Annotated in this window: 36 protein-coding genes (2 of these 36 only partly in view); 16 read left to right on the top strand and 20 right to left on the bottom strand. The window is 68.5% G+C overall.

Translation table 11 applies throughout. The features are described from left to right. Positions 1 to 670, top strand: partial view of an aminoglycoside phosphotransferase family protein gene (locus ASE35_RS07405; protein ID WP_082611154.1) — the 3' portion only. The gene continues 203 nt to the left of window position 1, outside the view; the window shows 670 of its 873 coding nt (coding positions 204-873); its start codon lies off the left edge, out of view; its stop codon occupies positions 668 to 670. A 171-nt stretch (positions 671 to 841) separates the two neighbouring features. Here ASE35_RS07405 and katG read toward each other — a convergent pair whose 3' ends face one another. Beyond that, positions 842 to 3,019 carry a catalase/peroxidase HPI gene (gene katG, locus ASE35_RS07400; RefSeq protein ID WP_057163358.1) on the bottom strand — a complete coding sequence of 726 codons (2,178 nt, stop codon included), beginning with the start codon at positions 3,017 to 3,019 and terminating at the stop codon, positions 842 to 844. A 581-nt stretch (positions 3,020 to 3,600) separates the two neighbouring features. Here katG and ASE35_RS07395 point away from each other — a divergent pair. Continuing rightward, positions 3,601 to 5,250: a hypothetical protein gene (locus tag ASE35_RS07395; protein WP_200956995.1), complete on the top strand. Its 1,650-nt coding sequence runs from the start codon at positions 3,601 to 3,603 to the stop codon at positions 5,248 to 5,250. A 46-nt stretch (positions 5,251 to 5,296) separates the two neighbouring features. Here the strand turns inward: ASE35_RS07395 and ASE35_RS07390 are convergent, their stop codons facing one another. Continuing rightward, the gene (locus tag ASE35_RS07390) at positions 5,297 to 8,641 is read right to left on the bottom strand and encodes an AAA family ATPase (protein ID WP_057163357.1); all 3,345 of its coding nucleotides are present in this window, start codon (positions 8,639 to 8,641) and stop codon (positions 5,297 to 5,299) included. Positions 8,642 to 8,711: 70 nt separating this feature from the next. Next, a complete protein-coding gene (gene mutS, locus ASE35_RS07385) occupies positions 8,712 to 11,312 on the bottom strand; it encodes a DNA mismatch repair protein MutS (RefSeq protein WP_057163356.1) in 2,601 nt (866 codons plus the stop codon). A 649-nt stretch (positions 11,313 to 11,961) separates the two neighbouring features. Between mutS and ASE35_RS07380 the strand changes: the two genes are divergently transcribed. From ASE35_RS07380 to ASE35_RS07370, 3 genes are all read left to right on the top strand, one after another. Further along, positions 11,962 to 13,086, top strand: coding sequence for a M4 family metallopeptidase (locus tag ASE35_RS07380; protein WP_162250624.1), 1,125 nt, complete (start codon positions 11,962 to 11,964; stop codon positions 13,084 to 13,086). A 176-nt stretch (positions 13,087 to 13,262) separates the two neighbouring features. Beyond that, on the top strand, positions 13,263 to 13,976 hold the full coding sequence (locus ASE35_RS07375) for a hypothetical protein (protein ID WP_057163355.1): 714 nt from the start codon (positions 13,263 to 13,265) through the stop codon (positions 13,974 to 13,976). A 281-nt stretch (positions 13,977 to 14,257) separates the two neighbouring features. After that, the gene (locus tag ASE35_RS07370) at positions 14,258 to 15,649 is read left to right on the top strand and encodes a TIGR03013 family XrtA/PEP-CTERM system glycosyltransferase (protein WP_056175771.1); all 1,392 of its coding nucleotides are present in this window, start codon (positions 14,258 to 14,260) and stop codon (positions 15,647 to 15,649) included. 25 nt (positions 15,650 to 15,674) lie between these two features. On the opposite strand, the gene ASE35_RS07365 is transcribed toward ASE35_RS07370, so the two are convergent. Together ASE35_RS07365 and ASE35_RS21480 are read right to left on the bottom strand one after the other, a co-directional pair. Continuing rightward, entirely contained in the window at positions 15,675 to 16,508 is an 834-nt protein-coding gene (locus ASE35_RS07365; protein WP_157489307.1) for a hypothetical protein, read from the bottom strand. Positions 16,509 to 16,568: 60 nt separating this feature from the next. Further along, complete coding sequence (locus ASE35_RS21480) at positions 16,569 to 17,021, bottom strand: J domain-containing protein (protein ID WP_057163353.1); 453 nt, start codon at positions 17,019 to 17,021, stop codon at positions 16,569 to 16,571. Between the two features lie 224 nt (positions 17,022 to 17,245). Between ASE35_RS21480 and ASE35_RS07355 the strand changes: the two genes are divergently transcribed. From ASE35_RS07355 to ASE35_RS07330, 6 genes are read left to right on the top strand one after another with little or no spacing between them, the layout of a single operon-like run. Next, positions 17,246 to 25,555: a non-ribosomal peptide synthetase/type I polyketide synthase gene (locus ASE35_RS07355; RefSeq protein WP_162259028.1), complete on the top strand. Its 8,310-nt coding sequence runs from the start codon at positions 17,246 to 17,248 to the stop codon at positions 25,553 to 25,555. Between the two features lie 49 nt (positions 25,556 to 25,604). Continuing rightward, positions 25,605 to 26,405: a hypothetical protein gene (locus ASE35_RS07350; protein WP_057163351.1), complete on the top strand. Its 801-nt coding sequence runs from the start codon at positions 25,605 to 25,607 to the stop codon at positions 26,403 to 26,405. Further along, positions 26,402 to 27,244, top strand: coding sequence for a hypothetical protein (locus ASE35_RS07345; RefSeq protein ID WP_057163350.1), 843 nt, complete (start codon positions 26,402 to 26,404; stop codon positions 27,242 to 27,244). The genes ASE35_RS07350 and ASE35_RS07345 overlap by 4 nt, the downstream gene beginning before the upstream one ends. Continuing rightward, positions 27,241 to 29,025 (top strand): hypothetical protein, encoded by a 1,785-nt coding sequence (locus tag ASE35_RS07340; RefSeq protein ID WP_057163349.1) that lies wholly within the window; start codon positions 27,241 to 27,243, stop codon positions 29,023 to 29,025. Before ASE35_RS07345 ends, ASE35_RS07340 begins: the two co-directional genes overlap by 4 nt. A 38-nt stretch (positions 29,026 to 29,063) precedes the next feature. Next, a complete protein-coding gene (locus tag ASE35_RS07335) occupies positions 29,064 to 30,590 on the top strand; it encodes an oligosaccharide flippase family protein (protein WP_057163348.1) in 1,527 nt (508 codons plus the stop codon). Between the two features lies 1 nt (position 30,591). Beyond that, on the top strand, positions 30,592 to 31,353 hold the full coding sequence (locus ASE35_RS07330; RefSeq protein ID WP_056175744.1) for a YdcF family protein: 762 nt from the start codon (positions 30,592 to 30,594) through the stop codon (positions 31,351 to 31,353). A 107-nt stretch (positions 31,354 to 31,460) separates the two neighbouring features. On the opposite strand, the gene ASE35_RS07325 is transcribed toward ASE35_RS07330, so the two are convergent. From ASE35_RS07325 to ASE35_RS07260, 14 genes are all read right to left on the bottom strand, one after another. After that, the gene (locus ASE35_RS07325) at positions 31,461 to 33,677 is read right to left on the bottom strand and encodes a choice-of-anchor Q domain-containing protein (RefSeq protein WP_057163347.1); all 2,217 of its coding nucleotides are present in this window, start codon (positions 33,675 to 33,677) and stop codon (positions 31,461 to 31,463) included. A 564-nt stretch (positions 33,678 to 34,241) separates the two neighbouring features. Beyond that, positions 34,242 to 34,913: a serine acetyltransferase gene (locus tag ASE35_RS07320; protein WP_082611151.1), complete on the bottom strand. Its 672-nt coding sequence runs from the start codon at positions 34,911 to 34,913 to the stop codon at positions 34,242 to 34,244. Beyond that, positions 34,910 to 36,292 (bottom strand): phenylacetate--CoA ligase family protein, encoded by a 1,383-nt coding sequence (locus ASE35_RS07315; protein WP_057163346.1) that lies wholly within the window; start codon positions 36,290 to 36,292, stop codon positions 34,910 to 34,912. Before ASE35_RS07315 ends, ASE35_RS07320 begins: the two co-directional genes overlap by 4 nt. A 16-nt stretch (positions 36,293 to 36,308) precedes the next feature. Continuing rightward, positions 36,309 to 37,814 (bottom strand): hypothetical protein, encoded by a 1,506-nt coding sequence (locus tag ASE35_RS07310; protein ID WP_057163345.1) that lies wholly within the window; start codon positions 37,812 to 37,814, stop codon positions 36,309 to 36,311. Positions 37,815 to 37,905: 91 nt separating this feature from the next. Beyond that, the gene (locus tag ASE35_RS07305; protein ID WP_056175733.1) at positions 37,906 to 39,234 is read right to left on the bottom strand and encodes an O-antigen ligase family protein; all 1,329 of its coding nucleotides are present in this window, start codon (positions 39,232 to 39,234) and stop codon (positions 37,906 to 37,908) included. A 60-nt stretch (positions 39,235 to 39,294) separates the two neighbouring features. Then, positions 39,295 to 40,458 carry a glycosyltransferase gene (locus tag ASE35_RS07300; RefSeq protein WP_057163344.1) on the bottom strand — a complete coding sequence of 388 codons (1,164 nt, stop codon included), beginning with the start codon at positions 40,456 to 40,458 and terminating at the stop codon, positions 39,295 to 39,297. After that, positions 40,448 to 41,770: a glycosyltransferase family 4 protein gene (locus ASE35_RS07295; RefSeq protein ID WP_057163343.1), complete on the bottom strand. Its 1,323-nt coding sequence runs from the start codon at positions 41,768 to 41,770 to the stop codon at positions 40,448 to 40,450. The genes ASE35_RS07300 and ASE35_RS07295 overlap by 11 nt, the downstream gene beginning before the upstream one ends. 97 nt (positions 41,771 to 41,867) lie before the next feature. Further along, the gene (locus tag ASE35_RS07290) at positions 41,868 to 43,004 is read right to left on the bottom strand and encodes a glycosyltransferase family 2 protein (protein WP_057163342.1); all 1,137 of its coding nucleotides are present in this window, start codon (positions 43,002 to 43,004) and stop codon (positions 41,868 to 41,870) included. A gap of 16 nt (positions 43,005 to 43,020) precedes the next feature. Beyond that, complete coding sequence (locus tag ASE35_RS07285) at positions 43,021 to 44,271, bottom strand: outer membrane beta-barrel protein (protein ID WP_057163341.1); 1,251 nt, start codon at positions 44,269 to 44,271, stop codon at positions 43,021 to 43,023. Positions 44,272 to 44,353: 82 nt separating this feature from the next. Next, positions 44,354 to 45,109 (bottom strand): CpsD/CapB family tyrosine-protein kinase, encoded by a 756-nt coding sequence (locus ASE35_RS07280; protein WP_082611150.1) that lies wholly within the window; start codon positions 45,107 to 45,109, stop codon positions 44,354 to 44,356. Next, complete coding sequence (locus ASE35_RS07275; protein WP_057159572.1) at positions 45,106 to 46,695, bottom strand: hypothetical protein; 1,590 nt, start codon at positions 46,693 to 46,695, stop codon at positions 45,106 to 45,108. Before ASE35_RS07275 ends, ASE35_RS07280 begins: the two co-directional genes overlap by 4 nt. Then, positions 46,692 to 47,309: an XrtA/PEP-CTERM system exopolysaccharide export protein gene (locus ASE35_RS07270; RefSeq protein ID WP_057163339.1), complete on the bottom strand. Its 618-nt coding sequence runs from the start codon at positions 47,307 to 47,309 to the stop codon at positions 46,692 to 46,694. Before ASE35_RS07270 ends, ASE35_RS07275 begins: the two co-directional genes overlap by 4 nt. Before the next feature lie 84 nt (positions 47,310 to 47,393). After that, positions 47,394 to 48,401, bottom strand: a complete 1,008-nt coding sequence (locus ASE35_RS07265) for an NAD-dependent epimerase (protein WP_057163338.1) — start codon at positions 48,399 to 48,401, stop codon at positions 47,394 to 47,396. A gap of 5 nt (positions 48,402 to 48,406) precedes the next feature. Then, a complete protein-coding gene (locus tag ASE35_RS07260) occupies positions 48,407 to 49,684 on the bottom strand; it encodes a nucleotide sugar dehydrogenase (protein ID WP_057163337.1) in 1,278 nt (425 codons plus the stop codon). Between the two features lie 210 nt (positions 49,685 to 49,894). Between ASE35_RS07260 and galE the strand changes: the two genes are divergently transcribed. From galE to ASE35_RS07245, 3 genes are all read left to right on the top strand, one after another. Then, the gene (galE, locus tag ASE35_RS07255) at positions 49,895 to 50,977 is read left to right on the top strand and encodes a UDP-glucose 4-epimerase GalE (RefSeq protein WP_057163336.1); all 1,083 of its coding nucleotides are present in this window, start codon (positions 49,895 to 49,897) and stop codon (positions 50,975 to 50,977) included. Between the two features lie 537 nt (positions 50,978 to 51,514). Then, complete coding sequence (locus ASE35_RS07250; protein WP_057159567.1) at positions 51,515 to 54,076, top strand: TonB-dependent receptor; 2,562 nt, start codon at positions 51,515 to 51,517, stop codon at positions 54,074 to 54,076. A 473-nt stretch (positions 54,077 to 54,549) separates the two neighbouring features. Further along, the gene (locus tag ASE35_RS07245; RefSeq protein WP_057163335.1) at positions 54,550 to 55,047 is read left to right on the top strand and encodes a CinA family protein; all 498 of its coding nucleotides are present in this window, start codon (positions 54,550 to 54,552) and stop codon (positions 55,045 to 55,047) included. A gap of 51 nt (positions 55,048 to 55,098) precedes the next feature. Here the strand turns inward: ASE35_RS07245 and ASE35_RS07240 are convergent, their stop codons facing one another. After that, entirely contained in the window at positions 55,099 to 56,040 is a 942-nt protein-coding gene (locus tag ASE35_RS07240; RefSeq protein ID WP_057163334.1) for a helix-turn-helix domain-containing GNAT family N-acetyltransferase, read from the bottom strand. Positions 56,041 to 56,157: 117 nt separating this feature from the next. Between ASE35_RS07240 and lexA the strand changes: the two genes are divergently transcribed. Both lexA and recA read left to right on the top strand, forming a co-directional pair. Then, a complete protein-coding gene (lexA, locus tag ASE35_RS07235; protein WP_056175690.1) occupies positions 56,158 to 56,805 on the top strand; it encodes a transcriptional repressor LexA in 648 nt (215 codons plus the stop codon). 228 nt (positions 56,806 to 57,033) lie between these two features. Further along, positions 57,034 to 57,671, top strand: the 5' portion of a protein-coding gene (recA, locus tag ASE35_RS07230; protein ID WP_056175687.1) for a recombinase RecA. It continues 400 nt past the right edge of the window; the window shows 638 of its 1,038 coding nt (coding positions 1-638); the start codon lies at positions 57,034 to 57,036; its stop codon lies off the right edge, out of view.

The raw sequence follows: 57,671 nt of genomic DNA, 5'->3' as shown, positions 1-57,671 counted from the left end.
CGTGCTGATGCGCTGGTGGGATGGCGATGGCGCCGCGCGCGTGCTCGCCAGCGAGGGTCACGTGCTGTTGATCGAGCGCGCGACCGGTCGCGACTCCCTGCTGGCGATGGCCTCGGACGGTCGCGACGATCAGGCCTGCCGCATCCTGTGCGAGGTGGCGCGGCGCCTGCACACGCACCCCGCCGTGCCGCCGGACGGCTTGCAACCGCTGTCGATGTATTTCGAGTCCCTGGCCCAGGCCGCGCGCGATCACGGCGGGCTGTACGCGCGCGCGTGGCGGATCGCCGAAGGCCTGCTGCAAGCGGCGGTCGATCCGGTCCCGCTGCACGGCGATCTGCACCACGAGAACGTGCTGGATTTCGGCCCGCAACGCGGCTGGTTGGCGATCGATCCCAAGCGCGTGATCGGCGATCGCGGCTACGACCACGCGACCCTGTTCGGCGACCCCCTGCAACTGGGGCGCGAGCTGCCGCGCCGCCTGGAACGCCGCCTGCAGGTGGTCGCCGAGGCCAGCGGCCTGGCGCCCGCGCGGCTGTTGGCCTGGATCGCGGCGCAGCAGGCCGTGTCGGCGGCCTGGCACCTGGAGGACGACGAGCCCGAGCAGGCGCAACTGCCCCTGTCGGTGCTCGCGGCGGCATTGGCGCTGGGTGCCGACGGATACGCGGGCTAAACGCGAAAAAAAGACCCGGCGATCGCTCGCCGGGCCAGTGAGGTGCACAGGGATTGCAGGGTGGCGCCGATGCCGGAGCCGCGCGCGCAGGACTGACGGCTACGCGAGCGGGCCGGAGCGGCCATCGGCGCCGAACGGTCGGGCCTGCGCCCGACGGTCCGGCCTTCGGTATTACGCGAGATCGAAACGGTCCAGGTTCATCACCTTGGTCCAGGCCGCCACGAAGTCGTGGACCAACTTCTCCTGCGCGTCCGAGCTGGCGTAGACCTCGGCCAGGGCGCGCAGTTGCGAATGCGAACCGAAGATCAGATCGGCGCGGGTCGCCGTCCACTTGAGTTCGCCGGTCTTGCGGTCGCGTCCTTCGAACACGTCCTTGGCGTCCGAGGTCGCCTTCCACTGCGTGCCCATGTCCAGCAGGTTGACGAAGAAGTCGTTGCTCAGGGTGTCGGCGCGCTGGGTGAACACGCCGTGCCGGGTCTGGCCGACGTTGGTGTTGAGCACGCGCAGACCGCCGATCAACGCCGTCATCTCCGGCGCGGTCAGCGTCAGCAACTGGGCCTTGTCGACCAGCAGGGCCTCGCTGGATACATTGGGCTTGCCCTGGAGATAGTTGCGGAAGCCGTCGGCGATCGGTTCCAGCACGGCGAAGGAATGCGCGTCGGTCTGCTCCTGGGTGGCATCGGTGCGGCCCGCGCTGAAAGGCACCTGGACCGGATAGCCGGCGTTCTTCGCGGCCTGCTCGACGCCGGCGCTACCGGCCAGCACGATCAGATCGGCCAGCGACACCTTCTTGCCGCCGGACTGGGCGGCATTGAAGTCGCGCTGGATGCCTTCCAGCGTCTGCAGCACCTGCGCCAGCTGCGCGGGCTGATTGGCTTCCCAATCCTTTTGCGGCGCCAGGCGGATGCGCGCGCCGTTGGCGCCACCGCGCTTATCGGAGCCGCGGAAGCTGGACGCCGCGGCCCAGGCGGTGGACACCCACTGCGAGATCGGCACGCCGCTGGCCAGGATCTTGGCCTTGAGCGTCGCCACGTCCTGATCGTCGATCAAAGCATGGTCGACCGGCGGCACCGGGTCCTGCCAGATCAGTTCTTCGGCCGGCACTTCCGGGCCGAGGTAGCGCGCGCGCGGGCCCATGTCGCGGTGGGTGAGTTTGAACCAGGCGCGCGCGAACGCATCGGCGAACTGGTCCGGGTTTTCGAAGAAGCGCCGCGAGATCTTTTCGTAGGCGGGGTCCATGCGCAGCGACAAGTCGGTGGTCAGCATGGTCGGGGCGCGGCGCTTGTTGGCATCGAACGCGTCCGGAATCGTGCCCGCGCCCGCGCCGTCCTTCGCGATCCATTGGTGCGCGCCGGCCGGGCTCTTGCTGAGCTCCCATTCGAAACCGAACAGGTTGGCGAAGAACTCGTTGCTCCACTGGGTCGGCTTGCTGGTCCAGGTGACGTCCAGGCCGCTGGTGATCGCGTCGCCGGCAATGCCGCTGTTGAAGCTGCTGGCCCAGCCCAGGCCCTGCTGCTCGATGTCGCCGCCCTCAGGCTCGCGACCGACATGCGATTCGGGGCCGGCGCCGTGGGTCTTGCCGAAGGTGTGGCCGCCGGCGATCAGCGCGACGGTTTCTTCGTCGTCCATCGCCATGCGCGCGAAGGTATCGCGGATGTCGCGCGCGGCCGCGACCGGATCGGGATTGCCGTTCGGGCCCTGCGGATTGACGTAGATCAGGCCCATCTGCACGGCGCCCAGCGGATTCTCCAGATTGCGGTCGCCGCTATAGCGTTGGTCGCCCAGCCAGGTGGTTTCGGCGCCCCAATACACTTCCTCGGGTTCCCACACGTCGGCGCGGCCGCCGGCGAAACCGAAGGTCTTGAAGCCCATCGATTCCAGCGCGACGTTGCCGGTGAGGATCATCAGGTCGGCCCAGGAAATCTTGTTGCCGTACTTTTGCTTGATCGGCCACAGCAGGCGGCGCGCCTTGTCGAGATTGCCGTTGTCCGGCCAGCTGTTGAGCGGGGCGAAGCGCTGTTGGCCGGCGCCGCCGCCGCCGCGGCCGTCGATGGTGCGGTAGGTGCCCGCGCTATGCCAGGCCATGCGGATGAACAAGGGGCCGTAATGGCCGAAGTCGGCCGGCCACCATTCCTGCGAGTCGGTCATCAGCGCGGTGAGATCGCGCTTGAGCGCCGCCAGGTCGAGGGTCTTGAAGGCTTTGGCGTAATCGAAGTCCGGATCCATGGGGTCGGAGGCCGGCGTTTGCTGGTGCAGGACCTTGAGGCTGACCTGATGCGGCCACCAATCCCGGTTCGAGGTACCGCCGCCAGCGGTGTGATTGAACGGGCACTTCGCTTCGTTTGACATGGGTGCTTTGCCTCTTCGCTGTTGACGGTGCGGACGCAACGATTGGGTAGGGTGGAAGCGCGATGCCGATGCGCGAACGGAATCGTCGATGGCTCCGTTCGAACTTCGCTTAGGAATGTGTCGGCGTTTCGATCGTTTGCTCGCCTTTATGGGGGAGGGGAGTCGCAGGCGCCCTTGGACAGTACGGCGGCCCGCTACTCCGTGTGAAATCGATCCTTTCGACGTATTCGATAGCTTTTAGCTATGGATGGGGCCGGCCATGGGATCGCGGCCCGCTCCGGACGGCTGGCAGGTGCCAGCGAACTGTGTCCGAAGCGCAGCTTTCGGTTTGTTTGTACGCGCGGGCGCGCCGCTTGGCGCGCGAGGTCTCTAGCATCGTCCTGGCAGCGCCCGTGCGCGCGGCGCCACCCCATTCGATCAACGGAGGATTGAAGATGAAGAGCGGCAAGATTCGCTGGAGCTGGTCGGCCGCGTCGGCCTGGAGTCGGCCGATGCGCACCGCCGGGAGCGACGCGGCGGAGGCGCCCGGAGCGCGAACCGGGAACTGGATAGAACGGGCGCGTCGATACGGTTATGCCCTGATGATGGCCATAGCCTGCGTTCTGCTGTCGGCCGGCCCCGCGTCCGCGCAGGTCTGGAGCTTGAGTCCGCTGCAACGGCAGAGCTACCTGCAGTACTACGCGCCGTTGATCCTGCAGCGCTCGGAGGAGAACGGCGGCAAACCCGGGCGGGATTGGATCAGCAACTACGACTTCGATCGCGACGGCAACTTCGCCAACAATCGTTACACCTGGGTGAACCTGCTGCCGCAGTACGTCGCGGGCTCGGCTGCGGCAAGCGGCGACTACAAGCATTGGCGCATTCGCCCGACCCTGTATACGTCGTTGGTGGAATACACGGACGGTGGCGGAAAAGGCCTGATCCTGCTGTACCACGTCTACCACCCGGTGGATAAGAAAGGTAACGAAATCCACGATTGGGAGCGCGTGGAGATCGGCGTGCGCGGGGTGGGCGGCACGCCGGGTGCCTTAGGCGAGTCCGTCGGCCATGTCACCGTGACCAGCCACCACGACCATGTCATGCGCGCCGCCGGCAGCCCCGACTTGAATTTCATGAGCGTCGCCAGCGGCAAGCACGTGTTGCTTTGGCAGGCCGACGAGGACGGCGGTCTGGATCCGGGCGGCGCCACCGCCCACGAATTGCATTTCGTCCAGCACAGCTACGCGCAGATCCAATCCTGGGCGCAGACGGCGGGCAATGCGAAGGTGGACGTCACCAATGACGGCGACAAGAAGGTGCACTACGTCTGGGTGCCGGAAGCCTCCGCCGCCGCGGTAAGCGCTTGGGGCGCGCAGCCGATCCACTACGGAAACGCCACCTCGCTGGCCTCCCGGCAGGACGGCGAGACGCCCTGGTATGCGGTGAAGCGCATCACCTTCGAACTGCAGGATATCGCCGACGTCTTCCGCGGCCAGTGGGATGCAGCGACGTGGCCGATCAGTTGGACGGCCGATTCCACCGAGGACGTGCTGCTGGAGACCGCGCTGCTGGACGAGGCCGGACAGGTCGAAGTGCCGGCCGGGCTGCAGCGCTTCTACCTGGGCTCGCGCGACAGCAGCGCCTCCAGCCAGACCGATGGACGCAATGGCGTGCTGGGCAAGGATTGGTTCATGGGCGCGTATTCGGCGGAGACCAACGCCGACATCGTGTCCGGCTCCGACAAGTTCAAAGGTTACGAGGGGGCGGGGCGCGGCGGCGACGGCCGCAACCGCGCCGATGCCAGCGGCGACCTCGGCTCCTTGAACAATTACTGGCGCCAGCACGATTTCTTCGTCCACGGCGGCGCGGTCGATACGCGCGAGCTCTACGAAGCCGGGACCTGGCTGACCGGGGCCTGGTACACCCCAGCCAACGGCGGCTTCGACGGGCGCTGGGCGCAGCTGTTCGACGATCGCGTGGCTTATGAGTTCGCGCTGCCGCTGAGCGTGGCGATCACCACGGCCGAATCCGCGTGCAGGGAGTACGTCATGTTCACCGCCACGGCGGCCGGCGGGTCGCCGCCCTATCAGTACAACTGGTCCGGTACCTTCGTGCCGGTGGCGGGCACCACCCGGAGCGTGCGCATGTATTGGCAGGACACCGCCACGGTAACGGTGACGTCCTCCGATGGGCAGCAGGTTGCCAAGACCCACACCTATCGAAGGGTATGCCCCGGCGGCGGCAACCCCTGAGCCCGATGGAGCCGACGGCGTGGCGCCGTCGGCTCGCGGGTCGCGCTCAGCTGCCCTGGATCACATCGAACTCGCCGTCCAGCACCCGGTCCAGGCGGCCGCTGCGCCAGCCGCGCACGCTGTCGCGCACCAGCGGCGAGGGCGCCTGACGATAGCGGCGGCAAATGCGGCGTTCGCCCTCGGGCGCGCCCTGCGACTGGCGCGCGCGGCCGGGCAGGTCCGGCGCGACCTGCACCAGTACCGACAGCCGCTGGGTGTTGTCGTCGCTCTTGTCTTCGTAAACATGCAGGCCGGACTCGGGCTCCAGCAGGTCGAACGCGCCGAAGCCGCTCACCGCCAGCCAGGCGCTGCAGCGTTCGGGATCTTCGCGCAGCACCTGCACGCGCATATTGCGGCGCTGCGCCCAGGCCTGGTACATGCCGACCACGCGCTGCCACCACAGGCGCAGTTCCTCGCCGTGGCGCTGCTGCGCGGATTCGCTGACGTCGATCTCGATCAGCGCGTCCTGCGGGCGCTGCGCGCGCAGCGCGTCCACCGCCAGCCCGAGCAGGAACAGCAGCTGCGCCAGCGACTGGGCGAAGCTGGCGTTGCCGCCGTCGCGGCCGAGGCGCTGATGCATGCGCAGCGCGGTGTCCAGCGCGCTTTCGATGCGGTCGCGGCGCTCGATCCGGTCCAGCACGCCATGGCGCTCGGGCGAGTTCCAAAAGTCGGCCGCGGCCATGCGCGCGTAGTCGGCCTCGCGCTCGCCGCGCCATGACGGGCCCAGCACGTTCTCTTCCAGTTCGGCTAGGCGCGCGTCCAGGCGCGCGACCGCGTCCGCGTCGGTGGGCGGCGCGTACACCAGGTCGCGCAGGTCGCCGGCGTCGTGCGCCTGCGCCGATGCGTCCGCGCCCGGCGTCGTCGTCAGCGCGGGTGCGGGATCGATGAATTCGACGTCGAGCCGGTCGCCCGCGCTGCGCACGAACAGGAACTGGTCGCCCTGCGGGGCGCGGTGTTCGACGATGCTGCGCGCCAATGGGGCCAGCAGGTAGTGCTCGATCGCGCGCCGCAGCGGCCGCGCGCCCAGGTCCGGGGTGAAGCCCTTGTCGAGCAGGAACTCGATCGCCGACGGCTCCCATTCCACCGCCCAGTCGCGATTGCGCAGGCCGCGCCGGGTCAGTACCCGGTCCAGCTCCTTGTGCAGGATCTCGCGCATCAGGTTGCGATCGAGCGGGTTGAACAGCACCACCCGGTCGATGCGGTTGATGAACTCGCGGCGGAAGGTCTCGAACAGCGCCTTTTCGACGGCGAGCCTGGAATAGCCGCCGCGCGCCGAGGTGAAGCCCGGCCCAGCGTTGCGCGAGATGGTCGAGCCGATGTTGCTGGTCAGGATGATGATGCTGTGGCGGAAGTCGACGGTGTTGCCGCTGCGGTCGCTGAGGCGGGCATCGTCGAACACCTGCAGGAACAAGTCCCAGACCTTGGGGTGGGACTTCTCGAACTCGTCCAGCAGCAGCACCGAGAACGGCTGCTCGCGGATGCGCGCGGTGAGCGAGCGCACGCCGCCGTTGGCGTCCTCGTCGGCGGTCAGGCGCCAGGCCGCGTCCTCGGATTGGAACTCGCTCATGTCCAGGCGCAGCAGGCGCTCGTCGCTGCCGAACAGCAGTTCGCTGAGCGCCTTGGCCAGTTCGGTCTTGCCGGTGCCGGTGGGCCCGGCGAACAGGAACACGCCGATCGGGCGGCCGTTGTCGGTCAGGCCGGCCTTGAGCATGGCGATACGGTCGAGCAGGGCGTCCACCGCCTCGTCCTGGCCGATCACACGGGTGCGGAAGAACGCGCGCAGGCGCTCAAGGTCCAGGCTCTGGCGGTCGTCGATCACATCCAGCGGCAGGCCGCTGCGGCGCGCGATCGTCGCCAGCACCTGTTCGGCATCCAGCGGCAGCGTCGGCGGATCGGCCGAGGTCGCGGCCTGCAGGGCGTCGTCGAGCAGGCGCAACAGGCGGCCGGGTTCCTGCTGCTCGGGAAAGTACTGCGCGGCCATGCGCGCGGCCTCGGTCAGGGTGCGCGCGTCGGCGACCTCGCGGCCTTGGCGTTCGCGCTCGGCCTGCGCCCAGCGTTGAGCCACCGGCTCCATCGCGGCCGGGTCCAGCGGCGCCAGGCCGAGGATCTGGAAGTGGTGCTTGATGACCGGCCGCGCGACCAGCAGTTGCGCGAGCTGGCGCGGCGTGACTTCGCCGATCAGGCGCAGCTCGCCGCGTTCGATCGCCGGCAGCACCAGATCGAGCAGGCCGCGCGGGTCGCGCGAATGCGCGCCCTTGGCGAGCAGGTCGACGAATTCGGACACCCGCCACAGGGCGCGCTTGCGATTGAGCACGCCGAGCATCTCGCGCACGCGCTCTTCCAGTTCGCCGATGTAGCTCTGGCCGGCCAGCACCTCGGCCGCCGAGGCCTCGAACACCAGCCAGCCCTCGTCGCGCAGGCGCTCGCTCAGCAGGTCGATCAACACGCTCTTGCCGACGCCGTGCTCGCCCGACACCAGCACCGAGGCGGCTTCGTCGCCGGCGTAGAGTTCGTGCAGGCGTTGCAGCTGCGCGGCCAGTTCGTCGTGGACGATGCGGGTACGCGGCTTGAGCGCCGGATTCACGCGTCCGAAAGCGCCCAGCACGCGCGACTCGCGACGCGCGCCCACGGCGCGTTCGACCTGTTCCTGCAGGGGCGCCAGCAGCGGCGACTGGAAGCGCTTGAGGGTGTCGCGCAGGTGCCCGACCGCGTCCTCGTCGAGATCGTCCAGCGCCGGCAGCGCGGCCGGCGGCGCGGCGCCTTCGGCCGCTTGCAGGTAATCGCGCAACTGCTGGCGCAGCGGCATGAACTCCCACCACCAGGGCTGGGCGTGGCGCATCAGCGCCAACAAACGCTCGCCGGCGTCGGGCCGCGCGCGCAGCAACTCGACCAGGAAGTACAGCGGATAGGCGCCCAGCTGGCCGGCCTGTTCCAGCAGCGGTTCGAGCGCGACATCGTCGCGACGCCCGGCGGCGCGTATCGCCATCGACTGCAGCACATAGCCGTTGCCCGGCACCTGGCGCAGCAGTTCGGCCGCGTCGAAGGCGGCGCTGGCGAGCAGGTCGGTGCCCTGTTGGAACTCGGCCTGCGCCATCAGGTCCTGCGGGCGCTGGATGCGGTCGTCGTGGACCATGACCTCGCGCAGCAGGCGCGCGAGCCGGTCTTGCGGCGTTTCCTGGGTGCCATCGGGTGTCTCTTCGGACGCCGGTGGCGCGGCGGCTTGGTCGGTCGCGCCATCGGCGTCCGCCGTGGCGGCGACGGGCGGCACCGACGCCGGCGCGGCGCGGGGGCGATAGAGTCGCGCCAGGATCAGGCCGGCGACCAGGCCGGCCACGAATAGCAGGGTTTCCACGCTCGCTCCGGTGTCCGTTCCGGCCGCAAGTCTAGCCGGTCGCGTGCGCGCTTCCGCGGCGCGCGCGCGATCAGGTCAGCGCCTTGATCCGGTACAGCGCCTCCAGCGCCTGCTTCGGCGTCAGTTCGTCCGGGTCGACCGCGGCCAAGGCATCCAGCGCGGCCGAGGACGGCGCGAACAGGCCGAACTGCTGCGGCTGATCCAGCGCGGCCTGGGCGAAGGACGGCGTGGGCGTGTCGCGGCCCTGCTGTTCGAGTTCGATCAGGCGTCCGCGCGCCTGCTTGACCACCGACTTGGGCAGGCCGGCCAACGCCGCCACCTGCAGGCCGAAGCTGCGGTCGGCCGGGCCGTCCTTGACCGCGTGCATGAACACCAGTTGTTCGCCGTGCTCGACGGCGTCCAGGTGCACGTTGGCGATGCCGCTGCCGGGTTCGGCCAGGGCGGTGAGTTCGAAGTAGTGGGTGGCGAACAGGGTGTAGGCGCGGTTGCGCTCGGCCAGATGGCGCGCGCAGGCTTCGGCCAGGGCCAGGCCGTCGTAGGTCGAGGTGCCGCGGCCGATCTCGTCCATCAGCACCAGCGATTGGTCGCTGGCGTGATGCAGGATGTAGCTGGTCTCGCTCATCTCGACCATGAAGGTCGACTGCCCGCGCGCGAGGTCGTCGCCGGCGCCGATGCGGGTCAGGATGCGGTCGATCGGGCCGAGCACCGCGCGCGCGGCGGGCACGAAGCTGCCAATGTGGGCCAGCAGCACGATCAGCGCGTTCTGGCGCATGTAGGTCGATTTGCCGCCCATGTTGGGGCCGGTGATGACCAGCATGCGGCGGCCGTTGGCCTCGTCCAGGATCAGGTCGTTGGGCTCGAAGGGCTCGCTGCGCACGGCCTCGACCACCGGGTGGCGGCCGCGTTCGATGCGCAGGCCGGGTTCGTCGCGCAGTTCCGGCGGCGACCAGTCCAGCGCCTGCGCGCGTTCGGCGAAGCCGCACAGCACGTCGAGTTCGGCCAACGCGCCCGCGCAGCGCTTGAGCGGGGCCAGGCGCTCGTTGAGCGCATCCAGCAGGTGTTCGTAGAGCAGGCGCTCGCGGCTGAGCGAGCGTTCGCGCGCCGACAGCACCTTGTCCTCGAATTGCTTGAGTTCCTCGGTGATGTAGCGCTCGGCGTTGCTCAGGGTCTGGCGGCGGGTGTAGTGGGTCGGCGCCTTCTCGGCCTGGGCCTTGCTGACTTCCAGGTAGTAGCCGTGGACGCGGTTGTAGCCGACCTTGAGGGTGGGGATGCCGCTGGCGATGCGCTCGCGCGCTTCCAGGTCGACCAGGAACTGGTCGGCGTTGGTCGACAGCGTGCGCAGTTCGTCGAGTTCGGCGTCGTAGCCGGTGGCGAACACGCCGCCGTCGCGCGCCAGCACCGGCGGCTGCGGCACGATCGCTGCGGCCAGCAGATGCGCGTGCTCGGCGTGCTCGCCCAGTTCGGCGGCCAGTCCGGCCAGCAGCGGCGCGTCCAGCGGCGCCAGCAGGGCGCGCACGTCGGGCAGCAGGGCCAGGCCGTCGCGCAGGGTCGACAGATCGCGCGGACGCGCGCTGCGCAGGGCGATGCGCGAGAGGATGCGTTCGAGATCGCCGAGGGCGCGGAAACGCTCGCGCACGCCGTCGCCGGCGCGCGAGTCGATCAGGGTCGCCACCGCCTGGTGGCGCAGGCGCAGGGTGGGGCGGTCGCGCAGCGGGCGGTGCAGCCAGCGCCGCAGCAGGCGCCCGCCCATCGGCGTGACCGTGCTGTCGAGCACGCCCAGCAGGGTGGTGCGGCTGTCGCCGTCGATGCGGCTGTCGAGTTCGAGGTGGCGGCGGGTCGCGGCATTCATCGCGATCGCGCCGTCGCCGGATTCGACCGCGATCGAGGTCAGGTGCGGCAGGCGCTGCTTCTGGGTTTCCTCGACATAGCCCAACAACGCGGCCGCCGCGGCGATCGCCAGCGGGCGGTCTTCCAGGCCGAAGCCGCTGAGATCGTGCAGACCGAAGAAACGCAGCAGCTGGCGGCGGCCGCTGTCGACGTCGAACAGCCAGGGCGCGCGCCGGCGCAGGCCGCTGCGCTCGGACACGAACGGCGCCCAGCCGTCTTCGTCGGCGATCAGGGTCTCGGCCGGTTCCAGGCGCGCGAGCTCGGCTTCCAGCGCGTCCTCGCTGGCCACTTCGTTGACCAGGAAGCGGCCGCCGGCCAGATCGGCCCAGGCGATGCCGTAGCCGTGCTTGCCGCGCGCGATGGTCAGCAGCAGGGTGTCGCGGCGTTCGTGCAGCAGGGCCTCGTCGGTGACCGTGCCCGGGGTGACGATGCGCACCACCTTGCGCTCGACGATGCCCTTGGCCAGGGCCGGGTCGCCGATCTGCTCGCAGATCGCCACCGATTCGCCCAGCGCGACCAGGCGCGCCAGATAGCCCTCGGCCGAGTGGTGCGGCACGCCCGCCATCGGGATCGGCTGGCCGGCCGAATTGCCGCGCTGGGTCAGGGTGATGTCGAGCAGGCGCGCGGCCTTGCGGGCGTCGTCGTAGAACAGCTCGTAGAAGTCGCCCATGCGGAAGAACAGCAGCACGTCCGGGTGCTCGGCCTTGGCGGCGAAGAACTGCTTCATCAACGGGGTGTGGCCGTCCACGGCCTTGCTATCGACGGCTTTGTCGCTGGAACGCATTGAAAATCCTGGAGTTTTATTCTGGCCGGCGCGGCGGCGCACGGCGTCGCGGCGGGCGGCCCAAAGCGACATGATCGCCGAATGGGGGCGTGGTGGGGGCTTCGGGCATGAATCGGGTGCGAATCCGGGCCTGCGCGGGCGGGAGCGGCCGCGCAGCGCCGGCCTTGCGCCGCATGGGCCTGGGGCGGATCGGCGGCGCGGCGTTGCTGCGATGCGAGCGACCCCGGGCTCGGCCCGTTTAGGCGCGCGCCGCGGCCTGCCGAAGGCAGGGTGAGTGCGCGCGCTGCGCGCCCATTGACCGATCGAAAGCGCCGCGCACGCCACAACCGTCCACGCGCAGTCCAGCCTGCAGGTTCGTCGCGTTTCGCGTCACAAAAAACACTGATCGTCGTGGAGGCCGCAGCGACGCCTCGTCGATCGATTGTGCGGATACGCGCATCGCGAACTGTGACGCCGCTTCGACGCGGCTCGCTCATCTGTGACGCGCGACCGCTCGAATGTGCGCAGTGCGCGCGGCCCGGCGCGGGATCGACACCTAGGGTGGCGTCGCTTTCGAACCGCCGTATCCACCTGCCGGCAGATGGCTCCGCCGGGCTTGCACGGCGGCACGCGGAAGGCACTTCTTCCCACCATTTCGAGGATAACGGTCATGCGCCCTAGCTTTGTCGCGATCGCTGTTTCGCTCTCCCTCGCCGCGCTGATGCCGGCGACATCGAACGCCAGTCAGCCGAACGGCTCGGTGGTGTCCGGCACCGGTCACGGTGTCCATTACGGCACGCTGCCCATTCCCGTGCAGTACACCGCCGGCGTCGGCTACGAGCTCATCGACAACACCCGCAACGGCATCAGCAGCTCCGACGGCGGCGGCTTCAACCGGTACTACGCGACCTATCGCGGGCCGCAGCAGTTCGTCAGCCCCACCACCAGCTTCGGCGACGGCAGCGCGGCCAGCCTGTCCAGCATGGGCGTCGACGCCTACTACGCGATGCAGCGCAGCTGGGACTACTTCAAGCTCGTCCACGCACGCAACGGCCTGGACGCGCGCAACCGCAGAGCCACCGTGTACAGCCATGTCGTCGACCTGGCACCGGGGCGCAAGACGACCGGCTACTCGTACTGGTCGGGCACCACCGTGCTGCTCGGCATCGGCGACGCCGCCGCCGGCATCGAACCCTTGGCGACCCTGGACATCGTTGGCAGCATGTACGCGGCCAATATCGTCTACAACACCGATCCCGATCCCGGCAGGGGCGACAGCCAAGGCGTGCGCAGCTCGATCGCCGACGTCTTCGGCACCCTGATCGAATTCCATGCCGCTCACCCCAACGATCCGGGCGATTACGTGATCGGCGAGCTGGCTTATCCGGGCGGCCTGCGCCACATGTACCGCCAGAACCTGGACGGGAAATCCTTCGTCTGCTACCCAGCGCGTGGTTTCGATCCGAACGACGAATCCCCGGCCTACTCGGGCGAGTACACCTCGGGCATCGGCAATCGGGCGTTCTACCTGCTGGCCGAGGGTGCCACGGCGCCGGCCGGCTCCGGCCTCAGTGCGGATCAGTTGGTCTGCAACGGCGACACCGCGATCGTGGGCATCGGCCGCGCGAAGGCCGGCGCGATCTGGTATCGGCTGGCCACCACCGAGAAAACCTCGCAGCTGACCTATCCGCAGGCGCGTGCGGCCACGATCCGCGCCGCCGAGGCGCTGTATGGCGTCAAATCGGCCGAAGCGCGCGCGGTCGCGCGCGCATGGTCGGCGGCCGGAGTGAAGTAAGCGCGGCGACACTGCGCTTGCGGGCAGTGCCGCAAACCACGGGCGCGCAGCCCTGCAGCGGCCGCGCGACCCAACTTCGCAGGCCTGGGGTGCAAGCCTCGCACTGCCGACGCTCGCCGCATTCCGCGGCATTCCGGGGGCCGTAAGCGCCGCGGGATCGCGTTGTGGTTGAAGTCATGCATCAGAAATTCGCTGCCGCCGCGCTCCTGGCCTGCTCCTGGGCCGGCGGCAGTCTGGCTGCGCAGCCGGCATCGCAAGCGGCGGGCCGACCGGACCCGTCGACGCCTGCGCTGGGCGGTTCCGCTACGACGGCCGCGACCGAGGGCATCCGCGACGCGATCGCCGGTCCCTTGATCGACGCGATCTCGCTGCGGTTGGGCGGGCGCGCCGTCGAACTGCGTTTGGACCTCGTCGAGGTCCGGGCGATCGACGTCGATCAGCGTGCCATTCGCGGCAGCGGCGCCGCCCAGATCGTCGGGCGACAGGATTGGATCGGCTTTCGGTTCGGCGTGCGTTACGACGCCCGCCTGCGCAGGTTGGGACGCCCCGATATCGGCATCGACCCGGTCGCGGCGGGAGAGCGCGATGTTCCCAACGACCCGCGTCTGGTGCGGCAACTCGAGGCCATGCTGAGCGCGGATCTGGCCCAGGCGCTGCGCAAGCCGTCGGCCCAGCTCCGGCTCGACCGGGTTTCCAGCGTCGAAGACGACGGCCAGCGGCTGCGGATCGATGCGCTGGGCACGGTCTACCCCGACCCCTATGGCCCCGGCACGCCTTTGGCCGTCACCGCGCTCTACGATCGTTCCAGCCGTGCCTGGCTGCGGCTTGAGTATCGCCCGGGCGACGATGCCGCAAGCAGCTCCCAGGACCGGCGAGCGTCGGCGCGTTGACGCGCCCAGGTTCGTGGCGCTCGCGTCGAATCGAAGCTCCGCGCGCCCGCGACGGCCGGAACGCCGCGATTCCTTCGTTGTCTCGGTCAAGCCAGCCCGTTTGGAGAGCGAGCGTCCTTTGCCCGGAAACGGGGTAGCCAGGAGTGGGGGCTACGCATCGGCAGGTACAGCGTAATGAAGGATCACCCGGTAGCGTTTCCTCGCTTCGATCCTAGTCCAGCGCGAGAACCAGACAGGGGGCATTCGTCGTCGCGTGCGCCGCACGAGTGGCGGGTGGCGCCATGAGCATCGCATTGGCCAGTCGCAAAAGCCGCGCACTGCTGCTGCTATGGCTGGGCGAGACCTGGCTGCTGATCCTGTCGGTGACGATCGCGGCGTGGCTGCGCTTCATGGGATCGCAGGGTCTGCTCAGTTCCTTCCAATGGGCGCCGGTACGCGCGTTCGTGTTCGCCGCCTTCATCACGGTGTCGATGGTGGCCTTCGGCCTGTACCAGGTGCACGTGCGCCACAACCGGATGGAGTTCCTGCTCCGGCTGGTGTTGTCCTTCGCGTTCGGCGGCATCGCCCTGCTGGTGCTGTACTACCTGATGCCCGCCGCCTACATCGGTCGCGGCGTGCTGGCGATGGCGCTGGCGATCGGCCTGGTCGCGGTGATCGCGCTGCGCCTGATCGTCGAGCGGGTGTTCAAGACCGATGTGTTCCGGCGGCGGGTACTGGTGTTCGGCGCGGGCAAGAACGCCGATCTCATCAACAGTCGCATGCGGCGGGGAGCCGACCGCAGATCCTTCGTGGTGGTGGGGTTCGTGCCGGTGCCGGGGCAGCCCGTGCTGGTGCCCGAGAAGTTGCTGCTCAGCACGGATTTCGCACTGTCCGAGATCGCCGAGTGGCTGCACGTCTACGAGATCGTGGTCGCGCCCGACGAGCGGCGCGGCGCGCTGCCGATGGAGGAAATGCTGACCTGCGCGCAGCGCGGAGTCACCGTGACCGATCTGTCGACGTTCTTCGAGCGCGAGGCCGGCATGGTCAAGCTGAACGTGGCCGACCCGTCGTGGCTGGCGTTTTCGGGCGGTTTCGATCATTCCATGCCGCGCCGCCTCAACAAGCGCTTCTTCGACCTGGCCGCCGCATGCGCCCTGTTGCTGGTGGCCTGGCCCTTCATGCTGCTGGTGGCGGCGTGCGTCAGCCTGGAGTCGCGCGGTCCGGTGCTGTACCGGCAGACGCGCATCGGTGAGAACGGTCGCAGCTTCGAGCTGATCAAGTTCCGCAGCATGCGCGTGGACGCCGAGGCCGACGGCGTGGCGAAGTGGGCGACCCAGAACGACGATCGCACCACCCGGGTCGGTCGGATCATCCGCCTGTCGCGCCTGGACGAGCTTCCGCAACTGTTCAACATCCTGCTCGGGGAAATGAGCTTCGTCGGCCCTCGGCCCGAGCGGCCGCAGTTCGTCGACATGCTCAACCAGGAAGTGCGCTACTACAACGTGCGCCACTGCGTGAAACCGGGCCTGACCGGCTGGGCGCAGCTGCGTTATCCCTACGGCGCATCGGTACGGGACGCCGAGGAGAAGCTGACCTTCGATCTGTTCTACGTGAAGAACCACGGATTGGTATTCGACCTGCTGATCCTGCTGCAGACGGTCGAGGTGGTGCTGTTCCGCCGCGGCTCGCGCTGACGCCTGCGGCCTGTGCCGGCGCAGATTACCGTGATCGGCTCGCAGGCCCGGATGCGGCCGCGTGGTGGCGCGCACCGGCGAAAACGAACCGCACCTCGCCGTAGCGTTGCGAGATATAGCTCAGCAGCGCGTGGATGAAAGCGATGACGCCCGCCATCTCCATGCCTTCCTCCAGGCTGACCAGTGCGTGATAGACGAGGTTCCTGTGCCCGTGTGCCTCGCGCCACCATCCCTCGACCAGTTCGACGCCCAGGGCGCCGCCCAGATAGATCGCGGCGGAGATCACGAAGGCGATCGCCGTCCTGCGCGGCAGGCGGAGCAGGAAGCGCAGGAAGTAGGCGCCGAGCACGCAGACCAGGGCGATGCCGGGTATCACCCAGGCGAAGAAGAAGATGCCCAGGTGCTGGCCGCCCAGCAGCGCGCGCAAGGGCGCGATCGCTCTTTCGTGGAAGGACAGGGCCTCGTCCAGGGACATCAGCGCGAAGCCGGCGGCGAGGAGGGCCCATTTCGACACATCGGCGCCCTGGTGGCGTCGTTCCAGCACGGCGATCAGCGTCAGGATCAGCGCGGCGCCGCACAGCAGCAGGGTCGAGAACAAGGCCGGAAGATTGTTTTCTCCGTCCATGCTGAGCATCGCCAGGCCGACGACATGTTCCTGGTGCGCGATCAGCCGATAGGCCTGCAGGCCCAGATTGGCGGCCACGAGCAGAGCGGTGGCGGCGGCCAGCGGCCAGGCGATGGCACTGGGGGTGAGCGGGATCTTGCTGGCGTCCATCGTCTGATCAGTCGCCTGTACGTGACGGGTGCCGGTGCGCCCACCTCCTGGAAAACGGGCCCGGGCGGTGCCTGCGGACAGCACGGCCGCCGCCGCGTTTGGTGCGCATCGACGCGAGCGGGCGCGGACGCGCGGCCGGGCCCGCTACCTCAGCCATTCTCCCGAGGCGAGCGCCAACACGGCGAACAGGAGAATCAGCAAGGCGATGGCCAGCACCAGGGCGAACCGCGCCGGCGCGGGCGGACCCTGCTCGGAATAGTGGTGCTCGGAACGACGGAACTCGGAAGGCCGATGTTCGAAAGGGCGCGGGCTGCCGGCTGCATGGGCCCGCGACAAGCCGCCATGCGCCGGGCCGCCGCCGATCCGATGCGGGGCTTCTCCCGGCAGACGTCCGTAGCGGCGATGGAAGCGCGTGGCCGTGGTGTACAGACCGATCAGGTCGCACAGGTAAGCCGAATCCTGCGATGGCGGCTTGGCGCCCGGACGCCTGGGGTGCAGCTCGGAAATCCGCCTGCGATAGGCGAGCTGGAGCTCCTCCAGACTGCAGTTGGGCCTCAGCCCCAACTCGGAGTACAGCAGCGTCAGGTCGGCTTTCATCGGAGACCTCCCATCTTCCTATCGTAACGCGCGCAGCGGGCGTGGGTAGCGATTTGCCTGCGATTCGCGCATGGCCGCATGACCACCCTCACGGCGTTTGTCATGACATCGACGCGCGATCCTTGCCCTGCCGGGTGCCGGGTGCCGAGGTCAGGGGATACGACTGGGATGTCATCACGGTGGGATCGCCAGGTGCCGCGAGCGCGGGCAGGGGAAACATGGGTATGAACAAGCTATCCGATGGTTCTGCGCCCTCCCGCCCGCTCGTCTGTATACCGCAACTGATCGAACAGCAGGCTGCCGCGCGCCCGGACGCCATCGCGGTCAGCTGCGACGGCGCCAGCCTGAGTTATCGCGAACTGAATCATCGCGCCAACCAGCTCGCCCATCGCCTGCGCTCCCTCGGGGTGGGGCCGGAGACGCTGGTGGCGATCGGCTTGGAACGTTCGCTGGAGATGGTGGTGGGGCTGCTCGCCATCCTGAAGTCGGGCGGGGCCTATCTGCCGATCGATGCCTCCTATCCGCGCGATCGCGTGCAGTTCATGTTCGAGGACGCGCGTCCCGCCGTGCTGCTGAGCTCGTCGGCACAGAGACCGACCTTGCCCGCGACCGACGCGACGACCTTGATGCTGGACGGCGACTGGTCCGAATTCGCCGCCGAACCCGTGCACGATCCCGAGCCGTTGGCGCGGCCCGAGCATCTGGCCTACGTCATCTACACGTCCGGCTCGACCGGCCTGCCCAAGGGCTGTCAGGTCACCCATGCCAACGTCGCGCGCCTGTTCCTGGCGACCCGGCCCTGGTTCGAGTTCGGCCCCGACGATGTGTGGACCTTCTTCCATTCCCACGCCTTCGACTTCTCGGTGTGGGAGATATGGGGCGCGCTGATCCACGGCGGCCGCGTCGTGGTCGTGCCGTTCCTGACCAGCCGATCGCCGGAGGCGTTCCATGCGCTGATGCTGCGCGAGCGCGTGACCGTGCTCAACCAGACGCCGTCGGCGTTCCGCGGCCTCATCCATGCCGATCTCGCGTCGGCGACCGAGCCTTCCGGCTTGGCGCTGCGCTATGTGGTGTTCGGCGGCGAAGCCTTGGAACTGCAGATGCTGCGGCCGTGGTTCGAGCGTCACGGCGACCGGTCGCCACGCCTGATCAACATGTACGGCATCACCGAAACCACGGTGCACGTCACCTACCGGCCGATAACCCGCGCGGATCTGGAGCGCAGCGCAGGCAGCGTGATCGGCGAGCCCATCCCCGACCTGCATCTGTATGTGCTCGATCCCGCACTCGCACAGGTCGCCGTCGGCGAAGTCGGCGAGATCCATGTCGCGGGCGCCGGCGTGAGCCGTGGCTATCTCAATCGCCCGGCGTTGACCGCCGAGCGGTTTTTCGACTGGACCTCGCCCGAAGGCGAGCGCGTACGCCTGTACAAAACCGGAGATCTGGCCCGTCCGCTCGCCGACGGCGATCTGGAGTACCTGGGTCGCAGCGACCATCAAGTCAAAATCCGCGGTTTTCGCATCGAGACCGGCGAAATCGAGAGCGTGCTGGCGAGGCACGAGTGCGTCCGCGCCTGCGCCGTGATCGCAGCCGACGATCGCGCCGGCGGCGAGGCGCGGCTGGTGGCCTATGTCGTGCCCGCCGAGGTGCGCGCTAGCCAGGCGTCCCTGCGCGCCCATCTCGCGACGGCCTTGCCGGACTACATGGTCCCCAGCGTATTCGTCGAACTCGCGGCGTTGCCCTTGACCGAGAACGGCAAGCTCGATCGTCGCGCGCTGCCGGCGCCGGCTCGGCAGCGCCCCGAGCTCGCGCATGCGTTCGAGCCCGCGATCGGCGCGCTCGAGGCTGCGCTGTGCGCCGCATTCGGCGACACCCTCGCCGTCGATCAGGTCGGGCGCCACGACAACTTCTTCGAGCTGGGCGGCGATTCGCTGTCGGCGGCCAGGCTGTTGCAGCGGCTCAAGCAGGCCGGCACGCCGGCCGTCGCCATCCCGACCGCGCAACTGTTCCGCTATCCGACGCCGGCCCTGCTGGCCGCGTCGCTTGCAGGCGGCGACGCGACGGACATCGCTCCGGCGCGCTATGCGTCGGCCCGTCGCATGCAGGCGCATGGGGCCGCCGCCGAGCCCATCGCGATCGTGGCCATGGCCGGACGCTTCCCCGGCGCCGCGGACGTCGAGGCGTTCTGGCGCAACCTCTGCGAGGGGCGCGATTCGATTACCGTCTTCGCCCCGGAGGAACTGGATCCCGCCGTCAGCGCGCAGGATCGCGATGATCCGGCGTACGTGCCGGCGCGCGGCGTGATCGACGGCGTCGAGCAGTTCGACGCGGCGTTCTTCGGTATCGGCCCCAAGGAAGCCGAGTTGATGGACCCGCAGCAGCGGATCTTCCTCGAACTGGCATGGGAATGTCTGGAACGCGCCGGCCACGTGCCCGACGCGACCGCGGCGCCGGTCGGCGTGTTCGGCGGCATGTTCAATGCCAGCTATTTCCAGCGGCATGTGTCCGCGCACCCGGAACTGGTCGACAAGGTCGGCGCCTTCCAGGTGATGCTGAACAACGAAAAGGATTTCATCGCCACCCGGGTCGCGCACAAGCTCAACCTGACCGGCCCGGCGGTCAGCGTGCACACCGCCTGTTCGACTTCGCTGGTGGCGATCTGCCAGGCCGTCGACAGTCTGACGCTAGGCCATTGCGACATGGCCCTGGCCGGCGGCATCAGCGTCACCTGCCCGCCGCGCAGCGGCTACTTCTATCAGGAAGGATCGATGCTCTCGCCCGACGGCCACACCCGGCCGTTCGATGCGAGCGCACAGGGCACCGTGTTCAGCGATGGCGCGGCGATCGTGCTGCTCAAGCGACTGTCCGATGCCCTGGCGGACGGCAACCCCATAGTCGCGGTGATCCGCGCCGGCGCGGTCAACAACGACGGCGCTGGCAAGGCCAGCTTCACCGCGCCGAGCAGCGAAGGCCAGGCGGCGGTCATCGCCATGGCCCACGATCGGGCGCGGGTGGATCCGCGCAGCATCGGCTATGTCGAAACCCATGGCACCGCCACGCCGGTGGGCGACCCGATCGAAATCGAGGGCTTGACCCGCGCATTCCGCCGGGGCACCGACGAGCGCGGCTTCTGTCGGATCGGATCGGTGAAGAGCAACGTCGGCCATCTGGTGATCGCCGCGGGAGCGGCCGGCGTGATCAAGACCGCGCTGGCATTGGCCGAGCAGCGCATACCGGCGACCGCGCATTTCAAGTCGCCCAATCCAGTCATCGATTTTGCCGGTTCGCCCTTCGTCGTCAACGACGCCCTGACGGACTGGCCGGCCGGCGCCACGCCGCGCCGCGCAGGCGTGAGTTCGTTCGGCGTCGGCGGCACCAATGCGCACGTCGTGCTGGAGGAGGCGCCGAGCCGGCCGCCGTCGGACCCGGCGCGAGGGCCGCAACTGCTGGCGCTGTCCGCACGCACGCCGACGGCGCTGGCGCGCGCGACGACGCGCCTGGCCGACCATCTCGACGGCGCGCCTGGCCTGAACCTGGCCGACGCGGCGTGGACGCTCGCGCTGGGCCGCAAAGCCTTCGCGCATCGCATCGCGGTGGTCGCCGAGGACGCCGCCGCCGCGGTGGCGCAACTGCGCAGCACCGACATCGCCGTCGCCGCCGCGCGCGCCAAGCCGGCGCGGCAGGGCGAGGTCGTGTTCCTGTTCCCTGGACAGGGCGCGACCTATCCAGGCATGGGGCGCGGCCTGTACGACACCCAGCCGGCGTTCCAGGCGGCATTCGACGCCTGCGCGGACGCCTTGCTCGCGCAGCTCGGCTTCGACCTGCGCGAGCGCGTGTTCTCGAACGACCCCGAGGCGCTGCTGCCGACCGCGATCATGCAGCCGGCGACGTTCGCGATCGAGTACTCGATCGCGCAGTGGTGGATGAGCCACGGCATCGTGCCGACGGCGATGATCGGACACAGCGTCGGAGAATTCGTCGCCGCGACGCTGGCCGGCGTGTTCGGCTTGGCCGATGCGCTGAACCTGGTCGCGCGGCGCGGCGCGCTGATGCAGGCGCGGCCGCCAGGCGCCATGCTGTCGGTCCGGCTGCCCTTGGACGCATTGCTGGCCAGGCTGCCCGCCGATCTGTCGCTGGCCGCCGAGAACGCGCCGGGCAGCGTGGTGGTATCGGGCGCCCTCGACGCGATCGCGCGCTTCCAGCTCGAACTCGAAGCGCAGGGCGTGGCCTGCCGTGCTCTGCGCACCTCGCACGCCTTCCATTCGCGGATGATGGAGCCGGTGGTGGCGCCGTTCCGCGCCGAAGTCGCCGCCCTGACGCTGTCGGCGCCGCTGATCCCGATAGTCTCGACCGCGACCGGCGATTGGCTGGACGCCGCATCCGCCACGTCCCCCGACTACTGGGCCTCGCACCTGCGCGAGCCGGTTCGCTTCGCCGCGGCGGTGGGCAGGGTGCTGGACACGCCGTCGCGGGTGCTGCTGGAAGCCGGCCCGCGCGCCACCCTGTGCGCCTTGTCGCGTCAACATCCGGCCATGTCGAAGCAGCAGGCCACGGCGGTGCCGTCGCTGGCCGACGACCCCGCGACCGAGGTCGCCAGCATCCTCGCCGCGGCGGGCCAGTTGTGGTGCCGCGGTATCGCGATCGACCTGGCGGCGTTCGACCGTCGGCCTACGCGCCGACGCGTATTGCTGCCCACTTATCCGTTCGAACGGCAGCGCTACTGGGTCGAGGCCGCGGCGGCCTCGAATGTCGTCGCGCTCCCAGGCGCGAATCTCGCGCAGGCGCTTGCGCCCGTACCCGCCGCCGAGGACGCGACCGTGCGGGCCACCGCGGCCCTGCCGGATCGCCATGCGCGGCTGGTCGCGCAGCTCTCGGCCCTGTTCGAGGACGTGGTGGGATTCGACCTGTCCGAGGCCGACGACGAAGCCAATTTCATGGAGCTTGGCCTGGACAGCCTGATGCTGACCCAGGTCGCGCTGCGTCTGCAGAAGGCCTACGCGGTCAAACTGACGTTCCGGCAGCTGATGAGCGAATGCAGCAGCCTGGGTCGCCTGGCGACGACGCTGGACGCGCAGTTGCCGGCGGAGCCGGCGGGCACGCCGGTGCCGCCGGCCGCGGCCTCCGAGGCGGAAACCGCGAAGGCGCCGATGCCTTCGCCGCCATCGCGGCTTGCCGAGCTTGCCGCTGTGAGGGACCTGCCCGCATCCGTGGTGCCCGGCGACGAAGTCGCGCAGGCGTCGCGAGCTGGCTACGAGCCGTTCGGCGGCGGCATCCGCGCGCGCGTGGCGCCGACCACGGAGCCGCAGCGCGAGATCTGGCTGGCCGACCAGCTCGGGCGGGAAGCGTCGCTGGCCTTCAATCTTTCGGTTTCGCTGCAGTTCCGCGGCGCGCTGAACCTGGAATTCATGCGCGAGGCCCTGCAGGAACTGGTGGACCGGCACGAATCCCTGCGCGCAAGCATCGGGCCGGACGGCGCAAGCTTCCGGGTGCTGGAGCGCCATGCCTTGCCGTTACCGGTCGAAGACCTGGCGTCGCTGAACCCGATCGCGCGACGGACGGCCGTCGACGAGCGCATCCGGCTCGCGGTGGAAACGCCGTTCGTGCTGGACCAGGGGCCGCTGTTTCGCGCGCAGCTGCTGCGCCTCGCGGCGGACGAGCATCTGCTGCTGCTGACCGCCCATCACATCGTCTGCGACGGATGGTCGTGGTGGGCGATCGTGCGCGAGCTGGGCGCCCTGTACGGAAAGCGTTTCGGAACGCCGGCGTCGAGCCTGCCCGAAGCCTCCTCGTTCGTCGCTCACGCATTGGCGGAAGCCGAGCATCAGGGCGACGCGGCGCAGCTCGCCGACGAGGCCTACTGGCTCTCGCGCTACGCCAAGGGTGCGCCGGTGCTGGAGCTGCCCACCGATCGGCCGCGGCCGCCGAACCGGAGCTTCGCCTCGGCCCGACTGGATCACGTGCTCGATGCCGATTTGCTCGATGCGCTGCGGCGGACCGGCGCGGCCCGTGGCGTCGGCATGTTCGCCACGCTGCTTGCGGGTTTTTCCGCCCTGCTGTCGCGCCTGTCGTCGCAATCGGAAGTGGTGGTCGGGATTCCCGCCGCGGGGCAGGCGGTCTGCGGCGCCGACCACCTGGTGGGGCATTGCGTCAATCTGCTGCCGCTGCGCTTCGAGCTCGAATCCGCACAGTCGTTCGCGCAGGCGATCGACGACGCGCAGGCCATGTTGCTCGATGCCTTGGAGCACCAGCGCTACACCTTCGGCACGCTGCTCAGGAAGCTGCGGCTGCGGCGGGATCCGGCGCGGATACCGCTGGTCAGCGTGCTGTTCAACCTCGACCAGGCCATGGACCAGGAATGCGCCGCGTTTCACGGCGTGTCCATGGAGTTCGACAGCAATCCGCGCAGCTTCGAAACCTTCGAGCTGTTCGTGAACGCCGTGCAGGTCCACGGTCGCTTGCGGCTCGAATGCCAATACAACCGCGACCTGTTCGACGCGACCACCATCCAGCGCTGGCTAAGCGCCTACGAAACCCTGCTGCGCGCCGCGGTGGAGCGGGAGACGGCGGATCTGGCGAGTCTGCCGCTGGTCGACGCGCAGGCGCGTACGGAGTTGGCCTCGTTGCAGCCAACGGCGATCGCCTACGACCGCGCCTGCAGGATGCACGAATACTTCGAGGCCCAATGCGAGCGCACGCCGGACCGGGTCGCGTTGCGCGCAGGTCCGGTGTCGTTGCGCTATGCCGAGTTGGAGACGCGCTCGAATCGCATCGCCCAGGTGCTGCGCGGGCATGGCGTCCGTCGCGGCGCGCTGGTGGGTCTGGCCCTGGATCGCGGCCCGGACATGCTGGCGGCGTTGCTGGGCATCCTCAAGGCCGGCGCGGGCTATGTGCCCCTGGATCCGCAGTTCCCCGCAGAGCGCCTGGCCTACATGGCCGCCGACGCCGGACTGGCGCTGCTCCTGACCACGCGCGAGCACGCCGCCCGCTTCGATTTGCGCGGCAGGCCGGTGCTGCTGTTCGACGAACATGCGTCCCTGTTCGCGACGGCGGAGGCGACGCGGCTGGGTCGCGACGAGCACGCCGCGCAGCCGGAGGATCCGGCCTACGTGATCTACACCTCGGGATCCACCGGTCGTCCCAAGGGCGTCATCGTGCCGCATCGGGCCGTGTCCAACTTCCTCGACAGCATGCGTCGCGAACCCGGACTGGACGCGCAGGACCGGCTGTTGGCGGTGACCACGCTGTCGTTCGACATCGCGGTGCTGGAATTGCTGCTGCCGTTGGCGGTGGGCGCGCAGATCGTGCTGGCGGATCGCGAAACCGCCGGCGACGGCGTCGCCTTGCGCGCGCTGTTGGAACGCAGCGCCGCGACGGTGATGCAGGGCACGCCGTCGAGCTGGCGCCTGCTGATCGATGCGGGCTGGCGCGGCGCGCCGGGGTTCAAGGCGCTGTGCGGTGGCGAACCGATGGGCCTGGATCTGGCGACGTCGCTGTTGTCGCGCTGCGGATCCTTGTGGAACGTCTACGGGCCCACCGAGACCACCGTGTGGTCCACCTGCGCGCGCATCGTCCCGGCCCCCGCCGGGCAAGCGCCCGACATCCATATCGGGCGGCCGATAGGCAACACCAGCGTTTGGATCGTGGACGCGCATGGCGAGCTGTGCCCCTACGGCGTTCCGGGCGAGATCTGCATAGGCGGCGAAGGCGTCGCCAAGGGCTATCTGGAACGCCCCGAGCTGACCGCCGAACGCTTCGTGGCCGATCGCTACACGGCGGCGTTCGCCGATGCAGCGCAGGCGGACGGCGCGGCCCTGTTGTACCGCACGGGCGATCGCGGCCGCTGGCGCGCGGACGGCAATCTCGAGCATCTGGGGCGTCTGGATCACCAGGTCAAGGTGCGCGGCTATCGCATCGAACTGGGCGAGATCGAGGCCAATCTGGCCGCGCGCGAGGAAGTCGCGCGCGCGCTCGTGATCGTGCGCGAGGATCGCGCCAACGACCAGCGTCTGGTCGCCTATCTGGTGGCCGCGCCGGGCGCGACCATCGAGGAGGCGGCGTTGCGCGCGCACCTACGGGAACTGCTCCCGACCTACATGTTGCCGCAGCACTTCGTCGTGCTTGAAGAGATTCCGCTCTTGCCCAACGGCAAGATCGACCGCAACGCGCTGCTGCTGCCAGTCGATAAGGAACAGGCCGTCGTGCCTGCTCCGAGCGCGACTGGGGCGGCAGCCGACCCTCGCGTCCGTTACCTGTCGCAGATCTGGTCCGAACTGCTGGGCCTGCCCGCGGGTCCGGACGACAACTTCTTCGAACTGGGCGGACATTCGATGCTCGCGGTGCAGATGGCCAATCGCGTCGAGCGCGATACCGGCAAGCGCATCAAGCTGATCCGCCTGGGCGCGGAGACTTTGGCCCAGGTCGCGGCGGGCCTGCCCGTTGCCACCCAGAACGCCGCGCCCGCCAGCGGTATGGGCGGACGCATCAGCAGCGGCTTGCGACGCCTGTTCGGTTTGAAAGAAGGGTCTGGCCTATGAACCGCGCCGCACGCACCCGCAGTCTCGAGATTCCACGGAGGCGATCGCGATGAGCCTGGGTGGTTGGGAGCCGTTCTGGCTGGGCGCGCCGTCGCGGCGCTTGTACGCGGCGCTGCATGGCGTGCCGGGCGCGCCCGCGACCGGCGCCGTGCTGGTGCCGCCGTTGCTGCACGAACTGCCGCGCAGCCGTCGTTTCATCACCGAGGTCGCCAGCGAACTCGCGGGGCTGGGCCTGCCGACCCTGCGTTTCGACTTCCATGGCACCGGCGATTCCGCGGGTACCGGCGAGGATCTGGATCTGAGCTCGATGCATCGGGATCTCGAAGCGGCGGTGGCCGCGCTGCGTCAGCGCACCTCGATCAAGCGACTGGCGCTGGTCGCATGGCGCGGTGGCGCGCTGGCCGTGCGCGGCTGGCTGGAGCGGGGCGGTGACGCCGATCTGGTCGTGCTTTGGGAGCCGATAATCGACGGTGCGGCCTGGCTGCGGGAGCTGGTGGAGAGCGATGCGCGCGAACGCGCGCTGCGTCCGCCGCCGCGTGCCGGCGTCGCCCGCAGCACCGATCCCGCGGACGGCCAGCTGATGGGCTTTCCCGCGCCGTCGCGCCTGCGCGTAGAGCTCGGAGAAGCGCGCATCGACCAGGGCCTGGGGCGCGCGGTGCCCGTGTGGGCGGTCGTTCGCAAGGATCCGGAGGCGCTGCCGACCGGCATCGCCAGGACCCTGTCGCTGCCTGCCAGCGCCCCCAGCTTCAGCGTGGGCGCGGCGATGGACGCGGCGTTCTTTCTTACGCCCCAGGTGCGCGAGGTGGTCGGAAAACTGGGGCTGGCGGTGCGCGAGGAAGCATGGGCATGAATGCCGTGTTGGATGCCAAGCCCGTTGCGGCCGTCGCGGCCGACGAGGTGTTCGTGCGCTTCGGCCCAGATGGGCGATTGCATGGCGTACTCAGCGGCGCGCCCGGCGCCGGGCCGACGTTGCTATTGCCCAGCGCGGGTTTGCAGCCGCGATCCGGACCGTTCCGTTTGCACGCGCTGCTGGCCCATCGTCTCGCGGCGCTGGGGATACGAACCTTCCGTTACGACATTCCCGGTGTCGGAGAGGCGCCGCGCCTGCCGGAGTGCGACGCCACCCAGGCGACGATCGCCGCCTTGGATCAGCTCGAAGCGCTGCACGGCTGTCGCGTGTTCGCGGTGGGCGGAATCTGCAGCGCCGCCGACACCGGATGGGATGTCGCCAACGTCGATACGCGGGTGTCGGCGGTGTTGCTGCTGGATGGCCTGTGCTACACCGGCCCCTGGTATTACTACGCGCGCGCGCTCGAACTCCTGCGCCGCCTGCCCAGGGAATGGCGGCATTTCGCCCGCAAGCTGCGAGGGCGCATGCGCGGGAACGCCGGTCTGGACTCCACCGATTTCCGCAGCTGGCCCAGCCATGCGCAAGCGCGCGAGCAGTTCGCGGCGATGCTGGCACGCGACGTCCGCCTGCTGTGCATCTTCAGTGGCGGCTATGCCGATCGGTTCCTGCATCCGCGCCAGTTCGAATGGGCGTTCGGCGCGGCGGCGCGCGATCCGCGCGTGAACCTGCACTACTGGCCCGACTGCGACCATACCTACTTCGGACGGGAGCAGCGCGAGCGCCTGATCGAGGCGATCGCAAGCTGGATGAGCCGCTTGCCGCGGAGCCCCGCCGGATGAAAGCCGTCGGCGCGCGCGAACGAACCCCGCTGTACGCTCCGCCGGTCGGCGCCACACGGCCCTTGCGCGTAACGCTGGTGGGGCCGCCGCAGGTCCCCGGATGGGTACGCGCGTTCCATGGCCTGGTGGCTGGGTACGACTGGATCGAACTGACCACGCTGAGCGCGGCCGGGGCGAGCTTGCCGAAGGTCGCTGGCGTGCCCGCGAGCGTGCGCGCCCTGATCGCGTTCGAGCGCGCCTTGCTAGGCCCCACCCGCAGCCTGACCGCGATGCCGATGCCGTCGGGTCCCCACGAGGACGCCGTTCTCGCGACGGCCGGTCCGGGAGACGAGGCCACCCTGGTCGAGCGCATCGCTGGCGCGCGCCCGGATCTGCTGATCGTGCTGGGCACGAAATCCTGGGCGTCGGCGCTGGCCGCCCAGACGAAATGCGCATGCTGGCTGGTCGACGCCAGCCTGCTCGACGATCGCCATGCGGGCTTGCAGTTGCTCGGTCCGATGCTGCGCCGTGAAACGGCGACGCGGATGGTCCTGGTCCTGCACGCGCCGAACCAGACGCCCGTCGACCTCGCGGCCAGTTGGGGCAGGACCCGGGCGACTTCGTTTCTCAAGCAGCGCGAGGATGCATTCCGCAAGCTGCCGGCCTTGCTGTTGCGCGCCTTGCGTCAGCTGGCGCAGGGAGATCTCGGCGCGGGCGCGCCTGCGATGGCGAGCCTGGAGCTGCAGCCGTTGGCGCCGCTGGCACCGGCCGCCGGGCTGCATGCGTTCGCGTCGATGCTGCGCGCTTCTCCGCGCTGGATGACCGGTTGGTTCAGGAACGCCCGCGTCGGCTGGACGCTGGTGCTGCGCCTGGGCGGAGCGCCGCTGGATCCGCACTCGCCGACGATCGGATCGCATGCCCTGCTGAAAGCGCCGAAGGGCTGGTGGGGCGATCCCTTCGTGGTGATGGCGCAGGAACGCAGGCTGCTGTTCGTGGAGGAAATGCTGGAGCCGCGGCTCAAGAAGGCGACCATAGCTTGCGTGGAACTGGGCGCGGGAGGCGCGCGCTCGCTCGGCGTCGCGCTGGACGAGCCCGGCCATCTGTCCTTCCCGCAAGTGTTCGCCTGGGAGGGGCAGTGGTACATGACGGTCGAGTCCGGCTACGACCGCCGCGTCAGCCTGTACCGCGCCAGCGACTTCCCCTTGCGATGGGAGCGGGTGCACGACCTTGTGGTCGGGCGCGTCTGTGTGGATCCGAGCCTGCACCATCATCAGGGCCACTGGTACCTGTTCGCCAACGTTGCCGAAAACCAGAACAACACCTGCGACGAGTTGTTCCTGTTCGTCGCCGACCGGCTGGAGGGGCCGTACACGCCGCATCCGGCCTCGCCCATCGTCTGCGATGTGCGCCGCGCCCGCATGGCCGGGCGGCTGTTCCAGCGCAACGGCAGCCTGATCCGGCCGGCTCAGGACTGCGGGCCCGGCTACGGCAATGCCGTCGTGTTCAACGAAGTGCTGGAGCTGGGGCCCACGACCTATCGCGAGCGGCAACTGTCGCGGCTGGCCCCCTATCTGACGCGCAGCGTCGATGGCTGCCATACCTACAACGTGGCGGGCGGCGTCGAAGTCCTGGACGTGCTCGGACGTCCGCCGAACAGGACTGCCTACGTGGGCGTGCTCGATGAGCGGTCCGCGACGGACACGCGTGCTCGCGCGCCGGTCCCGGGTGCGGTGGATCCGGCGGCTTCGCCCGGTCCGCCTCCAGTCTGCGGCCCGGCCCATCCGGGCTCTCCTCCGAGGTGATGCGAAATGAGCGTCCATGACGATCGCGGTCGCTCGCGATGAATAGTTCGACGGAGAGCGCGACGGGCGCGGACGAAGGCCTGCGTGCCCCGTCGCGGGAGCGACCAGGCATCGTCACGCATTACCTGCGTTATTCGATCTCGAACGGTCTGGTGATGCTGGCGGGCTTCATCTCGTTCCCGATCCTGACCCGGTTTCTCGACAATACCCAGTTCGGCATCCTGAGGTACTACGACACCCTGATGCTGCTGGGCGTGGCGATCATCAAGCTCGGCACGCCGCACGCGATCGTGCGCTTTTATCCCTACGACGGGAGCGCGCGGCGGATGCAGGAGTTCGGCACCAACATGGTGCTGCTGCCGCTGATCCTGTCCGCAACGCTATGGTTACTTGGGTTGTGCGCGATCGCGCTCTGGTCCTGGCTGGGGCAGGGCGCGTTCTCGCCGCTGGTCTGGTGCGCCGTGCTGATGATGCCGATGCTGGCGGCGGTCAACATCGTGCAGATGGTGATACGCGCCAGCGAGCGTTCGGACATCGTCATGGCCATGCGCGTGATTGGGCGCATGCTCGAACTGGTGTTGGTTCTGGGCGCCGTGATCCTGGTGCAAAGAAGCGCGCTGGCGGTCTACGGCGGCAAGATCGTCGCCACCGTGCTGGTGCTGGCCTGGCTCGCGCATTGGATGTACCGCAACGTCAGTGTGGCGCGCGACGCGCTCGACTGGCAGGCCGTGCGCAGCGGTCTGATCTACGGCTTGCCGCTGATGGCGCACGAGTTGGCGTTCAGCATCCTGGCCAATGTCGATCGCGTGCTGCTCAAGCAGATCACCGGCGATTTCGCCGCGGTCGGCATCTACGCCATCGGCTATTCGCTGGCGATGCAGTTGAACGTGTTCATAGACGCGACCCTGTCCGAGGCGTTCACACCGGTGGTCATGCGCGCCTACGAAACCGGCGGCAACGAGGCCGTGCGCGCGCTCAAGGAGAAGGTGCTGCTGCCGATGACCTACGCGGTAGTGGCGATCATCGCGTTTCTGCTGGTGTCGGGGCAGGACCTGCTGGTGGCGCTGAGCGGTCGAGACAAGGCCGCGTCGGGCATCGTGTTCATCGTGATCGGCATCACCGTGTCGCTGTACGCCGTGCTCGCCATCTCGAACTACGGCCTGCAGTTGAAGAAGAAGACCGTGCAGGTGCTGATCATCACCCTGGGCGCGGCGGCGTTGAACGTGGTCATGAACCTGATCCTGATTCCGCGCCTGGGCTACATGGGGGCGGTGTGGTCCACCGCGATCGCCTACGGCGCGCTGGCCTTCGCCCAGTTCGCGATCTGCCCGAAGGGATTGGCGCGCCTGCCGGACCTGCATGCGGTCGCGCTGTCGCTCGGCTGCCTGACCGTGCTGGTGGCGGTGGCGCGCGGCACCGACTTGTTCGGGCTGCATGCCATCTGGGCGCGACTGTCCGTGGCCGCCCTGCTGTTCGTGCTGCTGTATGCCATTCCGGTTCTGGCCTTGGATCGGAAGCTGCGTGGAATGACGATGGCCTTGATGTCGCGGTCGCGGTCGCGTTGACGTGGCGGCCTGGCTGCTATCCCCGCTCGCATGGCTGTTGCTGGCGGGGGCGGCGCTGCCCTGGGCCTGGTTGTGTCGCCAGCGTCTGCGCTGGCCCCTGGTCGCGAGCGTCGCGCTGGCGGCCGTCGCGCTCGCGGCGATGACGCCGCTGGCGGCCAATTTGCTCGGAAAGCCGCTGCAGCGAACGCTCGCCGAGCCGATCGCCTGCCGCGATGCGCCGCCGGCGATCGCCGTCGTGCTCGGCGGTGGCAGCGACGGGCGCCCGCGCAGCGATACCGATTTCGCGGTACTCAACCTGGCGTCGCGGCGACGCATGGACCGCGCGGTGGCCTGGTGGCGCGCGCGCGAAGGACGGCAACTGGTGCTGGTGGGCGGCGGGCGCGGAGGGGTGGCCGTGGCGGAACTGATGGCGGCGTACGCGCGTATGCAGGGCGTGCCGGCGGCGGCCCTGCGCTTGGAAGCCCAATCCGACGACACCTGGAGCAACGCGCGCCACGCCGCGCGGATGTCGCCGCCGCTGCCTGCGCGTATCGTGCTGGTGACCTCGCTGATCCACATGCCGCGCGCGCGCGCGGCATTCGCCGGTGCCGGCTTCGAGGTGTGTCCGCTGGGCACGGACGCGCGCCGGCTGCCGTCGCGCCTGCCGTGGGCGCTGGTGCCGCGAACCAGCGCGCTCGCCAACACCGAGCTGGCCCTGCACGAGTGGGTGGGCTTGGCGTACTACCGCTGGCGCGATCATCGCGAGGCGCCCGCGTCTCGTTGAGGTCCGCACCCGCTTGGGCTGCGAGCGTCCCCGCGACGTTCTTGCCGTCTCGCAAAAAAAGAGCCCCGGAGGACGTCCGGGGCTCTTGCTTACGACGCTGCGTAGGCTTACTTGGCGACCGCGAAGGTCGTGGTCGCCGTCTTGCTCAGGCCGCCGGAGGTGGCCACCGCCGACAGCTTGTAGGTGCCGATCGAGCTGGGCCCCGTGCCGGAGGTGAAGGACACGCGCGCATAGCCGCTGGCGTCGGTGGTGGCGCTCAGCAGCACGTGGTTGACGCCGTTAGGCTTCAGCGCATCGAACGCGACGTTGGCACCCGAGACCGCCACGCCGTTCTTGAGGACACGGGCGGTGATGGACACGACTTCACCGGCTTTGTAGCTGGCCTTGCTCGTGCTCACGGTTTCGGTCAGGCCGACGACGGCCGCGGCCACGCTGTAGGTGATCGAGGCGTTGCCGGTGTGGGTGGCGCCGACGTTGCTGCTGACGCCCGCGCCGATGCCGTAGCTGCCGGCGCTGGCGGTGAGGTTAGACATCACGCTTAGGGTTGCCGCGCCGCTGGCGCCCGGAGCCAGCGTGATCGCGGTCGACGACAACTCGCCGGTCCAGCCGCTCGGAACGGTGCGGGCGATGGCGAACGACGTGTTGGCGCAGGCGCTGCTGTCGTTGTTCTTCAGACTCAGCGTGTACTTGTTCTCCGTGCCGGCGGCGACGGCGGCGGTCGGACCGCTCAGGCTCACGGTCGGCGCTGCGCGGGTGCAGGTCGGAGTCGGCGGCTGCGGCGGCGGAGTGCCACCGGCCTGGACCTCGTAGGCGCCCACGTCGTTGGCGGCGCCCGAGGGACGCGGTTGCAGCAGGAAGTCGGTGGACACGCCGCTGACCATCGGGGCCTTGTCGGTCACCGGGCTGCCGGCGAGCGGTTCGGCATCGAAGGCGGCCAGGGTCATATTGGTCAGCTTCGGGTCCTGGGTGCAGGTGGTTCCGGTCTGGCAACTGCGCACCTTCCAGGCCATGTTGCCCGAGAAGGATTTGGCGGCGGGGGCGCTGCCGCCGCTGAACAGCGTCGCGGTGGCGGTGTTGGCGTAGTACGGGAAGCCGATCACCAGGTTGTTCTGGATGTTGACCTTGTCGCTGGACGCGCCTTCGCCGTAGGCGATCTGCGCATCGCCTTCGCCGGCGATGGTGTTGTGGCGCACGGTCGCGGTGTCGTTGCCGGTCAGGATCAGCAGCAGGGTGCTGCCGTAGGCGCGGCACAGGTCGCCCGAGGCCATGAAGTCCTTGTCGCGGAAGTAGGTGCAGTTGCCCACCAGGACCGAGTTCTCGATCAGCGAGTTGCCCTTGATCTTGACCTGGTTGCCGGCGTTGGCGACCGAGTAGATGCGGCGCAGGGTCACGGTGGTCGCGTCGGCGCCGTCCATGTAACGAAGGTCGAGGCCGTCGGAGGTGTTGTGATGGATGAAGGCGTCTTCGATCAGCCACTGGCCGCCGGTGTCGACGGTGCCGAAACCGTCGCCGTAACCGCCGGTGGTCTGCGCCCAGCAGGCCCAGGGTTCGCCGGTCGCGACGCGCTCGCCGCAGCCGTTCCAGCCGATCTCGATGTCGCGCAGGATCATCTGGCCCGAATTCGAACCGGTGCCGACGTTGCCGTCCCAGCCGGCGCTGCCGTTCTTGTTCATCTTGACGCGTTCGAGCGTCCAGTTGGACAGGCCGCCGGCGTTGAAGCCGCGCGCCGCCATGCCGTGCACGTTCACGTCGTGCATCCACACGTTGTTGGAAGCGGTGGCGTACACGCCCACGCGGGCCCAGGCCATCGCGCTGGTGCAGGCGGCCGCGGCGTTGGAGTGGTTGTAGACGCAGTCGCTGTTGTCGGTGATTTCGAGGTTGCCGACTTCGACGTTGGAGCTGCCGTCGAGGTTGAGCACGCGATGGGTGCCGGCGACGCCGACCAGCTTGGTGCCGGGCTTGCCGAGGATGCGCGTGCGCGTGGACGCGTTCGGGCCGCTCGGGATCTTCTGCATGTAGCCGCCGCTGCCGATCTGGAAGGTGCCGGCGCCGATCAGCAGGGTGTCGCCACCTGCGATGCGCGCGCTACCGGAGGAGGGCATGGCGATGTTGGGGTTCTTCCAGGCGCAGGCCTGGGCGGTTCCGCTGCCGGGATAAGCCGCGTCGGCGCGGCCGGTGCACTGGGCGGCATCGCCACCATCGGTGCGGACGTAGAAGGTTGCGGCTTGGGCGGTGCCGAAAGCGGCGAGGCCAAGGGACGGAAGCAGGAGCGAAGAAAGTAGGGCTCTGGGCAGCTTGCGGCTGCGAAGGGTCGATAGGGACATTTAGACTTGCTACTCCGTAGGGTTCGGGATGGCGATGTGGTGGCACCTCCTTTGTGGCCGGGGGCGGACTCTAGGGATGGGGGAGGACATGTTTTGTGCTGTCCGTCACAGTTCACATGATCGTCACGCGTCACAAGTCGACCAAGAGTGTCTTTTGTGACGCAGAACCTGACGCAGCTGGTCATATTCAGCTGGGGTTCGGGGATATAAATGCTGAACAGGGTGTTTGAGGCCCAATCCGCGGCCACTCACGGCTGTGTCCGGCTGGCGCGGACTTAAGCGCGTGATGGCGGGGTTGCCGAGATGCCGGTACCGATAGACCCGGAATAGAGCGTGCCAAGATCCCGACGCGTCTTCACCCCGCAGCGACTAATCTGACTGCGTTGAAAGCGGTTGCGTCGCATTTTTCGGTGAGACAGCAGACTGAATGCGACGTCTCGACGAACGTTCGTGCTCTAAGCGAGGACCCATGCGGGCGCGTGGGACGGCTCGAATGACGCGGCGCCGATGCGGGCGCGGCCGAGGTCGGCGAGGGCGGTCTTGGGCGGCGGAAAGGGGGGGCGCTTAGCCGAGCTTGCCGTCGTAATCGGTCCGATTGACGTAGCCGGCCGAGCCTTCCCGGGAAATGATCCGGCCAGGTACGCCGACCACGACCGAGTCGTCGGGGATATCCATCGTGACCACGCAGTTGGCGCCGATCGCCACGTTGTTGCCGATGCGCACGCTGCCGGCGATCACCGCGCCGGGACCGATGTAGATGTTGTCGCCCAGGACCGGATAGCCGCGATGGCGGCCGCGGTTCGCGCGTCCGATGGTCACGCCTTGGGAGATGTTGCAATTGCGGCCGATCGTGGCCTTCTGGCTCACGACGATGCCGCCGAAGTGACCGATGTAGAAGCCGCTGCCGATGGCGGTGCCCGACGGGATGGAAATTCCCAGCTTGTAGACCAGGTGCCCGAGCACGAGGCGCGCGAACGGATACAGCGTGTACCTGAGCCAGGGATGGCCCTTCGCGTACGCGCAGGTGCGCATCCAGAAATTGTATCGGTAGGACTCGCCGTGGAAGAGGTAGCGCAGCAACGCGCTCGGCTTGGCGTGGCCGGTGATCCGGTACAGATCGGACAGCACCAGAAATCGATACTGCGCGTAGCTGATTCGCGCTGGCGGCTGCGCGCGTTGCGGGGGCGCGTCTTCCGTCCCCGTCGCCTGCTTGGATGGGGGCGCGCTGTCGCTCATCGCTCGTTCGCCTTGAGCTGCGAAACCACGGCCTTGAACTTGCCGTTCGCCGATCGCGGTATCGATTCGACGGGTTCGACGATCACGCTGACGTTTCCCAGGCGCTGGCGCACGCGCCGCTCTATGTCGTCGGCATCGGCTTGGTCGAAGCCTGCGGCCGGAACGACCTTCACGCGGATGCGGTCCAGCGCTTCCTGGATGACCTGTCCTTCGACGACGTGGTCCTGGCCGACGAAGATGCCGTGGAAGCGGACCATCTGGCGCCCGTCCGGGCCGACCACCACGTCCTCTGTCCGTCCCAGCACTTCCCTCAGCACCGGCATCTGGCGTCCGCAGGCGCAGGGGTCCGGGTCCCAGGCCGCGACATCGCCGACGCGATAGCGGATGAAGGGCTGGTAGCGGCGCACGAAGCCGGTGGCCACGACTTCTCCGGCCTCGCCCGGATCGCAGGCGCTGCCGTCGGGGCGCAGGATCTCGAGCACGCCCGCATCCGGGCTCAGGTGCAGGCGCTGGTGCGCGCATTCGCTGGCGAACACGGCGTTCTCGACGGTGCCGTACTCCTCGAACACCCGGCATCGGTAGGCCCGCTCCATGACCGCGCGCATGTCCGGCGTGAGCTTTTCGCTGGTCGTTATCACGGCTTTCAACGCGGGGACGCTGAGCTTTCGGTCCAGGATGTGGCGCGCGAGCAGGTAGTAGGACACGGCGTAGCCGGTGAGCCACTGGGTCTTGTGGCGCCACAGCGCCGCCACGTATTGGTCGGCATTCGCGCGGTTCAAATGGAAGGCCGAGAAGTAAATCTGGTTCTCCACCCGGTTGTAGCGATGGAAAGGTCCCTCGCTGTTCGCGTCGGGCACCACGATGCGTCCGGAGAAGGTCGCGCGGCCCTCGTTGAAGGACGCGCCGGCCCAGTTCGCGGATCGCGCCTCGCGCAGCGCCCTGGCGTCGCGTGCTTCCCTGACCGTCCACAGCGTCTGCACCGGCGTGCCCGTCGAGCCGCTGGTGAGAAAGCGGTAGCGCAGCAGCGGGCGAGCATCGTCGCGGGCGAAGTCCTGCGGATCGCGGCGGATCGGATCCTTGGCCAGCAGCGGCAGCTCCGCCAGGCGGCCCGCGCGCGCCGCCGCCTTTTCCTGCTCGCTCCAGGTCCGTCGGTAGTAGGGAATGTGGTCGGCGGCATGGCCCAGCAGGGTCTTCAGTTGCTCCGCCTGGTAGGCGGCGAACCTGTCCAGCGGCCAGGCGTCGCGATCGCGGTATCCGCGCAGCAATTCGGCGTAGCCGGGGCCCGCGCGCAACCAATGGCGATACAGGCCGAACGCCGATGCGGCGATGTCCTGGCCGCGTGCCGGGAGACGAGCGTAGATCTTGTCGGTCAGGCCCATGCTGGATTCCGTCGCGCTAATGGGTCGGCGCCTGGGCGCAGGTCACCGCGCCGGCCTGGCCGCGCGCGGGGCTGCCGGCCAGCGGCACGGCATCGAAGGCGCTCAGGCTCATATTGGTGAGGCGGGGGTTGCGGTCGCAGATCGTGTCGCCGGGGCAATCGCGCAGGTGCCAGCCGAGGTTGCCGGTGTAGCGGGTGATGGACCAGCTCCTGCCGCCGCTGAACCCGCTCAATTGGTCGGGCTGCAGGTAGTAGGGCGCTCCGATCGCCAGATTGTTCGTGATCGCGATGCGGTCCGTCGGATTGCCCTCGCTGCGGCCGATCTGCACCGCGCCTTCGCCGATCAGGGTGTTGTGGCGCACGACGACGGTGTCGTGACCGGTCGTCACCAGTTGCAGGGTGCTGCCATCGGCGCGGCACAGGTCCTGCTCGGTCATGAAGAACTTGTGCTTGAAGTAGCTGCAATGGCCGACCAGCACCGAGTTCTCGATCAGGGCGTTGCCCTTCACCTTGACCTGATTGCCCGCATTGGCCATGGCATGGATGCGACGCAGGGTCACCCGCGTCGCGTCGGCGCCGTCCATGTAGCGCAGATCGAGTCCGTCGGAGGTGTTGTGGTGGACGTAGGCGTCTTCGATCAGCCATTGCCCGCCGGTGTCGGTGGTGCCCAGGCCGTCGCCGTAGCCGCCGCCTTGCTGCGCCCAGCAGGCCCAGGGCGCGCCGCTGGCCACGCGTTCGCCGCAGCCGTTCCAGGCGATCTCGACGTCGCGGAGGACGATCCTGCCGGCGTTGGAGCCGCCCTCGCCGATGTTGCCGTCCCAGCCCGCGCTGCCGTTGCGGTTGAGCTTGACGCGTTCGAGCGTCCAGTCGCGCAGGCCGCCGGCATTGATGCCGCGCGCCGCCAGCCCATGGATGTCGAGGTCGTGCAGCCAGACGTTGTGAGAGGCGCGCGCGTACAACCCGACGCGCGCCCAGGGCATGGCGTCGGTGCAGGCCGCGGCGGGGTCGGAGTGGCGGTACACGCAATCGCTGCCGTCGGTGATTTCGAGGTGGCCGATTTCCAGGTTGGAACTGCCGTCCAGGTTGAGCACGCGATGCGCGCCCGCGACGCCGATCAGTGTCGGCGTCGCGCCGGACCGGCCCAGCACCCGTGTCGGCTGGGCGCGGCTGGGTCCGCTGGGGATGGGCTGCATAGGCCCGCCGTCGCCGATCCGGTAGCTGCCGGCGCCGATCAGCAGGGTGTCGCCGCCGGCGATGCGCGCGGGGCCGGAGGCCGGCAGGGCGATGGCCGGATCGTTCCAGGCGCAGTCGGCGTTGGCGGCGCCGGAATAGGCGGCATCGGCGCGACCGTTGCATTGGGCCGCATCGCCGCCGTCGGTGCGGACGTAGTAGGTCGTTCCGCCCGCCGACGTCGTCGCGATCGGGATATCGGAACCGTCGCGGCGGCCCGAGGGACACAGTTCCGATACGGGTTCGGTTTCGTCCGCGCATGCGGTCAGGGAGGCGAGCGCGAACGCCGCCAATGCCAGTCGCGGCGTTCGCCGATGCGTGCGGGTGCGGCAGAGTTGGCGGCGGCAGATGCTGATGCTGTTCCCCCTGGTCCGCGTCCGAACCTCAACGGAACGAACGCCGGGACCTCGCCGTTGCAGCCAGTCGCGGCAGCGCCCGCGCCGCGAGCGGGAAGCGTTGGCCGGCGGGAATGGGCGCCGGCTCGGGCCCGCCAGTGGCCGCGGGGATCTGGCCGGCCTGCGCCTTCATGATTCCGTAGCGTTCCATCAGGCCGCACAGGATCCAGAAGTTGGCCATGACGACGCTGTCGAAGAAGGGGCTGCCGTACAGGTTGCCCAGCGCCATCGAGATCACCGCGAACGTGAATCCCAGCTCCAGCGTGCGTGGTTGCGACGGCGCCACGGCCGCGGCGGAACGGCGCAACGAAGCCGCCAGCCGCCATAGCCGCCAGAACACCCACAGCAGCGCCAACAGGCCGAGCGGACCGCACTCGGCCAGCGTCAGCAGAAAACCGTTGTGCGCATCCTTGCCGGCGTAGTTGGTGTAGTCGCCGATATGCTCGCTGAAGCGCCCCAGGCCCACACCGGCGGGATGGTCGCGCAACATGTCGATGGTGCCGTTCCAGATCGAGAAGCGGCTGGTGGTGCTGACATCGAGCGTCACCGAGCCGGTGCCGGAGACCTGCTGGGTTTGCTGGACGCGGTCGACGACGCTCCTGGGCAATAAGGTCGCCGAGGTCGCCACGATCAGCAGGCCGGCGAGCATCGCGGCGGGGATGCTGCGCGATACCAGCAGGATCATGATCGAGAACAGGCCGATCAGGTAGGACTGGCGCGAATACGTCAGCAGGATCGCCATGGCCAGGATGGCGGCGCCCGCGAACGCCGCCCAGCGTACCCACCGGCGCTGCCGATACTGCAGGACCGGCGCGAACAGCATCGGCAGAAACATGGCGAAGAACACGCCGGCGCGGTTGGCCATCTTGATCTGGCCGAAGGGGCCGGTGGCGCGCTGGGTTTCGGAAAACTCGCCCAGGTTGAACGACAGCCCCTGCAGCACCGCTTCCAGTCCCGCGCCCACCGCGACCAGCAGCACCAGCAGGATCAACTGCCGGGTCTGTCGCATGTCCAGGCCGCACTTGCGGTAGGCGAGGTACAGCAAGGGGTACAGGACGGCGACCTTGGCTTCGCGCAGGTCCTTTTCCGCATTGGCCAGGTCGTGCCAGTGGGCGGCGATGAAACCGATCAGCATGGCCAGGAACAGGGCCAGCAAGGGCGGAACCAGATAGGCCGGACGCATCAGATAGGCCGGCTCGCGCCCGCCCATCAGCATCGCGATCACCAGCAGGGCGACCGACGTGCCGACGCTGACATCCGGCGGCAGGTGCGCCGTGTTCGGCAGCAGCACGATAGGAATGGCATAGAGCAGGCGCATCGGCTCAACCCGTCCCGCCGACGCTGTCGGCCCCGGCTGCCGTGCATGCGGATTCGGTATTCATTTCGCCTCTCCGCGCGCGGGACGCGTTGGCGCGCCGCTGGCTTTGACATCCTGCGGTGGCAGGCAGCGTTCGTAAACGGCCGAGGTCGCGGCGCCCAGCGCTTGCTGGCTGTGGTGCTCGATCACGTGTCGCAAGGCCGCCTGCGCGAGCCGTGAGCGCAGCAGCGGGTCGGCCATGCGCGACATCGCGGCGGCCAAAGCGTCGGCGTCGTCGGGACGGAACAGCAGGCCGTTGCGCTGGTCGTCGATCAGTTCGAGGTTGCCCCCCACGGCGGAGGCGATCACCGCGCAGCCGGCGGCCATGCTCTCCAGCAGCGCGTTCGAGAGGCCTTCGAAGTGGGAAGGCAGCACCAGGAAATCGGCGGCCTGCATCAGTTCCGTCGCATCCGAGCGCTCGCCCAGGAAGGCCAGATCCGCCGCCACGCCCTGGTCCGTCGCGAGCCGTTCGATGACGGTTCGCAGCGGCCCGTCGCCGGCCAGCGCGATCCAGGGGCGCGCGCCGGGCGGCATCGTCGCCAGCGCGCGGATCAGGCAGGGCAGGTTTTTGACCGATACCAACCGGCCGACGAACAAGCCGAACGCGCGCCCGTCCGGTACCCCTAGCGCGCGTCGGATCCGACTGCGCTCCTCGTCGCAGAGGCCTGCTGGCACGCCGACGCCATTGGCGACGGTCACGAATTTCGCCGCGGGCGCGCGGGTGCGCTGGGCGGTGGCGCGCGCGCCCGCGTTCGAGTTGGCGATGACGGCGGCGCTGCGGCCCAGGACGTAGCGCTTGAGCCACCAGAACCAGGCCGGCCGATCGAGCGCGAAACTGCGCTCGGAGGCGACCAGCGCCGGCCGGCGCCGCGACAGCGCACGGGCCAGGACCGTCGCCCATTCGGCGGTCAGGGAAAAAGCGTGCACGATGGCGTAGTCGCGCTCGCGCAGCAGGCGCGCGTAAGCCAGCAGGAACGCCGGGTCGATCCGGCGACGCTTAGGCAGGTAGTGCACCGGCACGCCGTCGCGACGGATCGCGTCGGCCAGGAAGGAATCGCAGCGGAAGAAGGCCAGCTCAGGCGCCCATCGGCGCCGGTCCAGGCCCGTCAGCAGATGCTGAACCTGGCGCTGGCTGCCGCCCACCTCCATGCCGTCGATCACCACCAGGAGCCGTTCACGCCGCATGGTTGACGGCCCTCGTCATCAGATCATGCAGCTTGAGCGCTTCCTTGCGGGCATCGAATTCCAACTCGATACGCTGACGTGCGGCGATCGCCAGTCGTTTGCGCAGCGGCGCGTCGTCCAGCAAGCGCTGCAGCGCCTGCGCCAGCGAAACGGCGTTGCGCTCGGCCGCCAGCAGCCCATGCACTTCGTTGCCGATCAGCTCCGGCACGCCGGATACCGGGCAGCTGACGACCGGGCAGCCCGCGGCCATCGCTTCCATCAGAGCCACCGGAATGCCGTCGCGGCTGCCGTTGGCGGCGATCTGGCAGGGCAGGGCGAATACCGTGGACTGTTCCAATGCCGCGCGCACATATTCCTGCGGCTGCGCTCCGGCCAACTCCACATACCGCCGCAGCTCGTGGCGATCGATCAGGCGCCGCAGTTCCTGACGCGCCGGACCTTCGCCGACCAGGGTGCACAGGAACGGCGTGCCTGCGTCGCGCAGGATCGCCAGGGCCTCGATCAGCGTGTGGAAGCCCTTCTCCGGAGACAGGCGGCCGACGCCCAGGATTCTGTTGCCGGACGGCTCGCGGGTCCTCGCGGAGATCTGCCGCAGATCGACGCCGCAATGCACGACCTTCAGTTTGCGCGGCGCCAGCGCGGAGATGTTGCGATCGAGCCAGCCGACGTTGTGGCGCGAAATCGTGACCGCCAGCGCCGCATCGGCGATCTTGCGCGGAAGCAGATGATGGTTCCTGAAGACGTCGTGCGCATGGCACGTGAAGCCGAATGGACGCCGCATGGCGCGCGCCAGCGCCCAGGCCGCGGTGGTCGGATAGGTGGACCAATGGGCGTGGATGAATTGCGGGTCGAAGGCCTGCAGCCACGGAATCTGGCTCAGGCTCCTGACCAGGGTCGCCAGCGATTTGGCCAGGACCGCGGGCGTGCGCCAGGTGTCCGCGACCACGGTGGCGACGGCGCCGCCGATACGCACGGGGTGCGTGACTAGCACGCGCAGGCTGTTCCACAGGGTCGGCAGCGGACCGAGCGGCTGGCGCACGCGATCCAGCAAGGTCGCGGCGTCGGCCTGAACCATGGTTTCGCCGGAACGTTTCAGGGAAAGGATGCGTACGTCGACCCCAACCTCGATCAGGGTGGCGATTTCGCGAACGATGAAGGTCTCCGACCAGCTCGGAAACTGCGAGACCACATACACGACCCGTTGCAATGGCTGTTGCGTGGTCGCCGCAAGCTCCGCATAGGCTGAGTCGCGCGCGATCGCCGCCGTGGCGTCTTCGGAGCTGGCATAGACATGGCTTGCCTGCGACTGCATGGTCGATTTACCTGGCTCCGGTTCATGAAAAACAACGTCGCGTGGCGCCGTCGACGGCCAGTAGCGGGGCGACGGCCGAGGGACGCGACGCGTGCGCTCAGCGTTGCGGCGTCCAGGTCACGATGCGTTCGCCGCGCAGGAACCGGAACAGGCTGACGGCGGAGGCCAGGTTGGTCAGCAGGAAGTAGTAGGGTTTGGCGAGCAGGCGCGATTTGCCGGGCAGGCGCGGCGACGCGAATCCGAGCAGACCCGCCGACAGCAACGCGAACTGCAAGGCCAACAGCCATGCGTAGCGTCCCTGCAGCGCGAGCGCCGCGTTGGCGAGCAGGGCGAGCATCCAGAACACCGGCGACAGGTACCGGAGCAGCTTGTGCGACCACAGCTGCCAGGCGAACGCGCCGAACCTGAACGGGTTGAGAAAGCGCTTCTGGCTCGCCAAGGCCGAGAGGCTGCGCATGCCGACGCGCACGCGCATGGCCAGTTCGCGATCGGGGTGGTCCAGGGCGGTTTCGTAGCACATCGCGTCGGGTTCGAGCACGGTGCGCAAGCCTTGCTCGCGCACCAGCATCGCGACCACGAAGTCGCTGATCAGCTCCGGGGCGATGTCGCGATAGGCGCTGCGGCGGACCGCATACAGGCAACCGGAGACGCCGATCAGCGAACCGATGTCGCTCTCAGCCATGCGCAGCATGATTTCGTAGTTCCAGTAGGAGGTGCCGCCGCGACCGGTGGCATCGTCGCCTTGCGCGACATAGCTGAGGCGGCCGGCGACGCAGCCCACCGCGGGGTCATGGAAGTTGCGCGTCATCGCGCGCAGGGCGTCCGTTGCGATCCGGGTGGTGGCGTCGGTGAACAGCAGGATATCGCCGGAGGCGGCGGCCGCCGCCGCGTTCTGGCAGGCCGTTTTGCCCTGGCGCCCCTCCACGCGCAGCAGGCGGACCCCGGCGATGCCGAGGCCGCGCACGATGTCGTCGGTGCCATCGCTGGAGGCGTCCGAGGCCACGATGACGTCGATCCGCCCTTGCGGGTAATCCAGGGCCAGCACGTTGCGGACCTTGAGCTCGATGTCCTTCTCTTCGTTGTAGGCCGTGATGATCACGGTGACGGACGGGGTAATGGGCTGCTTGCGCGTCGCGCGCGGCCGGACGCGCGCGATCGCGATCGCCAGGACCGGGTAGCCCGCGTAGACGTAGGCCAGCAACCCGACCGAAGCCCAGAACAGAAGCTCGAGCATGCTCCGAAGCCCTCCGTCAGCGCTGCCACCACAGCGTCAGGAACACGGCGTTCTCCGTGTACTCCTGATCGGCGACGTTGGATTTGCGCTGGTTCCGAACCGCTTCGGCGCGCCAACCCCAGTGCCGCGTCAGCTGATAGTTGACGCCCAGGCTGTACACGCGATCGCGATCTTCCTCGTTGCGGCTCAGGAACTCGCGGTTGCGCACCGAGCCGGTGAAGAACAGGCTGACCAAGGGGCGCAGCCGGTAGTCGACTTCGAAGAACGCGCCGCGCTCGCGGCGATCGGCATCGCCGCGGTCGATGTAGCGCAGTTCCCGGTACAGCGGGCGCACGCGCAAGCCGACGCGTTCGCCCCGATGGCGGTAGTCGAGCTCGACGTCGCGCTGCCGGTACACGCCGGACGACACCAGCGAGGAGGACGAATCCACCAGATCCGGCACCAGGCTTTCGTCGGGGTCGCGCAGCCGCACCACCAGGTCCTGGACCTGGTCGGCGAACTGATGACGGGCGCGTAGACGGAAGCGGTTGCGCGAGTCGGATTGCCACTGCACCGTCGCCCGCGCGATCGTCGTGGTGGGGTCGTCGCCGCTGTCGCGATTGAGGCGCGAATGGCCCAGATCCAGCTCGTACTCGACCTTGCGCAGCCTGCCCTCATAGCGGACGAAAGCGTCGGTGCGCGTGTAGTCGACGGCGGTCGGGGCATCGTCGAATCTCGCTTTCATGGAGGTCAGGTTGAGCGAGCCCTTCGATGTGGGGCTCAGGTCTCGTTGCAGGGAGGCGGCCGCGCTATAGCGCTCGCCGTCGAAATCGGGCGCCACTTCGGCATGCGTGCTGACCCCTCGCAGGTCCAACTGGAAGCGGGTCGCATCGCCCATCCGGGCGAAGAAGCTGGGCCCGCCGAGCAGGATGTTCACCCGCTGCAGGTTGCCCGGATAGCGTCCGCCGCGGAAATTGATCGGCTCCTCGCTCAGGTAGTCCTCGACCACCAGGTTCATCCGCTGCGGCAGCAGCGACCAGTTGAGCTGACCGGCGAATTCGCTGCGGCTCTCGTCGTCGAACTGGTTGCCGAAGTAGCGGCGGCGCTCGAACTCGCCGCGCGCCTGCAGCTCGACCGTGGCGCCTTCCTCCTTGAGGTCGAACTTGATGCGCGGGACCAGGACCGTGTCCTCGGCCTGGTTGTCCTCGCTTTGGTTGATGTTGTCGCTGTGCAGCGCTTCGACTTCTATACGGTAGTTGAGTCGCGCGGCGTGCGCGCTGCCGGCCAACGCCGCTGCCGCCAATATCGCCAGATGCAGCCGGGTCCGTCGCGCGCGCGTCCGCGGCGGGGCGATGCACGCAGCGCGGTGGTCAGGCGCTCTCATTGAAGATCACGCCGGCGAACTTGGCCGGGTCGAAGTTGGCGGCGGCCGCGGCGATCTCGGCGGCGGTGTTGCGGCCGTATCCCGCGACCAGCACTACCACGTCGGCCAGTTCCGACAGGATGCGCGCATCGGGCGCTCCCAGCGTCGGCGGGCTGTCCAGGACGATGTAGCGATCGGAGTAGCTGCTGCGCAGCGAATCCAGCAACAGGCGCATGCGGAACGAGGAGAAGTATTCGGTCTCCATTTCGCTATGGGCCGAGCGCCCCGCCGGAATCAGCTTCAGGCGCGGGATGACGGTGCTGTAGATCATGTCGTCCACGTCGGCGTCCAGGTCCTCCAGATACTTGATGAGGCTGCCGCGGTTGTCGTTGATCTTCATCACGGCGTGCTGGACCGGATGCAGCAGGTTGCAGTCGATCAGCAGAGCGCTGCGCTCCTGGTCGAGAGTGATGGTGAGCGCGAGGTTGCGGGCCACGAAGCTACCGCCGCAGGCCGGGCCGACCGGCGCGACCAGGGTGATGAAGTTGTCCGTCGCCGTCGCCAGCAGGCGCGTGCGCAGCTCGCGGAAGGCGTTGACCAGTTGCCGGTTGGCGCCGTCGGCGAAGGGGATGATCGAGCGCTCGACCAACTGCTCGGGCGTCAGCGCCGTGCCGCCGTCGCGGCGCACGACACTTCTTTTTCCAGGTCCGATGTCGGTCATATGGGCCGATGCGTCCACCGCGTGGCGATTGAAGTCGTTCATAGGACATCCGTCATTTTCAGGACGAACACGACACCGTAGATCAGGGGCACGAGCGCGAACAGGATCGATCCGATCTTCATCCGTTTGGCGTGCTGTGCGGTCTGGTCGTAAGTCAGGTGCAGCGGAATGACCCCGAGCACCGGCAGGCCCGCATCGCGTTCGATCTGCAGCGGCGTGCGTACGCGCGGGTCGTGCTTGACCAGCATCGACAGCATCACCAGCGGGATCACGATCGCCAGCAGCAGGCCGGCCACGGCGAAATGCATCAGGCGCAAGCCCGTGGACTGCAGAGGAATCGAAGCGGGTTCGAGGATCTGGAAACCCAGACTGCGGCCGTCGGCGTCCAGGCTCATGGAAACGCGCGCGTTCTCGCGTCGCTTGAGCAGGTCGTCGAACATTTCCTTATTGATGTCGTGCACACGGGTCAGGGCGGTGACGGTGCCTTCGTCGCCGATGATCCTGCGGCTGCGTTCCAGCTCCTCGCGCAACAGCGCTTGCGCGGTGGCCAGCCGCGAGGCCGAGGCCGCGCCCTGTCGGCGGACTTCCGCCAGCTGGGCGCGCAGCTGCTGATAGACCGGGTTCATCGAGCCGGTATCGCCGGGCAACACCGCGGCGCCGCCGGAGTTCGCCGAGGGGTTGCTCTGCAGCTCGCGGATCTGGTTGCGGACCCGCACCACGTCCGGGTGCTGGGCGGTATAGCTCAGCATCAGACGGTCCTGCTCCGCCTGCAGGGTGGCGAGCTGGACGTTGGTCCGGGTGGAGCGGGAGATGGTGTTGAGCTGGCTTTCGCGCGAGAGCTGGCCTATCACTTGGCGCTCCTGCGCACCGACGTCGGCCAGGTCCATGGCGGCGTTGTCGGCGGCGCGGCGCAACTCGGCGATGCGTGCGGAAACGTCGGTGTCGACGCCAGGCATCGCGTCCGGGTTCGCGCTGCGGTACTCGCGCAGTTTGCGGTCGGCCTCGGAGAACGCGCGCTGGTAGTTGTCCACTTGCGCGTCGATGAACTGGTACGCGGAGCGGCTCGCGCGCGCCCGAGAGTCCAGCACCTGCTCGATCAGCGCCTCCGAGAATCGCTTGGTCACGGCATAGGCGCGCTTGGGATCGGAGTCCGAATAGGTGATCTTCACCAGGCTGAGCTTGGGATCTGTCGAGCGCGTCTGGGCGCGGTCGGTGACCGCGATGTCGGTGCTGTTGATGATGGAGTTGATCAGCTCCTGCTTGCGCAAGGGGCTGGGATTCGACTCCAGCCAGCCGCCTGCCTTGAGCACGTCCGCCATGACCCGGCTGCCGAACAGCACCTCGCGCGAGATCACGGCGCGGGCGACCTCGTTGGGGGCGGTGGTGCGCCCCTGCATCAGCGGCGCGATCGGCGTGTTGTCCTGGACCAGCACCATCGCCGACGACTTGTACGTGGACGGATTGACCAGGCCCCAGGCCAGGAACAGCAGCGCTATGGCGGCGAAGATGGTGGCCAGCGGCAGCAGGTAGCGCCGGAATTCCCTGCGCGCGACCGACAGCATGGTCAGCGTCGGCAGGCGTTCCGACGAGGAGCCCGGCAACAGCGGTTGCCCGTACGGATTGTTCACAGAACGCGCTCCGGTACCGTGATCACGTCGCCGGGGGCGACCTTATAGTTGGTGCTCAGATCGCCGGCGTTGAGGATGTGGTCGAGCTGCACCCCATAGGCCTGCGCGCCGTCGCCGCTCTTGCGGTGCAGGCTGGAGCGGTCGGCCGCGGCGAACTCGGTGACGCCGCCGGCGGCGAGGACCGCGTCCAGCACGGTCATGCCCTGGCGAAAGGGAATCGAAATCGGCGTGCGCACCGCGCCGGTGACCCGAACCCGCGACAGATACTCGTGGCTGCGCAGTTCGGTGATGATTACCGTCACCTGAGGCTCGATCACATAGGTCGCGAGCTTGCCTTGCAGCTCCTTGGCCACGGCGTCCGGCGTTCGGCCGCCGGCCATGACATCGCCGACCAGCGGAACCGAGATCATGCCGTCGGGGCGGACCGGCGTCACGATGCTCAGCTCGGGATTGCGCCACACCGAAACCTGGACGCGATCGTCGACGCCGATCTGGTATTCGTCCGCGACCGGGGCGGCGGCCGGCGGGGCGCCCGACGCGAGGTTGCCGGAACTGACGCAACCGGCAAGCATTAGGGGCAGACACAAGGCCCAAAGGGCGGCTGCAACGCGCATGGCGATTCTCCGATTGACCCCTCTTGAACAACGCCGAGCACTGATGCGCCCGGCCAGATCCAGCGGTATCGGAAGCCCGTTCCTTCAAGCCCCGTAGTAGTCGCGGTACCAGTCGACGAAGCGCGCAACCCCGACTTCCACCGAGGTCGACGGCGAGTAGCCGACATCCCGGCGCAGCGCCGTCACGTCGGCGCAGGTGTCGGGCACGTCGCCCGGCTGCAGGGGCAGCAGGCGGCGTTCGGACGTTCGTCCCAGGCAGCCTTCGAGCACCTCGATGTAGCGCAGCAGTTCGACGGGCTGGTGGTTGCCGATGTTGTAAAGCCGGTAGGGCGCGCCGGACGTGGCGGGCGTGGGCGCCGCCGCGGTGTAGTCCGGATCGGCGGTTGGAATGCGGTCCAGCGTGCGGACGATGCCCTCGACGATGTCGTCGATGTAGGTGAAGTCGCGGCTGTGGCGACCGTGATTGAACAACTCGATGGGTTCGCCGGCGAGAATCTTGCGCGTGAAGACGAACAGCGCCATGTCGGGCCGGCCCCAGGGGCCGTAGACCGTGAAGAAGCGCAGCCCCGTCGTCGGCAGCCCGAACAGGTGGCTGTAGGTATGCGCCATCAACTCGTTGGCCTTCTTGGTCGCGGCGTACATGCTGACCGGATGGTCGACGTTGTCCTCGACCGAAAACGGAAGCTTGCGATTGGCGCCGTACACCGAACTGGACGAGGCGTATACGAGGTGCTCGACGGCGCGGTGGCGGCAGGCTTCCAGGATGTTCAGGAACCCGATCACATTGCTATCGACGTAGGCGCGCGGGTTCTCCAGCGAGTAGCGCACGCCGGCCTGCGCGGCCAGATTCACGACCCGCTGCGGCCCGAACGAGGCGAAGGCGTCGTCCACGGCCGCGCGGTCCTCGAGCGAACCGAGTACGAAGCGGAAGTTGCGCTGCGGCAGCAGGCGCGCCAGGCGCGCCTGTTTCAGGCTAGGGTCGTAATAGGCGTTGAGGTCGTCGAAGCCGAGCACTTCGTCGCCGCGCGCGAGCAGCACCTCGCTCAGCTTCGCGCCGATGAAGCCCGCCGCGCCGGTGACCAGTACGCGCATGGCGCTCACAGGCAGCCGTCGACGCTGGCGCGCGGCAAGGCGCGCTTGACGTCGAAGAGCACGGCCCCGGGCACGCCCAGGCCGCGGATCCGCTCCGCGCCCATGGCGACGAACTCGGCATGCGCCACCGCCAGCACGACGGCGTCGTAGCGGCCGGGTTCGGGCTCGGCGACGAGCGTCACGCCGTACTCTTCGTGCGCGTGCCCGGCGTCGACCCAGGGGTCGTGCACGTCGACCCGGGCGTTGTAGCAGTGGAGTTCGCGAATGATGTCGACCACCTTGGTGTTGCGCAGGTCCGGGCAGTTCTCCTTGAACGCCAGTCCCAGCACCAGCACCCGCGCCTGGGTCATGTCCTGGTTGCGCTGACGCATCAGCTTCACCACCCGGCGCGCGACATGGCTGCCCATGCCGTCGTTGATGCGGCGCCCGGCCAGGATCATGTCCGGGTGGTAGCCGATCTGCTGGGCCTTGTGGGTGAGGTAGTAGGGATCCACGCCGATGCAATGGCCGCCGACCAGGCCCGGACGGAACGGCAGGAAATTCCACTTGGTGCCGGCGGCTTCGAGCACCTCGTGGGTGTCGATATCGAGGCGATGGAAGATCAGGGCCAGTTCGTTGATCAGGGCGATGTTGACGTCGCGCTGGATGTTCTCGATGACCTTGGCCGCCTCGGCCACGCGGATGCTGGAAGCCTTGTGGGTGCCGGCCTTGATGATCCGCCCGTACAGTGCGTCGACCAGATCGGCGGCCTCCGGGGTCGAGCCGGAGGTGACCTTCATGATGGTTTCCAGGCGGTGGTTGGGGTCGCCCGGGTTGATGCGCTCGGGGCTGTAGCCCGCATGGAAGTCCTGGTTGAACGTCAGGCCCGATTCGCGTTCGACGATCGGCACGCAGATCTCCTGGGTCGCGCCGGGATACACCGTCGACTCGTAGATCACGATGCCGCCGCGCCCGATCGCCCGGCCCACCGTGCGGCTGGCCGACTCGAGCGGGCGCAGGTCGGGACGCTTGTACTCGTCGATGGGGGTCGGCACGGTCACGATGAACACGTTGCAGCCGGCCAGCGACGACGGATCGCTGCTGAACTCCAGCTGCGCCGCCTCGCGCAGCTCCTGCGCCGAGACCTCGCGGGTATGGTCCCGATGCGCCTGGAGTTCGGCCACGCGCGCGGCGTCGATGTCGAATCCGACGGTCGGGAAGCGCTTTCCGAATGCCGCGGCGAGCGGCAGGCCCACATAGCCCAAGCCTAGGATTGCGATACGGGCCTCGTCCAACGAGGCCAATGTGGCATTACTTGCCAAGCAGACCTCCCCTGACGGTCGACTTTCGAGCCCGTGGTGCGGTATCCGGTCTAAGGGTTAACGCCAGTCGGGCGCGATCGCGGACAGCCGACGACGAGCGGAGCGGTGAAGCGGGCGAACGGACGCGGGATTGGACGCTCGCAGCCGCGTTCCGCGTTGTCCAGGAAACCACGGCAGCAGCGGCGTACCCAGATGGCCGGCCAGACTACGAAATGCGTCTTGGTATGCGGTGGGGCCGGCTACATCGGCAGCCACACCTGTACCGCGTTGGCGGAGCGGGGGCATCGCATCGTCATCGCCGACAATTTCGCCAACAGCTCGCCGCGCGTACTGCTGCGCCTGCAGCGCATCGTCGGCGCGCCGGTGGAGTGCGAGCGCCTGGATTTGCGCAGCAAGTCGGCCGTGACCCGGTTGTTCAAGCGGCATCGCTTCGACGCGGTGATCCACTTCGCCGCGCTCAAGGCCGTCGGCGAGTCGTTCGAGCGGCCGCTGGCTTACTTCGACAACAACATCAGCGGCACCATCAACCTGCTCGGCGCCATGCACGATGCGGGGGTGATGCGGTTGGTGTTCAGCTCGTCGGCCACCGTGTATGGCGATCCGGAGAGCGTTCCGATCAACGAGCAGGCGCGGCTGGGCGTGACCAACCCCTATGGCCGCACCAAGCTGGTGATGGAGCAGCTGATCGAGGACCTGTGCCACGCGGACGGCTGCTTCCGCGCCGCCAACCTGCGCTACTTCAACCCGGTGGGCGCGCATCCTTCGGGCTTGATCGGCGAGGACCCCGCGGGCATCCCCAACAACGTGATGCCCTACATCTGCCAGGTCGCGGCGGGGCGGCGCGGCAAGCTGAGCATCTTCGGCGACGACTATCCGACCCCGGACGGCACCGGAGTCCGCGACTACATACACGTCATGGACCTGGCGCGGGCGCATGTGGTCGCGCTGGACTACCTGGTGCGCGGAGACGGCAACCTGACCGTCAATCTGGGAACCGGTCGCGGGATCAGCGTGCTGGAGCTGGTGCATGCCTTCGAACGCGCGTCCGGCTGCAGCATTCCTTATGAGATCGTGGCGCGGCGCCGTGGCGACGTCGCCGAGGTCTATGCGGATCCCTCGCTCGCGCGGCGCCTGCTCGGATGGCGGACGCGGCTGGACCTGCACGCCATGTGCCGCGACGCATGGCGGTGGCAGTCGATGAATCCCGACGGCTACCAGCGTCCGACGGCAAAGACGAAGTCCTCGCCGCTGGCGTCGCGCAAGACGATGACCTAGGCCGCGCGGTCGCGACCGGGCCTGCGCTCGGGAGCGGTCCCCGGCGTCGGCGCCAGCGCCCGATCAGCCAGGGACCTCGTCGGTACCGATCCGGGGACCGATCGGCGAGCCGGCGCCGCGCTCGACTGGCCGCGCGTGCGTTCGACCGCCCGCGTCATGGCGACGGTTACGCCCCCTGCCACACGACTCGGACGAACGGTCGTGCGATTGCTGCTGCGCGGCATGACGCAGGCGACGGGCGTGCTAGCTTCCGCTATCTTTGCTTTTGTGCGCAGCGTCAATGATCCGGCGTATGTCGTAATCGCGACGCCGTTGACGTGGTAGTTCGCACGGGGGGCGCGTCTAGGGGGCGTGCCTGCGCGGTTCGCGCAGTAGTCAGGGTCGTCAATTCGCAGGGCCAGATCTCCGCCGGCAGGTGCCGGCGGTTTAACAATGTCAGGGGAGGTCGCGATGAGTGCACGCAAGTCGGCTAGCCAGGGAACACGGAACCATGGACGTCGGCGTCTCGCTTTTGCGGTAGCCGCGGCGCTTGCGGCGATGACCGCCGCGCCGTTGTACGCGCAGCAGGCGCCGCCGGACGCGAGCGCGAAGGACGAGGAAGAGGCGACCACGCTCTCCGGCCTCACCGTGACCGCGCAGAAGCGCGAGGAAGCGCTGCAGGACGTGCCGATCGCGATCACCGCGCTGCCGCAGCAACTGCTGCAGGACACCGGCGTGCGCGACGTCAAGGACTTGCAGGTGCTGGTGCCCGGCCTGACCGTGACCAGCACCCAGAGCGAGGCCCAGACCACCGCGCGCATCCGCGGCATCGGCACCGTCGGCGACAACGCCGGCCTGGAATCGTCGGTGGGCATCGTAATCGACGGCGTCTACCGCCCGCGCAACGGCGTCGGCTTCGGCGACCTGGGCGAGATCGAGCGCATCGAAGTGCTCAAGGGCCCGCAGGGCACGGTGTTCGGCAAGAACACCTCGGCCGGCGTCATCAACGTCATCACCCGCCGCCCCGACTACAACACCAGCGTCGAGGGCGAGTTCACCATCGGCAACTACGGCGCGCTCGGCCTGGCCGGCGCCTTCAACACGCCGATCGGCGACAACGCCGCGTTCCGCATCTATGGCGCCAAGCGCGAGCGCGACGGTTTCGTCGACGTGCGCACCGGCGCCGGCCCGCGCCAGGAAAAGGAAGACTTCGACCAGAACTTCCACACCCTGCGCGCGCAGTTGCTGCTGGAGCCGACCGAAAACCTCGACATCAACCTGATCGGCGACTTCACCAGCCGCGAAGAGAACTGCTGCGTGGGCGTGACCACGGTGCGAGGCGGCACCGGCGCGATCATCGACGCGCTGTCGCCGGATTCCGGCGTGGCCCCGGTCGCCGACCCGTATGCACGCATCGCCTACAGCAACCGCAGCACCGAGCAGGACATGAAGGACAAGGGCGTCTCGGCCGAGGTCAACTGGATCACGCCCTGGTTCAACAACGCCACCCTGACCTCGATCACCGCCAAGCGCGAATGGCGCGCGATCAACGGCCTGGACTTCGACTTCAGCAGCGCCGACCTGCTGTACCGCAACGCCGACGAAGACGAGTCGCTGACCGAGTTCAAGACCTTTAGCCAGGAGTTCCGCCTGACCGGTTCGACCGACAAGATCGACTGGATGTTCGGCCTGTTCTTCTCCGACGAAGACTTGAACCGCAACGAGACCTACCGCATCGGCAACGCCTACGAGCCTTACCTGTCGACCGCGTTGCTGGCGCTGATCAACCCGGCCCTGGCGCAGTCGCCGACCGCCGCGACCTTCCTGTCGCAGACCACCGGGCGCCCGTTCGGCACCGCCTTCGCCGGCTTCGGCGCCGACGACAAGTACCGCCAGAACGCCAAGACCAAGGCCTTCTTCACCAACAACACCTGGCATGCGACCGACGCGCTCGACGTCACCCTGGGCGTGCGCTACACCCAGGAGAACAAGGAACTGGATTCGCGCTACAGCAACCCCAACGGCAGCCCCGGCTGCGCGTCGTACTTCGGTCCCAACGGCCAGGTCAGCCCGGCCGCGCAGGGTCGCATCGCCGCGGCGCTGACCGGACGCGGATTGCCGTTCGCCTCGCTGCCGCCGGCCCAGCAGGCCGCGATCATCAGCAACATCATCGGTTACAGCTGCTTGCCCTGGGCCAATCCGCTGCACAACGGCCGCGCCACCCATCAGGAGAGCGACGAGAAGGAATGGTCGGGCACGCTCAAGCTGGCCTACCGCTGGAACGACCACGTCATGACCTATGTGTCGGGCGCGCGCGGTTACAAGGCCGGCGGTTTCAACCTCGATCGCGTGCAGTCGGCTAATGGCCTGTCCAGCGCGGGGCAGGGCATCCGTCCGGTCGACGACACCTCGTTCCCGGGCGAGTTCGTCAACAGCTTCGAGCTGGGCGCCAAGACCACCTGGGCCGACGGCAACCTGCTGCTCAACGCCACCTTGTTCCACCAGACCTATTCGGACTTCCAGCTCAACAGCTTCCTCGGCACCAGCTTCGTGGTGCGCTCGATTCCGGAAGTGATCTCGCAGGGTATCGACACCGAGATCCTGTGGCAGCCGCAGAAGGGCCTGATGATCCAGGGCGGCCTGACCTACGCCGACACCCGCTACGGCGACGAACGTCCGGGCGGCGACTTCGTCGCTCCGGGCGGCACGGCCCCGGCCGGTGCGCTGTACAAGCTGCCGGGCAGCCAGGTCAGCTTCGCGCCGTACTGGTCGGGCTCGGCTTCGATCACCTACGACTGGAACTTCGCCAGCGACCTGGTGGCGCGCTTCAACGTCGGCGCCAAGTACATGTCCGACTACAACACCGGCTCCGATCTGGATCCGGAGAAGGACCAGGGCGCCTTCACCGTGGTCAACGCGCGCATCGCCATCGGCCGCCGCGACCGCCGCTGGATGGTCGAGTTGTGGGGCCAGAACCTGTTCGACGAGGAATACGCCCAGGTCGGCTTCGACGCGCCGTTGCAGAACGTGTCGCCGCTGCCGAACAACGCTTTCAACTCGTTCAACGCCTTCCTGGGCGCGCCGCGTACCTACGGCGTGACCTTCCGGGTCTCGTACTGAGTTAATCGCGCTTGCGGATCGGCGCAACGCCGGCCGGAAGCAGGGCGCACACCGCGACGCGCGGGCCGCAAGGCCCGCGCGTCGTCGTTTTCAATGGCCTTGGATGCCGCTCCTACCCTAAAGCAAGGGCCTTCTGTGGGAGCGGCGTAAGCCGCGATTTCGCGGTGGCCGGAGTCGCGCGATCGCGGTTTGCGCCGCTCCCACAGGCAGCGACGGCTTGGATTAGCGCTTTCGCTTAGTGGCCTCCTGCTCGCGACTCGCGTCGCTCCTACCCCAAAGCAGTGCCTTCTGTGGGAGCGGCGTGAGCCGCGATTTCGCGGTGGCCGGAGTCGCGCGATCGCGGCTTGCGCCGTTCCCACAGGAGGCGACGGTCCTTGGCGTGGCGATGGCCCGGACCCGGCGTTCCACTCGCGCCACCCCAGCGTTGCCAGATCCCGCAAAGCGTCGGCGCGGCGGGCCGTTATAGTGCGCGCATGACCGACGTCTCCGATGCCGCCCTGCAACACCTCGCCGAACAGGTGGGCGAGGCCGCCCGCAACCACCACCACATGCTGGTCACCGCCGAAAGCTGCACCGGCGGCTGGATCGCCAAGACCCTGACCGACATCGCCGGTTCCTCCGGCTGGTTCGAATGCGGCATGGCCGCCTACAGCTACGAAGCCAAGCAGTCGCTGCTGAGCGTGCGCCCGCAGACCCTGGAGCAGTTCGGCGCGGTCAGCCGCGAGACCGTGATCGAGATGGTCTCCGGCGCCCTGGCCAATACCGGCGCCACCCTGGCGGTCGCGGTCACCGGCATCGCCGGCCCCGGCGGCGGCACCGAGGACAAGCCGGTCGGCACGGTCTGGATCGCCTGGAAGCGCCGCGGCGGCTACCCCAAGGCCGAGGTCTTCCATTTCGCCGGCGACCGCGAGGCGGTGCGCCGCCAGACCGTGGCCGCGTCGCTGCAGGGCATGCTGGCGCTGGCGACCTGATTTCTCACCGGCGTCTGGCCCGCGGTCGGGCGCCGTCGCCCGTTGTCGCGTTCAGTCCAGATCGCGCTCCCACACCTGTCCGATCAGATCGTGGCCGAAACTGTGGTGCGGGTACTGCTCGATCAATTGGAAGCCGCGGGCTTCGTAGATCCGGCGCGCCGCGCTCAGCAGGTCGTTGGTCCACAGGCGCATGCGCGCATAGCCGGCCGCACGCGCGAATTCCAGACAGGTATCCACCAGGCGCTGGCCGACGCCCAGCCCGCGCGCGCGCGGATCGACCAGCAGGCAGCGCAGCTGCGCGGTGTCGGCCTGGTCCTGGTTGCGGACCACGAACACGCAGCCGATGCGCTCGCCGTCGAGTTCGGCGACCCAGCACCGCTCGTAGCGGGGATCGTGCTCGCCGGCGAAAGCCGCGAACAGTTTGGCCACCAGGGCCTCGAACTCGCTGTTCCAGCCGTACTCGTCGGCGTACAGGCGGGCGTGGCGTTCGATCGCCCAGCCGATGTCGCCGATGCCATGCTCGCGGACGAGGACGCGCTGCGCGGGCGGCAGCGCCTGCGGAGTCAGCGCGCGCTGGATGTCGCCGGTCGCCCGCAGCAGGCGCTCGCGCTGCAGCGGCGGTAGCGCCGCCAGCATGTCCGCGGTGGCCTGGTGGGAGTTGCGATCGAGCAGGGCGAAGGTCTCGCGGCCACGCGCCGACAGGGTGAGCTCGTAGCTGCGCGCGTCCTGCCGCGAGCGCGTCTTCTCGACCAGCCCGGCCTCGGCGAAGCCCTGCAGGATCCGGCTCAGGTAACCCGGGTCCAGGCCCAGTTCCTCGCCGATCGCGCGCGCGGCGACCGGTTCGCGCTGGGCGAGTTCGAACAACACGCGCGCCTGGGTCAGCGTATAGGGGCTGTCCAGCAGGTCTTCGCGCAGCACGTCGATCTGGCGCGTGTAGAAGCGGTTGAAGGCGCGGACGGCGTCGACTTGGGCGGTTTCGACTTCGGTGGCCATGGCGGATGCGCGGGGTGGGGGCGAGTCTGTAATCTGGCCAATATGTTTGACTCAGTCAAATAAAATCCGGATGAGCGGTCTTGCTCGCAGGGGTCGTTAGTAGTAATACTGCTAACCATGGACCTGACCGATACCCAGCAAGCCATGCTCGCGCTGATCGCTGAACGGATCGAAGCCGAGGGATTCCCGCCGTCGCAGACCGAGATCGCCAAGGCCTTTGGTTTCAAGGGCGTGCGGGCCGCGCAGTACCACCTGGAGGCGCTCGAGGCCGCCGGTGCGATCGAACGCACCCCGGGCCGCGCGCGTGGCATCCGCGTGCTGCAGCCGCCGCCGGCGCAGCAGGGCCGGTTGGCGCTGCTGGCCGCCAACGACGAAGCCTTGCGCCTGCCGGTGCTGGGGCAGGTCGCGGCCGGGCGGCCGATCGGCTCCGGCGCCCAGCTCGACGCCGACAACTACGTGCTGCTGGATCGCAACATGTTCTTCCCGTCGCCCGACTACCTGCTCAAGGTCAAGGGCGATTCGATGCGCGACGAGGGCATTTTCGACGGCGACCTGATCGGCGTGCACCGCACCGGCGACGCGCGCTCGGGCCAGATCGTGGTCGCGCGCATCGACGACGAGATCACGGTCAAGCTGCTGAAGATCGGCAAGGACCGCATCCGCCTGCTGCCGCGCAATCCCGATTACGCGCCGATCGAGGTCCAGCCCGATCAGGATTTCGCGATCGAGGGTTTGTACTGCGGTCTGGTCCGGCCCAACCGTTGAGCGCGGCGATGAGCGCCTGCATTCGCTTCGGACTTGCCCCAGATCGCGGCGTCGGGATTTCCTCCGGCCCGATGGGGAGAAATCCGACAAGCGCTCGGGTGCTTGCCCAACTGCGCCGGCCCGGCCCGCGGAATAAATTTTCATCGAAGACGCGACGGTCTCAGTCCGTGCGATCCGCGTCCTCTACATTGCCTTCCAACACGACACCGACTCTTTAAGGACACCACGATGGACGAGAACAAGAAGCGCGCCCTGTCGGCCGCCCTGGGCCAGATCGAGAAGCAGTTCGGCAAGGGCTCGGTGATGCGCATGGGCGACCGCGCGGTCGAAGTGGCTGAGGTCATCGGCACCGGCTCGCTGATGCTCGACATCGCGCTGGGCATCGGCGGCCTGCCCAAGGGCCGCGTGGTCGAGATCTACGGTCCGGAATCCTCGGGCAAGACCACCTTGACCCTGCAAGCCATCGCCGAATGCCAGAAGAAGGGCGGCACCGCCGCCTTCATCGACGCCGAGCATGCGCTGGACCCGATCTACGCCGCCAAGCTCGGCGTCAACGTAGACGACCTGCTGCTGTCGCAGCCCGACACCGGCGAACAGGCGCTGGAAATCGCCGACATGCTGGTGCGCTCGGCGGCGGTGGACATCGTGGTGATCGACTCGGTCGCCGCGCTGACCCCCAAGGCCGAAATCGAAGGCGAGATGGGCGACCAGCTGCCGGGCCTGCAGGCGCGTCTGATGAGCCAGGCACTGCGCAAGCTGACGGGCAACATCAAGCGCTCGGGCACCCTGGTGGTGTTCATCAACCAGCTGCGCATGAAGATCGGCGTGATGATGCCCGGCCAGAGCCCGGAAACCACCACCGGCGG

It is taken from the genome of Lysobacter sp. Root916 (assembly GCF_001429785.1).
Taxonomy (GTDB): domain Bacteria; phylum Pseudomonadota; class Gammaproteobacteria; order Xanthomonadales; family Xanthomonadaceae; genus Lysobacter.
Note: the sequence above shows the minus strand (reverse complement) of the source record. Positions and strands in the feature narration are given on the sequence as shown.

Coding starts and splice junctions, on each gene's coding strand:
- katG (WP_057163358.1), bottom strand. CDS start 3,019: ATGTCAAACGAAGCGAAGTGCCCGTTCAATCACACCGCTGGCGGCGGT.
- ASE35_RS07395 (WP_200956995.1), top strand. CDS start 3,601: ATGATGGCCATAGCCTGCGTTCTGCTGTCGGCCGGCCCCGCGTCCGCG.
- mutS (WP_057163356.1), bottom strand. CDS start 11,312: ATGCGTTCCAGCGACAAAGCCGTCGATAGCAAGGCCGTGGACGGCCAC.
- ASE35_RS07380 (WP_162250624.1), top strand. CDS start 11,962: ATGCGCCCTAGCTTTGTCGCGATCGCTGTTTCGCTCTCCCTCGCCGCG.
- ASE35_RS07375 (WP_057163355.1), top strand. CDS start 13,263: ATGCATCAGAAATTCGCTGCCGCCGCGCTCCTGGCCTGCTCCTGGGCC.
- ASE35_RS07370 (WP_056175771.1), top strand. CDS start 14,258: ATGAGCATCGCATTGGCCAGTCGCAAAAGCCGCGCACTGCTGCTGCTA.
- ASE35_RS21480 (WP_057163353.1), bottom strand. CDS start 17,021: ATGAAAGCCGACCTGACGCTGCTGTACTCCGAGTTGGGGCTGAGGCCC.
- ASE35_RS07355 (WP_162259028.1), top strand. CDS start 17,246: ATGAACAAGCTATCCGATGGTTCTGCGCCCTCCCGCCCGCTCGTCTGT.
- ASE35_RS07350 (WP_057163351.1), top strand. CDS start 25,605: ATGAGCCTGGGTGGTTGGGAGCCGTTCTGGCTGGGCGCGCCGTCGCGG.
- ASE35_RS07345 (WP_057163350.1), top strand. CDS start 26,402: ATGAATGCCGTGTTGGATGCCAAGCCCGTTGCGGCCGTCGCGGCCGAC.
- ASE35_RS07340 (WP_057163349.1), top strand. CDS start 27,241: ATGAAAGCCGTCGGCGCGCGCGAACGAACCCCGCTGTACGCTCCGCCG.
- ASE35_RS07335 (WP_057163348.1), top strand. CDS start 29,064: ATGAATAGTTCGACGGAGAGCGCGACGGGCGCGGACGAAGGCCTGCGT.
- ASE35_RS07325 (WP_057163347.1), bottom strand. CDS start 33,677: ATGTCCCTATCGACCCTTCGCAGCCGCAAGCTGCCCAGAGCCCTACTT.
- ASE35_RS07320 (WP_082611151.1), bottom strand. CDS start 34,913: ATGAGCGACAGCGCGCCCCCATCCAAGCAGGCGACGGGGACGGAAGAC.
- ASE35_RS07315 (WP_057163346.1), bottom strand. CDS start 36,292: ATGGGCCTGACCGACAAGATCTACGCTCGTCTCCCGGCACGCGGCCAG.
- ASE35_RS07305 (WP_056175733.1), bottom strand. CDS start 39,234: ATGCGCCTGCTCTATGCCATTCCTATCGTGCTGCTGCCGAACACGGCG.
- ASE35_RS07300 (WP_057163344.1), bottom strand. CDS start 40,458: ATGCGGCGTGAACGGCTCCTGGTGGTGATCGACGGCATGGAGGTGGGC.
- ASE35_RS07295 (WP_057163343.1), bottom strand. CDS start 41,770: ATGCAGTCGCAGGCAAGCCATGTCTATGCCAGCTCCGAAGACGCCACG.
- ASE35_RS07290 (WP_057163342.1), bottom strand. CDS start 43,004: ATGCTCGAGCTTCTGTTCTGGGCTTCGGTCGGGTTGCTGGCCTACGTC.
- ASE35_RS07280 (WP_082611150.1), bottom strand. CDS start 45,109: ATGAACGACTTCAATCGCCACGCGGTGGACGCATCGGCCCATATGACC.
- ASE35_RS07270 (WP_057163339.1), bottom strand. CDS start 47,309: ATGCGCGTTGCAGCCGCCCTTTGGGCCTTGTGTCTGCCCCTAATGCTT.
- ASE35_RS07265 (WP_057163338.1), bottom strand. CDS start 48,401: ATGCGCGTACTGGTCACCGGCGCGGCGGGCTTCATCGGCGCGAAGCTG.
- galE (WP_057163336.1), top strand. CDS start 49,895: ATGGCCGGCCAGACTACGAAATGCGTCTTGGTATGCGGTGGGGCCGGC.
- ASE35_RS07250 (WP_057159567.1), top strand. CDS start 51,515: ATGACCGCCGCGCCGTTGTACGCGCAGCAGGCGCCGCCGGACGCGAGC.
- ASE35_RS07245 (WP_057163335.1), top strand. CDS start 54,550: ATGACCGACGTCTCCGATGCCGCCCTGCAACACCTCGCCGAACAGGTG.
- ASE35_RS07240 (WP_057163334.1), bottom strand. CDS start 56,040: ATGGCCACCGAAGTCGAAACCGCCCAAGTCGACGCCGTCCGCGCCTTC.
- lexA (WP_056175690.1), top strand. CDS start 56,158: ATGGACCTGACCGATACCCAGCAAGCCATGCTCGCGCTGATCGCTGAA.